Genomic DNA, 52,717 nt, shown 5'->3' on the forward strand with positions numbered 1-52,717 from the left:
ATGCTTGGGTCAATTGTATGCTTGGGTCAATTGTATGGTTGGAGCCGAAAGAGATTTGCTGAAGCGGTTCGTGGTTAAGGCTTAGCACCTTTCGCCAGTCATCAGCTAACTGGCTTTAAAGGAGGTTTTGAATATAAAAGTAGATTACTGAGCTTTCATTGAGCGCCAAAATAATTCAAAGCTTGCTTGGCGCTGGCTTGGGTCATTGCCCCATTGCGGGTTGTCAGTAAAATAGCGAATAGCGGCAAGGTATTGGCCGTGACAGTTTTCAAGCATTAGCGCAACTGGAAAATCAGCAATAATCTTTTGTTGCTGGCCTTTACTAATAAGCTGCACTACAAAATGCAAAATACCGTTCATGGCTTGACCGCGAATTGCCGCATCAATGTCGCTGGACATAGAAAATTGCAAAAAGAAGCGCTGCTTAATAGGGTGCTTTAAGGCCCAATCAATCGCTTGTTGCCAAAGGTATTCGGCATCGGTTTTTAAATCTTCGCCAGCATTGTCAAAGGTGGACAATGCTTGAGTAATGTCATCAGCAAATTCTTGTTTAATTGAAACAAATAAATGATTGAGTAAATCATCTTTACTGGGAAAGTGATGAAATAATGTCCCAGTGGCGACAGCGGCTTTTTTAGCGATGGATGCGGTGGATGTGCCATGAAACCCTTGCTCAACAAATAGCTGTAAAGCGCTATCGAGTATCGCTTGTTTCTTGTCTACTTTAGGTTTTTTGTTGGCTACAGTTTGGGTCATATGCTGTTCGTATTTTCAATGAGCTATTTATTAATGGGCTCTTTATTAAAGGAGTGTTGATGAATGAGCGATTTATTAATCGGGATTTTGAGCGTGCGAGTTTATCACCAAGGCGATAATCGCACACTCAATTATTGGCATTTATCTAGCGCATTAGCGTAAGAAAAACTTCATCAACAAGGCTTGGATTTTAGTGCCATAAGGCGGGTGCACCAGTAAACCTGAATTGAACTTGCCGCTTTTTAACACCGTTTTCGCATGGCTAAAAGTCAAAAAGCCTTCTTTACCGTGATAATGGCCCATACCTGATGGGCCAATGCCGCCAAACGGCGCGTCATCGGCTGCCACATGGAAGATAGTTTCGTTAATACATACGCCGCCAGAGTGAGTTTGTTGGATAATATTTTGCTGGGTTTGACTGTTAAAACTCATGATATAAAGCGCTAATGGGCGTTCATTGTTATTGATATATTCAATGGCTTCATCAAGGTCTTTATACCCGATTATCGGCAGTAATGGCCCGAAGATTTCTTGTTGCATAATGGCCATATCTGCACTGACATTGGTCACTAGCTGTGTTGGTGATTTACGTATTTCGCTATCAATGTTGAACTCAGTTGCGGGGTGAATGGTCGCGCCTTTTTGTTTGGCGTCATCAAGTACCGCGAGTAAGCGACTGTATTGGCGCTGGTTAATCACATTGCCATAGTCTTCATTACTGGAAAAATCTGGGTACATGTTATTAAAACGAGTTTTGTAGGCACTGATTAGCGCATCGATTTTGTCTTCTGGACATAAAATATAATCGGGTGCGACGCAGATTTGGCCTGCATTTAAACACTTACCGTAAATAAGGCGCTCAACAGCAGTATCGATATCAATATCAGGCGCTACAATGACTGGTGACTTACCGCCTAGCTCAAGAGTCACTGGGGTGAGGTTATCAGCAGCTGCGCGCATGACATGGCGACCCACTGTTGTAGAACCTGTAAATAATAGGTGGTCAAAGGGTAGGGCTGAGAATTGCGCGGCAACATCGGCTTCGCCTTCCACTACGACCACTTCATCTTGGCTAAATATCTCTGCTAATAAGCGAATCAATACTTGGTTGGTGGCTGGGGTAAATTCTGACATTTTAAGCATGGCGCGATTACCTGCCGCAATGGCGGTAATTAACGGGCCAACAGCCAGCATGACTGGGAAATTCCACGGCACGATTATGCCAACAACGCCAAGGGGTTGGTAATGCACTGTGACCGAAGAAGGGGACAGTAATAACCCTGCATGGCGTTTATTGGGTTTCATCCATGATTTTAGATGTTTCAGACTGTAGTTGATGTTATTCACACAAGGCATGATGTCTGAAATCATGGTGTCATTGGCTGAGCGATGGCCATAATCTGTGGCTAATGCACTAACAAATTGCTCACTATAACTGAGCAACCCGGCTTTGAGTTTATTGAGTTTATCAACTCTGGATTGGTAACTAGGCGCAGGCATTGACTGATAGGCTTGGCGTTGCTGCTGAAGTAATTGTTGTAATGGACTTTGCTGAACATTGTTAGCGGCCATATTCATAAAGCGCTCCTAGAGTGATATTGATACTGACATCATTTCAATAAATTAAAAAAACCGACTGATTAGTCGGTTTAGTATGTGCTGAGTTAGGTCTAATTGCAAGCCTTTGGATTCTTGAGCTGGGTCAAGGTGGTTTTTTACTATTTGCACTACACTTTAATTAGGAGGATATTTAAGTAGTTTGTATCTGAAACTATCATGTTAACGATGGTTATTTTTTATAACTATGGTCATGATTACAGTGATGATGCTTATGGAAAAGTGACTGAAATTGTTCATACTTTTAGTTTACTTTATACCGCTAGCTATATTTACTTAAATAAGTTGGATAAGTTAGTTTAATGCTCAAGCTTAGTTATTTTATCTACAGGAGGAACTCACATGCGTTCACGTTCAATATTATGGCCAACAGATTTTTCTGAAACGGCATCCCATGCGCTGCGATATGCCATTGAAATGGCCAATTTATATGAAGTGGGTATTCGTATTTTACATGTGGTTTCTCAGCCCCTTGGTGACGAGAACTACATGATTTTGGCTATTACTCCTGAGGAACTCGCTAAAAGCATGGAAGAGGCTGCAGCCACCAAAATGCAAAATTTACTTGCTGATTTAAATACTGACTTGAAGGTCGAAACCGTAATTAGGCGTGGTGATGCCATTGAAGAAATTGTCGATGAGGCCAACAAAGGCGACATTGGTATGGTGGTGATTGCCAGCCATGGACGCAGTGGTCTAGCGCATTTTCTGCACAGTAATGTTGCTGAAGAGGTGGCTAATCAGGCCAGTTGTCCTGTGCTAGTAGTTAAGTAGCGCTAGTTAACAAGTGCTAACTAGCGCTAACTCGCATTGGTTGATCATTTAGTGCCCGCTATTAGTTATTCTTCATTAGCCAATATGCCATTAAGATAAGCGTTTATATCCAATTACGGTAATCTTGCTTAATGGTTTGCATGGCTTTTTCGGCAATGAATAAGGCGTCTTTTTCAGCGATATAGGGCAGAGTTAAGCTGCCGCTAGCTAGGCCAATTTCGATATAGGCATGACCGCTGCGTTGTTGCCCTTTTGTTTGGGTGATAGATACGTGCTGTATTTTTTCATAAGGGATCCGTTTCCAATGATGGCCAAATAAGCCGCTATGTTGCCATAACACTTCATCTTCAATCACATAGCCCCACTGCTTGTACCGCAAAAATGTTAGTCCCATAACCGCAGTAGCAATCAATAAAGCCACTTCAGAGATCGGATTTAAGCCGGTAAAGATTAAAATTAATAGCGCTGGAATGTACATTAACAAGCCGCGTCTTAAAAACCATGCCAAAGCAATAGCTTGGTATCGCGCTGGGATATTAGTTGTCCCGCCTGCTAATTGCGGTATTTGCGCCAATATTGCAGCAATCTCTGCAGTTTTAACGCTGGGCAGTAACATATGCTCAGTAGTTTTTTGCTCAACCTCTTGGCCTTTAACCTGCTTAAAATACAGTGTCCATAAGCCTAATAATTTAGCTAAAAATGGCTGACTAAAGTGCACTAGCTGCACTCGGCGAATAGCTAATGCGTCTTGCTGGTGGGAGATCACCCCGCCGCTGCGCTGCAGGGTTTGTTGCTGTTTATCTAATGTATATGGATGATATTTAAGTACTGCCGCCACAATAGAAATTATCGAAAACAGGCAATACACCAACAACAATGTCAGCATAATGGCAATGGCTTGTAGAGCAATACTTGGGCCGCTATAGCTGACAACAGCGCTCCAAAATTGTTGAATAATAGGAAGCTCTACTATCTGCTCCCATTTAATTTGTCCCATTATGGGGCCTGCTATCACTGCAAACCAAATCAAATTATTCTGGTAAAAACCGAATTGGATCAGCTGCTTTAAATTACGCACTACAATCGTGTTGTGGGTTTTATCGCTAGGTGTGTTAACACTATTGGCAGTGTTTTTAGTGCTGATTTCATCGACAGTGTCATTAGTTGCAAGCTGCTGGGGAGCGAGTTGCAGTAATTGCTGTTTAAGCTTGCTGGCTTGGGCTGCATCTAGCGCCGATAAATGCGCTTCGTCATCTTTTGAGCCTGCAGTTTCAACGATTAAGGTGCCGAGCTTAAATGGCTTGAAATAAAATGGCTGGCTGTAACGAATATTTTGAATTTTGTTGAGTGGGATTTCATCTTTACGGGTAAAAAACAGCCCACGTTTAATATTGAGTTGTTGCCCTGAAAGCTTAAAGCGGTAGGTTCGCCATTGAATGAATGAGAATATAGTCAGTAAAAGTATTGCTACAACAAAGCCGAGTAGACCCATTTGTAAATCAAAACCACTCTGCCAACCGGCATACACCACAGGAATGATGGCGTAACCATTAGATAAAATGGCTTTTGCGCTGCCAAAAATAAAGCTTAGCATTGACCAAGGAGACAGCGATTGCCATTGGGTTAAGGCATTGACATTTTTGTCAGCTGTAGTGGATTTTGAGCTTGACGTTGAAGTCGCTTTTTTTGCTTGTGATGAAGGATTCTCAGAGGTTTGCAGTGAAGAATGCGCTACTGAAATCTTGTTATCTTTTTGAGGCTCATTTGGCTGGTTACTCATCAGCGGCCTCTTTTGTTAGCGGCTTTTCAGTGTTTATTGCAGGGCTTATATTTGAGCTTGTATCTGAACTTATGTCAGAGCCTATATTAGGGCTTATGTCGGAGCCTAAATTAGAGCTTATATTAGAGCTTGTATCTGAGCTTATGCCAGAGCCTATATTAGAGCTTATGTCAGAGCTTATATCTGAGGAGAGCGGTTGTTGATGATAAGAGGCTTTATTCAGTAAGTGCTGCCTTAACTTTTCTGCCAAGGTAAAGCTCAGTCCCGGGAGGAAAATCTCTGCCGCGCCACTGCCAGCACTGAAGCACTTTATGGTGGCTAAGTTGAAGCGCCTTTGCAATGGGTTTTGCGACAAACTCACATGCTGCAAGCGGCTATAAGGTAAAGCTGTGGTCTTTATCCACCATAAGCCTTGGCGTATTAATATTTCATGTTCAAGTACGCCGTAGCGCAACTTTTTAGCCGCCAAAAAGCGGATCAATGTCAGCACGACTCCGGCAATCAATACTCCACTAATGATGAGGTATTCATTACGCCCTAAGGCTTGGTTTAATGTCATGACGACAACTAACGCGGCTAATATTAACAGTAACAGCCCAATGCTTTGGCTGAATATTTGCTTCGGGTAGTTTTTATCTACCTTGGTTAATGTCACTTCTGTATAGCTCTGCCACTTTGCCTCAGCTATGAGCAGTTTTTCTGAGGTGCTAGCTACTGTCACATCTGATTCTGGTGTGGCCGACATATATAAATCCTTTTGCTAAGTTAGTCGCAACTGTTTGCTAAAAGCTTGTTTACTAAAAGCTTGATTGGTAGAGATTGATGAATAATAAGTGTCGATTAGTCTTTCTTAACCACTCATAATCCATTACTTTAAGCTTATATAGTATATGGGATTGAGTAATATGGAAAAAGTAACTGCTGCAGCGGCTAATAATGGATTTTTAGTGCGACCTGTCTCTAAAGCGCAAAAAGCGTTTTTACGTAAAATCTATCTGGCGGGACTCATTGAGCAGCAACAGCATAATTTGTTGTCATTACAAAAGCAGACCCAAATGCCAAGACGCACCTTGCAAGACAACATAGCAGCTTTCACTGACATAGGCATTGATGTGCAATTTGTACAGCAGGGGCAAAGACACAATGCGGGTTTTTATCAGCTGCTGGATTGGGGGCCGATTAATGGAGCTTGGGTAAACAGTCATTTTGATAAAATTACATTAGCACTTGAGCTATCTTTAACTGGCGACGCTATGGGTTAATGCCTGTTCACTATTACATATTCTGTTTCTGCCGGCTCGTTTAGCTTGATATAGGTGTTTATCGGCTTGTTCAATTAAGGCTGGTAATTGATAGATTTCAGCATTACTGGTCACTATGCCAATACTGGCTGTAACCTGCACTTTAACGTGTTGGTGCTGCAAATTGAGTTTGGCAATATTTTCACAAATCCGCATTGCTAAACTATCGGCCTCTTTTGCAGCCGTTTGCGGTAAAAAAACAATAAACTCTTCGCCACCCCAGCGCGCCACAATATCATTTTTTCGTAGGGTATCTCTAATGATAGATGCGACTTTAACCAAGACTAAATCACCAAAAATATGCCCATATTTATCATTAATATCTTTAAACTTATCGATATCAATCATTACGATAGAAGGGGTATTACTCGGCGATTCCATAGTGCCATTGGCTTGATTAAATTGCGGCTCCACTAATTGGTAAAAAGCGCGGCGATTATTAAGCAGGGTTAACGGATCCATTTGAGCCATCTTTTCTGCGATCAGTTTTTCATTTTCGATTCGTCTAAATCGCTCAGTTAATGCTAATGCCAGTAAAAGTACATCAATACCTACCCCTATTTCAGCAGCGCGATAAGTAAAGTCATTAAATGGAATATATGACCACACCGCAAGCGCGGTTATGGCAATACCTATCATTGATGATATTGAAGCCAGTAAAAATAACCGTGCGGAAATATTGCCGAAATTTAATGACAGCACCCCTAATACAATCATCAAGCCACTGAATAACAGCATCAAATCAAAAGCAAAAATCAACCCTAATACTCGGTCTTGCAGTATCACTGCCAACAGCATCAATATTGGAAAAAGTACGCATAAGCTTTTTAAGATCTTATGTAATAGCGGCAGTTGATATCGCAGACGTAAAAAGTGGCACGCGAATACAATGCCACTGGAGCAGAAGGTGACCATAAGGATTGGCACAGCCCATTGTTGCCAATAAGGCGAATTTGGCCAAAGCCATAACGAACCATGACCGCTATATGCCATATTTAATATTAGAAAGTTAAGCAGGTATAGGCAGTAGTAAAAGTAGCTTCTCAGACGTAAGCCTAAAAATAAAATAAAGTTATAAATCAGCAGCGCAATAATCGCGCCGTATAAAAAACCGTAACTATAGGAGTTAAATATACTGTTTTGAGCGCTTTGGCTTTCATCAAATAAATATACCGGAATGACCATGGCATCTAAGGTTTGAAGCCTAATTAATACCGTGGTTATACCTGGTGGATAGCTATATTGAAAATTATAGCTGGGTTGAAAAGTCGGTTGTTTATAAAATAGCGATAGATCACCTTGGTGCTCAAAATGAGCAATTCTATCTGAGCTTAGCCAATAAGCACTGACTTCATCGAGCCAGTAATTATCAAAGTGGATGATGCGGTTTATCTGAGTTTGAGTTGGATTATTAATGGATAGACTAATCCATACAGGGTTAGAGCCGATGCCGTAGTTGCTAATTTCCTCGCTGCCTGACTGGAAGTGGCCATTACGGAATAATTGATAAGCTTGCGATGCGTTAATACGATCTGTTTCGGTGTAATACCCTATAGATTGGCCTATTGGCGCGGTGTAAGTCTCAGTTAAGTTGAGCTTTTCAGCATGGGCATTGCTGATGTTGAACATGGCAATGCTTAAGCTGAACATAATGCTTAGATTGACAAGCAGATCCAATATCCATTTCATAAGTGCAATAAACTACCTTTATCTTTTATAGACTAACAGTGCTAAAACCGCCGATAAGATAGTGGCGGCGCTGCTGCAATGACGGTGTTGGGATAAACATTAAGGCGGTTCACCTAGCTTAATAAAACAGCTTACGTTGTAATTTTAGGCTCTCATAAAGTTTAGTGAGTTAATATTAAAAAAATGTAAAATAATTTATTGGTATACTAAAGGATTAGTCACAAAGTGTCGGTTGTCAACGTTAGCCTCTCTTTAAGAGGCAAAAGGAGGGCGGGGGTGAAACAAATCGAGTTTAAATTATCTGATCAGCACAGCAGTGACAATCAAAATAGCCCCAGCGCTAAATCCAAGAGCCATGGCGCGCCAATAACTGCGCCAATAACGTATATAAAGGGCTTTTTATCACGCGGGGAGCAGCAACAGTTGCTAGCCGATGCCGATAGCTACCCCTTTGAAAAACCGATAATTACGCTTTTTGGTAAACAGCATCCTATCCCTCGCGCTCAAGTATGGTTTGCTGATCCTGGTTGTGAATATCAATATTCTTCTTTATTAATTTCACCGCAGCCTTGGCCACACTTATTAGCAGATTTAAGGCAGCGGCTGCGGGATGAACTGCAGTTTAATTGCAACGGGGTATTGGTTAATCGTTATCAAAACGGTTTAGATTCTATGGGCTGGCATAGTGATGATGAGCCTGAAATAGTAGCCAATAGCGCAATTGTGTCAGTCAGTATTGGCGCCAGTCGAACTTTTGCCTTACGGCATAAAAGCCTCAATATAAAACAAAACGTTGAGCTTGAAAGCGGTGATTTACTCATTATGCATCAAGGGATGCAATCACAGTGGCAGCATGCAGTACCAAAGCGTTTAAAGGTTAAGAACTGTCGGTTAAATCTAACCTTTAGGCAGTTAATTGTCGGCTATCATCAATTGAAGGGATAATTCATCAGCGTAATCTTTAACTTACTAGGTTAGCTTGCATTGTTAACTAAAATTGCCACTTAAATCAGATTGCCGACTGGCTAGTTTGATTTATGGGGAGTTAAGCAGTAGTCTTCAAACTTTAAAATGTAGTTATAAAGAGTTTGTTATGTCAGTTGAACAAATCATTAGCGATAAACTGAACCAGTCTTTTAGTCCGATACATTTAGATGTGCTTAATGAAAGCAATCGCCACCATGTGCCGCCTAACTCAGAAACACACTTCAAAGTGGTGGTGGTGAGTGAGCAGTTTGAAGCGCAGCGATTAATTGCCCGCCACCGAGCAATAAATGCTGTGTTAGCCGATGAGTTAGCCAACGGCGTGCATGCACTTTCCATTAATGCATATACTCAGGCTGAGTGGCAAGCATTAGATGCAGTGCCTAAAACGCCAAATTGTAAAGGTTAATCCATAAGGCCATTTATGGTCATTGTAGATTAAGGCAAACTAGCCAAATTAGCTTAAAAATCAAAACCTCGTCTTTAGATGAGGTTTTTTGCTTTTTAGTCTTTAGTGTTTTAATAAAAGTAATAAGTATCGGTCATCAGTTTGTCACACAGACAGGTTATTACATGAAGATAACTCCGGTTTATCCCATGTTTACATAGCTGTCTGGTTTCAATTTTGATGCTATGATGCCAAACATCTTTTACTTAGCCTTAAGGAATGAGTCATGCCTTTACTTGATAGTTTCACTGTTGATCATACACGAATGGAAGCTCCTGCTGTGCGTGTCGCAAAGCATATGAGTACACCTAAAGGTGACACCATTACGGTATTTGACTTGCGTTTTTGTACGCCAAATAAAGATATTTTAAGTGAACGTGGTATTCATACCCTTGAGCACTTATTTGCCGGTTTTATGCGTGATCATTTGAATGGTGACTCGGTAGAAATTATTGATATATCGCCAATGGGTTGTCGCACCGGTTTTTACATGAGCTTAATTGGTCAGCCGACAGAGCGGGTTGTTGCCGATGCGTGGCTTGCAGCAATGGGTGATGTACTTAAAGTGGTTGAACAAAGTGAGATCCCTGAATTAAATGAGTATCAGTGTGGCACTTATGACATGCACTCACTTGATCAAGCCCAAGATATTGCTCGTGCAATCATTGCCGCTGGTGTAAGTGTCAATCGTAATGATGACCTTAAATTGAGTGACGACATTTTAGGTACGCTATAGGCTAGCTGTTAATCCTAGGTTTTAGTTTGACACCAAAGCGGCTTCGGCCGCTTTGTTTTTTTTGTGGTTAATTTTATTAAAATACTGTTTTTATTTGCATGAAAACGTTATTGTTAAAAGTTAGTAATAGGATGTTATTTATAATAATAAAGGCGTAGCGGATTGCGATGCCGATGATGTATTTTGGGAGTTAACCATGTCTAAAGGCCAATTCAGCTTGTCTGTAATTGCTTCTGCTGTGCTGTTTGTGTGTCATTCTTCAAGTTTTGCTGCGAGCTCTGTGACGGCATCCTTGGATGAATCAAATAATACTGTTGTACTCGACCAGCCTCAGACAGCTCCATTTCATTATCGCAGCAGTACAATACCCCTAGCATTGTCAGGAATGACAATCATGCCTGCTGCCATGGGGCAAACCACTGACATCAGTCATCGCGGCGCGGTCAATGGCATTGCGATTTCTCAAGATAGAGTATCCTTTTCACCGTCTCCTTATTCAGCGCCTCATTTAGTGTTACAACCGAATTTAGCCTTACAAACCCAAGTGACTACAGCCAGCATGACTGGAGTGACAAAAGGCGGTAAAGGGGCTTTTGGTAGTGTGGATTACACCACGGCGCAGATCAGCCCAACAAAATTAGATGCTCAGGCTAACATCGAAATTAATGATAATGGTGGTGGCCGCGTGGGCGCCATTGCCAGTGGCTTAAATAAAGAATACGGCATGCTGTTTGCGGTGGATTACCAAAATACCGCCGAAGAAACAGGTTTTGTAACCAACCTTGATAGCGACCACAGCCAAACCGATATCATGTTCAAAATTAATGCTGATAGTCTTGCTGGCGCTAGAAACCCACAAACGACAGAGTTTATGTACCAATACACTAACTCAGAAAATAATAATTCCAATATTGGCTTAACCAATCAAGATTGGCAGGCTAAACCGGGTAGGGCGTATTCGGCTACCGAAAAAGATAACCGTGAAGGCCAGCGCCATAAGTATCAAGTGAGCCATATTGTTAATCTTAGTGATGGCTCGGTGGTGATGTCCGATTTTTATTACCAATCCTATGATGAGCAAATCTCGCAATTAAACTCGTTATCTGGCGTGTTTATTGGTACAACAGAATTATCAGCGATTTCAGCTTTTGATAAAGCCCCGACTACAGGCGGTTTGGCTTTAGGCTCTATGCTTGAAGATAATCAATATTCGGGCTATGGCTTGCAAACGGAAGGTGTAAGTCAATATGGCGCTCATCAAGTGACCTATGGTGCGCTGTTTCATTCAGATAAAGCCAAAATGCGTTTTGGCCAGCAAGATTGGACCTGGAGCCAAGATAGAAGTCTTGCGAGCACCAATATTGATAATGCGCTGCTAGCTTATATCGACGATGTTAACGTACTCATTACCAGCGCTGACGCCAAACTCAACTATGGCGCTTTGTCGATAAACTTAGGCTTGAGCTTTGAAAGTGTCAGTACTACTCGCGAAATTGACGTTGAAGCCTATGGCATAGAGGCGGCTGATTTTTCTGATGATGGCTGGATCCCGGCAATCGAAATTGCCTATACCACAGGTGCTTGGAAAGCGGCTGTTTCAGCTAAGCAAGCTTGGACAGCTGCATCAGCGGGCAATGCATTGCAACAAGCGCAGGAGTCGCTGCAGTATCAATTAGCACTTGGCTATAGCAATGATGCACTAAATGTTGGTTTAAATGCTTACGTACAAGACTTTGATAATCAACATGTGACTTGTATGTGGAGTATGGCGTGTGATTATTCACAGCGTTATGTACAAGACAATTTTAACGATACGTCCGTTAACGGCATCGACTTGTCGGTCGATTACACTGTCGGCTTTGATAGCTTTTCAATCCCTCTTTCTGCTCAATACCAATACAGCCAAGCTGAGTTTGGAGACTCTGGTTTTAACGACTTAATCGGTCTTTATGTAAAAGGCGAACAACTTCCTTGGGTACCTGAGCAACAATTAGCTTTAAATGCGGGCTTAATAATGGGTCAATTTAGTGTCATCGCCCAAGCTTTATATCAATCAGAAATGGGTTATGCCACTGCCATTAATGGCGGTGAACAAATTGATACACAATGGAAGCTAGACTTAGCAGCTAACTATCATATTTCTAATGTGCACGAAGTTTATTTGCGTATAGAAAACTTACTTGACGAGGATTTAGTCAGTCAACAGTCTAATTTAGGCATTACTTCTCAAGGCGAGATGCTGAGTTACCTTGGATATCAGGCCAGATTTTAACTGTCTCACCTCTTCTTCCTCTTGTAGGTGCTTGTTTTAATTCTGCTTTAGTATGGGCTATTTTAGCTCGTACTAAAGCGAATTTTGTTAACAAATCCGTAAATCACTTCTTATATTATTTCTTTTAAAATTAATGTTATAGTGCCTGTGTTACTGAAATATTGCATTCAATGACGTTAAATCAGACTGTTCCACACCCTATTTGAGTGAATTGTTTAAAAATGAACAATCTAAAAATTCAATCACTGGTTTTTTTCGTGGCGATAGCGCACATTTTGGGGTAAAATGCGCGCGACCAGCGTGATTGCGATCGCATTTCCGTGATAAATCTGCGCTAGCTCAACACTGAAGTGTTTGTTAACACTTTGTTTTCTTTTGGGTAGGAACGCGGCGCATTGTCTTTCCTTCAAACGTAGTGCTTGTGGATATGATTACAATAAAGAAAGGATTGGAACTACCTCTAGCAGGTGGCCCTGAGCAAGTTATCCATAATGGCCCAGCCATTAAGAACGTAGCGACTTTGGGTGAAGAGTATATTGGCTTACGTCCAACGATGAAAATCAAGGTTGGCGAAAAAGTCTTGAAAGGTCAGGTGATTTTTGAAGATAAAAAGAACCTTGGCGTTAAATATACTGCTTTAGCTAGTGGTACTGTATTAGAAATTAACCGGGGTGCGAAACGTGTACTTCAGTCAGTGGTTATTGGCGTTGAAGGTGATGATAAAGTCAGCTTTACTCAATATAGTGCTGATGAACTTAACACGTTAGATGCTAACGTTGTCAGAGAAAACTTGATTGAATCAGGTCTTTGGACAGCTTTACGAACTCGCCCTTTCAGTAAAGTACCTGCTGTTGATTCAGTCGCTGCTGGTATTTTCGTCACCGCAATTGATACTCAACCACTTGCTGCAGATCCTGCTGTAGTGATTGCTGAGCATAAAGATGATTTTGCTAACGGCTTGACGCTACTAGCGAAATTAACAGAAGGCAAACTTTTCCTTGCTAAAGCGCCTGGTGCTGATATCCCTTCTGGCAATGCTCAAGTTGAAGAGTTTGCAGGTATACATCCTGCTGGCCTAGTGGGCACTCACATTCATCATCTTCTTCCTGCTTCTGCAACACGTACGGTTTGGCATATTGGCTACCAAGACGTGATTGCTGTTGGTCAATTATTCACTCAAGGTGAACTTAACACTCAACGTGTTATTGCGATTACTGGCCCTGAAGCTAAAAACCCACGTTTAGTTCGTACAGTATTAGGTGCTAGCACTGTTGAATTAACTGCTGGAGAAATTGAAACTGACAATGTTCGAGTTATCTCAGGTTCAGTATTAAGCGGGCGCCAAGCGGCGGGTCCTCATGGCTATTTAGGTCGCTATCATCAACAACTTAGCTTGTTGAAAGAAGGCAATGAAAAAGAATTATTTGGTTGGGCTATGCCTGGTGCTGATAAGTTCTCTATCACTCGCGCATTCTTAGGTCACTTAAACCGTACAGGTCTGTTCAATATGACCACAACTACGGGTGGTTCAGATCGTGCCATGGTGCCAATTGGTAACTATGAACGTGTTGTTCCATTAGATATCTTACCGACAATGTTACTTCGCGATCTTGTTTCTGGTGATTATGACGGTGCTGCTGCACTGGGCGCACTAGAGCTAGATGAAGAAGATTTGGCATTGTGTACCTTCGTATGTCCAGGCAAGTATGACTATGCATCATATCTGCGTGATTGTTTAGATACGATCGAGAGGGAAGGCTAATGAGCTTGAAAGATTTTATCGAGCGTATTGAACCGCAATTTGAAAAAGGCGGCAAGTACGAGAAGTGGTACGCCCTTTATGAAGCGGCTGCTACTGTGTTTTACACTCCAGGTAAAGTAAACAAAGGCACCACGCACGTGCGTGACAGCCTTGATCTAAAACGTATGATGATTACGGTTTGGGCCTGTACTTTCCCGGCAATGTTCTTTGGTATGTACAACGTTGGCTTGCAAGCTCAAGATGCCCTGATGGCTGGCTTTGCAACTCCTGATGTATGGCAAGTCAGCCTATTCAGCCTATTTGGTACTGAATTAACCGCAAGTTCAGGTGTGCCTGCACTGATGTGGTATGGCGCTTGTTGGTTCCTACCTATTTATGCGGTGACTTTTGCCGTTGGTGGTTTCTGGGAAGTCTTATTCGCGTCTGTACGTGGCCATGAAGTTAACGAAGGTTTCTTTGTAACTTCCATTCTATTTGCGCTGACCTTACCAGCAACTATTCCATTATGGATGGTTGCACTGGGTATTACCTTTGGTGTTGTGGTTGCAAAAGAAGTGTTTGGCGGCACAGGTCGTAACTTCTTAAACCCAGCGTTAGCGGGTCGTGCATTCTTATTCTTTGCGTATCCGTTAAGCATGTCAGGTGACACAACATGGGTTGTGGCTGACGGTTTCTCTGGTGCTACGGCATTGAGCCAAGCTGCACAGGGCACGTTTGAATATACTAGCGCTAACTGGTGGGATGCCTTCTTAGGTTTCATTCCAGGTTCCGTGGGTGAAGTCTCTACCTTTGCTATTTTGCTAGGTGGTGCAGTTATCGTTTATACCCGTATCGCCTCATGGCGTATTATTTCAGGTGTGATGTTGGGCATGATTGCAGTTTCTTACCTACTTAACTTTATCGGTAGCGACACTAATGCAATGTTTGCAACACCTTGGTATTGGCATCTTGTTTTAGGTGGATTTGCCTTCGGTATGATGTTTATGGCGACGGACCCAGTTTCTGCGTCTTTCACTAACAATGCTAAATGGGCTTACGGTATCTTAATTGGTGCAATGGCAGTGTTTATTCGCGTCATTAACCCAGCGTTCCCTGAAGGAATGATGTTAGCCATCCTGTTTGCTAACTTATTTGCACCGTTATTTGACCATTTCGTGGTTCAAGCAAATGTGAAGCGGAGGATTGCTCGTGGCCAGTAATAAAGAATCAATCGGCAAAACATTATTTGTTGTAATCGGCCTGTGTTTTATCTGCTCAATGTTGGTATCAACTGCAGCAGTATTACTTAAGCCAATTCAGCAAGAGAATAAATTGCTAGATAAGCAAAAGTACATTCTTGAAGCGGCAGGTTTAGTGGATACTAAAGCTGGCAAAGTTGAGAAAGACGTTATTATTGCAAAGTATGGTAAGTACGTTGAAGCTCGTCTTGTTGATTTAAAAACCGGTGAGTTTGTTGAAGGTGATGCTGATACTTTTGATGTTGAAAAAGCGGCACGTACGCCTGCAACGTCTTTTAAGCCTGAAAATGACATTGCCTCTGTTAAGCGCGTTGCAAATCAAGGTGTTGTTTATCTAGTTAAAGATGACAACAATGAACTACAAACCGTGATTATTCCTGTTAAAGGCTACGGTTTATGGTCAACCATGTTTGCATTCTTAGCGGTTGAAGCGGATATGAATACCATTCGCAGCTTAGTGTATTACGACTTCACTGGTTCTGGTGAAACACCGGGCCTAGGTGGTGAAGTTCAAAACCCTCAGTGGATTGCTAAGTGGGAAGGTAAAAAACTTTATGACGACAATGGCGACTTAGCTATTCAAGTCACTAAGATCCCGACAATTGCATCTTCAGTTCACGGTGTTGATGCCTTATCTGGTGCGACGTTGACCAGTAACGGTGTTCAGTACTCGCTAACGTTTTGGTTAGGTGAAGAAGGTTTTGCACGCTTTATCGAAAAGGCACGCAATGGAGGACTAGGCTAATGGCTGACGTTAAAGAACTTAAACAGGTTCTGACTGGACCTATCATTAATAACAACCCAATTGCTCTGCAAATTCTGGGTGTATGTAGTGCACTGGCTGTTACCGCTAAAATGGAAACCGCTATTGTAATGACATTAGCATTGACTGCGGTGACCGCGTGTTCGAACTTATTTATTTCGTTACTACGTAATCATATTCCAAGCAGCGTTCGTATTATTGTGCAAATGACAATTATTGCTTCATTAGTAATTGTTGTAGACCAAGTATTGCAAGCTTACGCCTATGACGTAGCGAAGCAATTATCAGTATTTGTTGGCTTGATTATCACCAACTGTATTGTAATGGGTCGCGCAGAAGCATACGCAATGAAAACGCCGCCTCTGATGAGCTTTATGGACGGTATTGGTAATGGCTTAGGCTATGGCGCCATCCTATTATCAGTTGGTTTCTTCCGTGAACTACTCGGTAATGGTTCATTGTTCGGCGTTGAAATCCTCAGCAAAATCTCTGACGGTGGTTGGTATCAGCCTAATGGCTTGTTACTTCTTCCTCCAAGTGCGTTCTTCTTGATCGGTATGCTGATCTGGATTATCCGTACTTATAAGCCAGAGCAAGTAGAAGCAAAAGGGTAGGCGCAATGGAACATTATATTAGTCTGTTAATTCGTTCGATTTTCATTGAGAACATGGCGTTAGCCTTCTTCCTCGGTATGTGTACTTTCTTGGCGGTATCAAAGAAAGTCACCACTGCTATGGGTCTAGGTGTTGCGGTAATTGTGGTACTGGCAATTTCAGTGCCTGTTAACCAAATCATCTATCAAGGTTTACTGGCTCCTGGCGCATTAGCTTGGGCCGGTGTACCTGATGCAGATTTGAGCTTCTTGAAGTTCATTACCTTTATTGGTGTTATTGCTGCATTAGTACAGATTCTGGAAATGGCATTAGATAAGTACTTTCCACCTTTGTACAACGCATTAGGTATTTTCTTACCATTGATCACGGTTAACTGTGCAATTTTTGGTGCGGTTTCATTCATGGTTGAGCGTGATTATAACCTTGGCGAGAGCTTGGTATTCGGTATCGGCTCAGGTGTTGGTTGGGCATTAGCAATTGTATTGCTTGCCGGTCTACGTGAGAAAATGAAGTATTCTGATGTGCCTAAAGGGCTACGTGGTTTAGGTATTACCTTCATCACTTCTGGCTTAATGGCGCTAGGTTTCATGTCGTTCTCAGGTGTGTCTCTTTAAGACACCCGTACGACGTATTAATTTGAACCTTAAAGGATAAGTTAATGGATATTCTTAAAGCTACTCCGATAGATGTTTATCTAGGTGTGAGTATGTTTACCGCGATTGTACTGGTTTTAGTATTAGTGATTTTATTTGCTAAATCTAAACTAGTAGCCAGTGGTGATATCACTATCTCAATTAATGATGATAGCGAAAAAGCAATTAAAACCGGTGCTGGTAGCAAGCTGCTCGGCGCACTAGCTAACAATGGTATTTTCGTTTCAAGTGCTTGTGGTGGCGGTGGCTCATGTGGTCAGTGTCGGGTAAACATTAAGTCTGGTGGTGGTGATATTCTGCCTACTGAACTTGATCACATAAGCAAAGGTGAAGCACGTCAAGGTTGTCGTTTAGCCTGTCAGGTTAACGTTAAAACTGACATGGAAATCGAACTTGATGAAGAGATTTTCGGCATCAAAAAATGGGAATGTGAAGTTATCTCTAACGATAACAAAGCGACGTTTATTAAAGAGCTTAAGCTGCAAATCCCTGATGGTGAGTCTGTGCCGTTCCGCGCGGGTGGCTATATTCAAATTGAAGCCCCAGCTCACCACGTTAAATATGCTGACTTTGATGTACCAGAGCAATACCGTGGCGACTGGGAACACTTTGGTTTCTTCAACTTAGAATCTAAGGTTGATGAAGAAACTATTCGTGCATACTCAATGGCTAACTACCCAGAAGAGTTTGGCATCATCATGTTGAACGTGCGTATCGCTACGCCGCCGCCAAGAAACTTAACTTTACCTTGCGGTAAGATGTCATCGTTTATTTGGAGCCTCAAAGAAGGTGACAAAGTAACGATTTCTGGTCCATTTGGTGAGTTCTTTGCTAAAGATACCGATGCTGAAATGGTGTTTGTCGGTGGTGGTGCAGGTATGGCGCCAATGCGTTCACATATCTTTGACCAACTTAAGCGTTTACAGTCTAAACGTAAGATGAGTTTTTGGTATGGTGCTCGTTCTAAGCGTGAAATGTTCTACGTAGAAGATTTCGATGGCTTAGCGGCTGAGAATGAAAACTTTAAGTGGCATGTTGCGTTATCTGATCCGCAAGCGGAAGATAACTGGGATGGCTACACAGGCTTTATTCATAACGTATTGTACGAAAACTACTTACGTGACCATGACGCACCAGAAGATTGTGAGTTCTACATGTGTGGACCTCCAATGATGAATGCTGCGGTAATTGGTATGCTTAAAGACTTAGGCGTTGAAGATGAAAACATCTTACTCGATGACTTTGGTGGTTAGTGACTAACTGCTAACCCTTTGCAAAAGACATTGAACGTCATAAATTGCAGCTAGCTGACACGGTGGTCACCATTGTTAAGCTAGCTGCAATTTTTATTTTAGGGACTTTGTAGTTTAGTCGTTGTTGCTTTAGCCACTGTTGCTTTAGCTAAGAATGATTTAAACATTAACCATATAAAAATTGAGAATTTGAACATTTACATGATAAAAATTTCGATGAAGACGCTGGCAGTATTTTTTGGTTTGTTGATTTTAGTCGGCTGTGGAACTGAAGATAAGATAGTGTCACTGTCAGGCAATACCATGGGGACCACTTATCATATAAAAGTGGTACGTAATGAGCGCCTGCCAACCACTCAACTACTACAAGCTGAAATTGATATCGCTCTTGAGTTAGTTAATGATCAAATGTCCACTTACAGACCGAAGTCAGAACTATCACGTTTTAACCAGCTAGGTGTTAATCAACGCCTGAAAGTTTCAGCGGATACAGCCAAGGTTTTAAATGAAGGCTTACGCCTTTACGACACGACTCAAGGCGCGCTGGATATTACCTTAGGGCCATTGGTTAACCTATGGGGCTTTGGTCCTGATAAGCGCCCAACAGCGATCCCAAGCGCTGAAACGATTGCCGAGATGAAAGCTAAATCGGATATTCATGGTTTTAGTGTCAAAGATTTAACTGTCACCAAGTTAAGCCCTGATCTCTACATTGATTTATCTTCCCTTGCTAAAGGCTATGGTGTCGATAAAATTGCTGCACTACTCAATAAATACCAAGTAGAGGGATACTTAGTGGAAATTGGTGGTGAGATTAGCGTTAAAGGTGTTAAAAATGACGGCAGCCCATGGCGTGTTGCAGTTGAGAAACCTTCGAGCCAAGGGGCGGCTATTCAACAGGTGATAGAGCCTGGTAATATGGCGCTAGCGACATCTGGCGATTACAGAATTTATTATGAAGAAAACGGCGAGCGTTTTTCGCATTTAATTGACCCTAGAAGCGGTTATCCAATAAAGCATAAGTTAGCGTCAGTAACCGTTTTGCACCCTAGTAGTATGACTGCAGACGCTTATGCAACTGCAATGATGGTATTAGGTACGGAAGAGTCTTTAGCGTTAGCTGAGCGTGAGAAACTGCCAGTTATGCTGATTGAAAAAGACGACGATAATTATGACGTATTTTATAGTGAGTCGTTTGCACCTTACATTCGTTAATGGCATTTAAAGATTTATTTGATGACCAATTTAGCTTGGAGAATATGATGAGTACTTTTATTGCAGCATTTGTGGTGTTGTTATTATTTTTTTTATTAATGTCCGTGGGCTATATCGTGAAGCGCAAGGCGGTTGAAGGCAGTTGTGGTGGTTTAGGTGTTTTGGGTATTGAGAAAGCTTGTGATTGTGATGACCCATGCGATAAACGCAAACGCCGCATGGCTGAAGCTGAAAGAGAAGCAAAACTGAATCAAAACCGGATTATCTAGTGCGCCAGCATTAACTTTAAGCCCACTTTCAAGTGGGCTTTTTTACGACTGTTACAAAATTTACAAAACTAATTACAGCTAACATTTACCCTTACTAGTGTGATTATTGTCACTATTAAAAACCAGCAGAATTAGCTAGAGATGTGATTCTATTAAGAAATATTCAAACGTGAAAATGCTGAAGCGAGATAAGAACCTAAGTTATAATGATAATAGTTATCAATGACTAAGTTTATGATAATAAAGGGGAATTGTTTTTTGAAGTCACATGTACTATGCTGGTCGAAATTGATCCAGATCAATCTAGCATTTAAGGACTAAATCATGAAAGGCCATCCAAAAGTAATTAGTCAGCTCAATCGTGTACTGACATGTGAGCTCACTGCCATTAATCAATATTTTCTTCACGCGCGTATGTTCAAGCATTGGGGACTCGAAAACCTCAATGAGAAAGAATATAAAAAATCTATTCAAGATATGAAACATGCAGACAAGTTAATTGAGCGGGTATTGTTTTTGGAAGGTTTACCTAACCTTCAACAATTAGACAAGTTACGCATTGGTGAGCATTGCGAAGAAATGTTTGATTGTGATCAGCAAGCGGTAGTCGAGCAGTTGGTCGTTTTACGAGAGGCGATTAAGCTTTGTGAAACAGAGCGCGATTACGTTACTCGTGATTTATTAGAAGATTTACTTGAAGATGAAGAAGAGCATCTAGACTGGATTGAAACCCAAAAAGAGCTGATTAACCAAACCGGTATTCAGAACTATCTTCAATCACAAATTAAAGATTAATAGGACATTATCATGAAAGGTAATCCAGAAGTTATTGCAGCTTTAAATGCATTATTAACCGGTGAGTTGTCAGCGATGGATCAATACTTTGTACATGCACACATGTACGAAGATTGGGGATTTGATGAGCTTTATACGCGCATCTTACATGAGTCAGATGACGAAAAAGCCCATGCTGCTAAGTTAGTTCAGCGCATTCTTTTCTTGGAAGGCACGCCAGATGTTGCAAGTCGTGAAGCATTAAACATCGGTAAAGACGTAGAAGAGATGCTTAAAAATGACTTGAGCTACGAATATCAAGTTGCTGATCATTTACGTGAAGTCATCGCTTTATGCGAAGTAAAAGGCGACTTCCAAACCCGTGAAATCTTAGAAGTACTACTTGATGATACTGAATCTGATCACATGTATTGGTTAGAAAAACAAATTCGATTAATTGATCGCGTTGGTTTACAAAATTATCTGCAAACCAAAATGTAATCATTGAGTTTGCTACAAAACAAAAGCCTAACTGAGTTAGGCTTTTTTTATGGGATTTTTAAGCGTTATAAATTGGTAACGCTATAGTTTGAACTGATTAATCATATTGGTTAGCTCCACATTGATTGTGGCAATATTATCCGTTTCATTTCGCTGCATAATGCCTTCATCATTTAAGGTTTCAACCATATCGTGAATTTGGTGCATGCTTCGATTAATTTCCTGAATAACAATATTTTGCTCATTTGCTGAAGTGGATATCTGGCTATTGAGGGCATTGATTTGAGCAACAATAGTACTCATGGTTTGTAAATTATCAGAAGTATTACTGACCTCAGTAACCGTGTCTGAGCAGGCTCGTTCAGTACTGCCAATGGCCGCCACCACCGCAGTGGCTTCAGCTTTTAATTTTGCCAGCGCGATTTCAATTTCACTGGTACTTGTTTGGGTGCGACTGGCAAGGGCGCGCACTTCATCTGCAACCACAGCAAAACCACGCCCTTGCTCTCCGGCCCTTGCAGCTTCAATCGAGGCATTAAGCGCTAACAGGTTGGTTTGCTCTGCAATACTCCCAATCACATCAACAATGCTTTGAATACTGCTGGTTTCATTATTCATGTGCTCGACATTACCAGCAGTTTGATGGATTTCAGCAGCTAAACCTTGGATACCCACTTGGGTTAAGTTAATGGTCTTCAGTGATTGCTCGCCAGTAATATTAGCCTCATTAGTATGCTTGGCTGCGGTTTCGGTATTCTCAACCACAGTGACAGCGGTATTTGATAGCTCTTCAATGGCGGTCACAATTTGGGTTGTTTCATTGGTATGGGCTGTCAAAATTTGTTCGCTGTTTTGGCTATAGTGCTGCAGCTTATCAATACCGGTAGATAATTTAATTGTCGATTTATTGATGGCTAACAACATCGTTTGTAGTTGTGAAATAAAGGCGTTAATTCCGAGGGAAATTTTTCCGATATCGTCATCATTTTTGACTTCCAAACGACGGGTTAAATCACCATTACCTTGAGATAAGCCAGTGACTAAGTCACGTAGTTCATTAATCGGTTGATAGAGCTTATTCAGTAGTATTAATAACGCCACAACAGATAAGCCAAGTACCAATAATATGATGCCGCTGAGTTTTAATGTGGCATTAACAAGCGGTGCGAAAGCTGTTGCTTCATCGAGGGTGACAATCACATACCATTGGTTGTTATCAATTAAAGGGATTTTTTGACTAGCAATAATCGTGCTAACGTCATTTATATCACTGAGCGCCCATGAGCTATCCTGACCGAGAATACTTTGATAGATCTCGCTTAGTTGGCTATTGCTGCTGATATTGTCTTTTTGATTAGTTAAGGCTGAATTAGAGGCTAACACTAAGCCATTTTTATCAATAATAAAGCCAGTGGCACCTTCAATATCTGCTAATGCTTGTAGTTGCAGTTGCAAGTAGTCAAAACGTAAATCCGCCATGATGATCCCGCCATCAATTGGGTGCATAACCCCGACCATAGGTATACCGTCTGTACGGGTAAAAAACACTTCGCTGAGGGACAAGGTATTTTTTTGTTTGCCGTTTTGGTACCAAGGACGAGTGCGGGGATCATATTTATCGACTACACCGACGCCGTCAGGAAAAGACTCTGAAGCAATAGAGGCAAAGGATTGGCCATCATCAAACCCCATAATGACTTTAGAGACGCCACCTAATTTCGCTGTGTATTGAGTCATGGCGACATGGCCGGCATCCACATTGTTATGACGGTATAGACTCGCGAGTTCAGTTACCGCGGAAGTGGTGCGATTAAATGAGTTTTCTATTTCACTGACTTTGGTTTTTATTTGGTGGTGGATGTCGGTTGTCAGCTTGTCTGTTATTTGTTGTTTTAATAATTGGTGAGTGACCAGCCCGCTAATGATCAAGGCGAAAGCTAATAGAATTGTTAACGCAAATAGTAAACTCGCTTTAAAGCCAAACTTGTTCATAACTCACCTAATTGTATTATTATTTTTGTTTGATTGTACCTGCTTATAAATCAAAATATACCCTAAGCTCATAAAAAAGTTAGTGATTTGTATCATGTAATGTTGATTTTGTTTTTGTGTCGTCTGATGTTTAGTGTTCTTACTGTTATTTATTTGTATTGCAAATTAGCGCTATTTTGTAATTTGAAGCTTTCAACGCGACTGGTGATAAAGGTTTAATTTGAACACTGTTTTTATATACAGTATCATAATGTCATTCAGTGACTTCTTTATGAAAACGCCATGCGTAAAATTATCCACATTGATATGGATTGCTATTATGCCGCAGTTGAAATGCGTGATTTTCCACAATTGCGTGGTAAACCTATTGCTGTAGGTGGGCGCAGCGATCGCCGTGGTGTTATCAGTACCTGTAGTTATGAGGCGCGTAAATATGGCGTTCGTTCTGCTATGTCGAGTTATCAGGCATTAAAACTCTGCCCAGATTTGATATTGGTGCCAGGCAGGATGGAGGTTTACAAAGCGGTTTCGCTGCAAATCCGTGAAATATTCCATCGTTATACAGAATTAGTTGAGCCGTTATCATTGGACGAGGCGTATCTTGATGTTACTGATTGTGATGCATGTAAAGGTAGCGCCACCTTAATTGCTGAGCAGATCAGAGCTGAAATCTTTACGGTAACCGGGCTTACTGCTTCCGCGGGAGTCGCACCGATTAAGTTTTTAGCTAAAATAGCTTCTGACTTAAATAAGCCTAATGGTCAATATGTGATCACGCCTGCTGAGATCCCTTCGTTTATAAAATCATTATCCTTAAGTAAAATCCCTGGGGTGGGAAAAGTAACCTCGGCTAAGCTTGCAGCGCTCGGGCTTGAAACCTGTGAAGACGTGCAGCGCTACCCGAGTGACAAGCTCATCAGCGGTTTTGGTAAATTTGGCCGCGTGTTAATTGAGCGCACTCAAGGTATCGATACACGTCAAATAAGCCCAAATCGTATCAGAAAGTCGGTTGGGGTTGAGACCACCTTAGCCCAAGATATTTTTACTATAGAGCAATGCAGCAATGTCATGCCGCAGTTAATCCAAGAGCTTATTAGCCGGGTGCATCGCAGTGCTAAAGACCGGCAAATTCATAAACAGGTAGTAAAACTTAAATTTAACGATTTCAAGCAAACTACCATTGAGCATCGCAGTGATGAAATGTCGCTTAACTTATTCCAGACATTGTTAACTCAAGCACTAGAGCGGGCCAATGGCCGAGGTATAAGATTAATCGGTGTCAGTGTTGGTTTAGCTGATAATAGCCAGCCAGAAGTGGTTACAGATGATAATAGCGAGCAATTAGATTTGCAGTTCTAGTGATTATCGCTAGAAACAAAAAGGCTGCCTTTTCTTATATCAAGAATAGAGCAGCCTTTTTATTAAGTGCGTAATTTAATAGAGAGTTAAAGCTCAGCCTTTTGCTGGAATACGCTCTAGTACCGCAAGCAGTAGTTCCCAATATTGGCCAACAGTGGTGATGTTCACCATTTCGTCAGGGCTATGTGGGAAACGAATGGTTGGGCCAATAGAGACCATATCCATGGTTGGGTATGGTTCTTTAAATAGTCCACATTCAAGACCGGCATGGATAACCATAATCGTCGGGTCTTTCTTATAAATATCATTATACGTTTCACGGACAATGGCCATCACTGGTGAGCTATTATCAGGCTTCCAACCAGGGTAAGCGCCTGATAGATCAATGCTAGCACCTGAAAGGTTTGCTAATGCCGTTAATTGCGTTTCAATTTGCACTCGGCCTGAGTCAATCAATGAGCGGATAAGACATAGCACTTCAACAGATTCGTTGTCAGTGTTAATCACTCCGACGTTAAGCGATGTTTCAGTCACACCTTCAACTTCATCGCTCATACGCATTACGCCGTTAGGGCAGGCGTGCAGTAAATCGATTAAGGTATTTTGCGCATCTTCACTCATGACTTTTGCTGGAGCGTCAATGGCTGCAAGTGTTAGCAACATGTCAGGGTCAGCAATTGCCAGCTCTTCACGAACAATCGCTTGATATTGAGCAATGGCTTGCTCAAGCTTGGCTTTATTTTCGCTTGGCAGCATAAAGTTGATGCTAGCTTCACGGGGGATAGCATTACGTAAAGAGCCGCCAGTGAAGTTAACTAATTCAATTTGTAAATCATCACCATAACTAAATAAGAAACGGGCTAATAATTTATTGGCATTGCCGCGACCTAAATGAATGTTGACGCCTGAATGGCCGCCCTTTAAACCTGAAAGGGTTAAGCTAAAGCTGGCATTGCTTTGCTCAGGTGCTTGCCATGACATAGGAACGCTTAGCTGTGCATCAACACCGCCAGCGCAACCCATGTAGATTTCGCCTTCTTGCTCTGAGTCAGTATTAATTAAAATATCAGCATCAAGGTAACCAGCTTCAAGGCCGAAAGCGCCAGTCATGCCCGCTTCTTCATCAATGGTAAGCAGCACTTCTAATGGACCATGTTTAATGTTGTCAGCGCCAAGAATTGCTAACGCTGAAGCCATACCAATACCGTTATCAGCACCTAAGGTGGTGCCCTTGGCTTTTAGCCATTCGCCATCTACATAGGCTTCAATAGGATCTTTTTCAAAATCATGCACTTTATCGGCATTTTTTTGTGGAACCATATCAATGTGGGCTTGTAATACCACAGTCTTGCGTTCTTCCATTCCAGCATACGCTGGCTTTTTAATGATCAAGTTACCGACTTTATCTTCGACGACAGGCAAACCTTTCGATTTAGCCCATTGCTGGATATGTTCACTAAGTGCTTGTTCAAACTTGGATGGATGCGGAATCGCACAAATTTGTTCAAACCATTGCCATAATGGCTGGGGATATAATTGATTAATGGCGGTCACGAAGACTCCCTAAATGCTATGAATGTGGGAATAGATGCGCTGAAGTTTACCATATTGTCGTTACTAAGTAGTGACCTAGAGCAAGTAGAGAGGCTGGATTAAATTAATTTTTGTAAATATATTTTAACTCTATCGTAAAGCTAAGCTTATATACTTTAACCACCATTGGTCGTTATGATTTGTGATTCAGCACCTGAAATTACTGATTAGCAAGCAATAATAACAATCTATTTAAAAAGGATGCCCCATGTTTCAAGTCAATATCGTTGATGTAGCAGATGATCAAGCCATTTTTGAAGGCCATGGCTGGGACGCCGTAGTGGTAATCGCCACCGATTTAGCCGCCATTGCCCAAGATGAAATAAAAATACTCGCCAAGCATGCGAAACAAATCGATCAGCGCATTGGTCAGTCGGCAACATTGTTACTGGCGCCCGGACTTGCGGGTGGCAGACTGATTGTCGCCCCAGTTGTTAATGCCACTAATGAATACAGTGATGTGAGTGTGTTTGCCAAAGCAGCTAGAGAAGGCATTGTTATTGCTAAGGCTGCGGGAGCAAAACAACCGCTGTTGGTGGTAGAAACCAGCCAAGATAAGCGCTATCAATTTGCTAAACAGGTTGCTGCACTTGCCTGTGGTCAGGAACTATGGCAATCACTGGAGCTGCGAGAAGCCACAGCAATTACCCCAGCATTTAGCGCCATTGGTTTGCTTGGCAGCGACAATTGCAGTGGCCTGCTCAATGCTGTCGAAGCCGGTAAGATTTTGGCAAGGGATCTATGCGGCACTGAGCCAGAAAGAATGGCGGCGCCAGCATTTGCTGATTATTGCGTTGAGGCGCTAAAAGACAGTGGTTTAGCAATCAGAGTCATTGAAGAACGTGAAGAGTTAGAGCGCGATTACCCGCTGCTTTGCGCAGTAGGGAGAGCCTCATTTAATGTGCCTCGGCATCAACCTCGCGTGGTTAAACTGGAATATGTGGCAGAGGGCGCCATTGATCGCACCTACTTGTTTGCTGGTAAAGGAGTTATTTACGATACTGGCGGCGCAGATGTTAAAGTCGCCGGTGGCATGGCGGGTATGAGCCGAGATAAAGGCGGCGCTGCAGCGGTGGCAGGCTTAATGAAAACCTTATCTATCTTAAAGCCCAAAGGCATTAGAGTGATAGCAGAGTTAGGTTTGGTGCGAAACAGTATTGGCAGCGATGCCTTTGTTCCTGATGAAATCATTACCAGCCATGGCGGTGTTAGAGTGCGTATTGGTAATACTGATGCCGAAGGGCGCTTAGTGCTGGCAGACTTATTATCTCACTTAAGACTTCAGGCAATGACAGCAATTAAGCCGCAAGTATTTTCTGTGGCAACCTTAACCGGCCATGTGGTGCGCTGTTATGGCGGCTATACCGCACTAGTCGAGAACAAAGTGGCACAACAAGCTGGTATGGGTCACACCCTAGCTGGCATTGCTGAGCAATGGGGCGAACCATTTGAGTTATCTAGCTTGCGTCATGATGATTTTGCCAAGGTACATAATATCTCTGGCCAAGGGGAGTTATTGTCATCTAATAACGGCCCTTCTGCCATTACTGCCAGAGGCCATCAATATCCCGCAGCATTTTTAATTAATGCTTCAGGCTTGGGCCAACATGGCACAGGCTCTGCCATGCCATTGCCTTTTGCGCATCTTGATATTGCCGGTAGTGCCACAGAAGGCCATAGTTTGTATGGGAAACCCACAGCCTCGCCTTTGGTAACTTTATTACAAAGCATTTTGGGCGGCAATGTGTAGTTTGTTTTTTGCTCAACCACTATATATTGTGCTATTTAGTGGTTGATTGTTTGCCAATGAGAACTCTAAATTCTTAATTTGTCATACAAGTGTGCTTTTATTTCATTTTTTGATTGAAATATAAAATAATTAAATAAATACTTGTAATAAAATTACACTTTGGTATTATTCCTCTCGTTGGACTGCGACGGTGCTTTCCAATTCTAGTTAATCCAGGATGGATATAGTCTCCAAGGAATCGAGTGATGAGTTGTCTCAATGGATTGAGAAAAGTTTGTTCCAAGGAACCGAGCCAAGCAAGACTAGGTTTTCGCAACTTTATTTGGAGTATGATTATGTCTTCTACAGACAGCTATACTATTTATGGACAAGGCACTTGGTTAAATCCAGCTGTTCTGTCTTTTGGCATTTATGCCATGACGTTTAAGGGCTAACCCTCCTTATTCATTGATTTACCGTATCAACCCTTTTTTCTGTCGCCTTTGGGCGGTTTTAGACAACAAGTAAATTGGTTCTCTATTGCCAATTTACTTTTTAAGTTTTATCACTTAATTGTGATGCAGTTTTCCTCTCCCCATACGGAAAACTTTTAACTTGTCTGCCTACTCTTTTGAGTAGGCATTTTTTTTGCCTGAAATTTATCAACCACTGGCTTTTCATTGAGTTAAATTGTCTTTCATACGAATATAAGTGTTTAGTTATCTAACATGGCTATAAACCTTATAAGTACCTATAATCCGAACGAATTAATTCACCTCTGATTTTGACTGTAATTAGCCAGTAGCGGCTATAGCAGCCAATTACACCCCCTTTTCAAGGAACAAGGCTTCATGTTAGAGAAACTGTTTAAACTCAAAGATAATCAAACGAATTTAAAACAAGAAGTTGTCGCGGGTCTCACTACCTTTCTCACCATGGCTTACATTATTTTTGTTAACCCTATGATGTTAGCTGATGCCGGCATGGATCATGGTGCAGTGTTTGTGGCCACTTGTTTAGCCGCGGCAGTGGGCTGTTTAGTGATGGGCTTAGTGGCCAATTACCCCATCGCATTAGCGCCGGGTATGGGGCTTAATGCTTTCTTCACTTATACCGTTGTCGGCGAAATGGGCTATAGCTGGGAAACTGCACTTGGCGCAGTATTTATGTCTGGTATTTGTTTCTTAATTTTATCTTTGGTGAAAATTAGAGAATGGATAGTTAACAGTATTCCAATGAGTCTGCGATTAGGTATTGCCGCGGGTATCGGTTTGTTCTTGGCCTTTATTGGCCTTAAAAGCGCCGGTATTGTGGTGGCAAGTCCGGCAACATTAGTCACTATGGGGGATATCACTTCATTCTCAGCTGTGATGGCTGCGGTGGGGTTTTTCTTGATCATTGCTATGGTACAGCGTGGCTACAAAGCGGCGGTGATATTAAGTATTTTCATTGTCACAGCCATTGCATTGTTAGCTGGTGAAGTGAGTTATAACGGCGTTATGTCGATGCCACCATCGATAGCACCGACATTCATGAAAATGGATTTATCCGCAGTGCTTGAAATCAGTATGATTTCAGTGATATTTGCCTTCTTGTTTGTGGATTTATTTGATACCTCAGGCACCTTGGTTGCAGTCGCGCAGCGTGGCGGATTTTTAGATGAACAAGGGCGTTTACCAAGAGTGAAACGCGCCTTAAGTGCAGACAGCTTAGCCACCATCGCAGGGGCGACGTTAGGAACATCAACGACCACTAGTTATATTGAAAGCACGGCAGGCGTTAGCGCCGGTGGCCGTACTGGCTTAACCGCTGTTGTCGTCGGTTTGTTGTTTATTGCTGCATTATTTTTTGCCCCACTTGCCGGCATGGTACCCGCTTATGCTACCAGTGGCGCCTTGTTTTATGTGGCGATTTTGATGATGTCTGGCTTAGTCAATGTTGAGTGGGAAGACTTAACAGAAGCGGCGCCTGTGGTCATTGTGTGTTTATTGATGCCATTAACCTTTTCAATTGCTAATGCCATAGGGTTTGGTTTTATCTCTTATGCGGTGATTAAACTACTTACTGGCCGTTTTAAAGAGTTAAATCTTGGTATCTTGTTTATTGCGGCACTATTTTTAGCTAAGTTTATTTGGGGTTAACCTTGGCTTTGCTCGCCATAACACCTGCTGAGTAAGCTCATGTGTGGGTTATCAAGCTGTAATTAAGCAGCAATGATAAATTAGTGATTTTTGTTAAGGGTTATGCAATGCATAGCCCTTTTTTATGCTGTATAACAAATAAATATAGTATTTGTTTACTCAATTATGGGCTTTACTATGAATTATTCGCTGAATTAGGTATAAAAATATTTCAGTCAATATTTTTGAGTTTGAAAAGGCAGTCATGACTTACAAGCGGGTCGTCGTAAAATTAGGTACCAGTGTCTTAACTTCGGGCAGTAACAAGCTCGATAAAGCACATATGGTGGAACTGGCCAGACAAATGTCTGTGCTTGTGCGTTCAGGTATTGAAGTTGTATTGTGCACATCTGGCGCAATAGCGGCTGGTCGCGAACATCTGCAATACCCCGTATTGCCCGATACTATGCCCAATAAACAATTATTAGCCGCCGTGGGTCAAAGTCAGCTTATTTTAGCTTGGTCAGAACTGTTCAGTATTTATGGTTTGCACGTGGGACAGTTATTGTTAACCCGCGCCGACTTACATGATCGTGAACGCTATCTAAATGCTCGAGATACACTCAATGCATTGTTAGATAATAATATTATTCCGATTATTAATGAAAATGATGCCGTTGCCACCAATGAAATTAAAGTGGGCGACAATGACAATTTATCAGCTAGGGCCGCATTATTATGTGATGCTGACTTATTAGTGTTATTGACTGATCAAATCGGCTTATTTGATGCCGATCCACGCAATAACCCCGATGCCAAGTTAATTACTTCAGTGGTCAATATTGATGATAACTTACGCTTGTTAGCGGGTGGCGCAGTTTCAGGTTTAGGCACTGGCGGCATGGCGACTAAGTTAGAAGCGGCCGATGTGGCTAGGCGAGCAGGTGTTGAAGTGGTCATTGCTTCAGGTCATTTGCCTAATGTGATTTCACAAGTAGTCAGTAAAGAATCGGTCGGCACTCATTTTAGTGTCACTAAAAATCCCCTTGAAAGCCGAAAACAATGGATTTTAGCTGGCCCTGCAACAGAAGGGCGGCTGATATTAGATGATGGCGCCTGTAAAGCGGTCGTTGAAAATGGTCGCAGCTTATTGCCTAAAGGGATTGTCAGCGTAGAAGGGCAATTTGAACGTGGCGCAACTGTGTTGATTGCCGATAAATCAGGTCACGTGCTTGCTAAAGGCATGAGCCGTTATTGTGCTAAAGCATTAACGATAATTGCAGGAAAGCACTCCAACGAGATTGAAACATTACTTGGCTATGATTACGGCGTAGCAGCAATACATCGTAATGACATGGTGGTACTAGATAGTGAATAAATTAAAGGACGAAAACATGTCACAGCAGCAATATTTAACCACGCTAGGTAAGCAAGCAAAAGCAGCAAGCTTTGCCCTTGCTAATTTATCGAGCCAAAACAAAAACGCTTTGCTTCGTTGTATTAGCGAGCAACTAACGCTAAATACCGAAGCGATTTTAGCGGCGAACGACCAAGACGTGCAGGCAGCAAGAGCCAATGGTTTAACCGATGCGATGATCGATAGATTATTGCTAGATAGCGAGCGATTAGCTGGCATTATTGCTGATATTGAAAATGTGATTAATCTTGCCGATCCTGTGGGCAGTGAATCAGCTAGCCAGTTATTAGATAACGGTTTACGTTTAACTCAACGCAAAGTGCCACTGGGAGTTGTTGGGGTGATTTACGAAGCACGCCCTAACGTCACTGTTGATATTGCCGTACTAGCACTAAAAACCGGTAATGCAGTGATCCTTCGTGGCGGTAAAGAAACCTTAACCTCAAATAAAGTTTTAAGTGAGGTGATCCGCACAGCGCTGACATTACAAGGTTTACCTGAAGATGCTGTGCAGCTGATTAACTCTACCGATCGCGACTTAGTGACTGGCTTACTGCGCCTTGACCAATATGTGGATATGATTATTCCTCGCGGCGGCCAAACCTTACAACGCCTTTGCGCTGAAAAAGCCAGTATTCCGGTGATTTTAGGCGGCATTGGTATTTGTCATTTATACCTTGATAAATCAGCGGATTTATCTCGCAGTGCTGAGGTGATCATTAATGCAAAAGTGCAGCGTCCAACAGTGTGTAATGCCTTAGATACCTTACTGGTTCACGAAGCTGTTGCGGCTGAGTTTTTAGCAGATTTGTTTACGCAGATGTCGGCATTAGGCGTGAGTTTTTATACTTGTGAAAAAACGCAGCAGTTATTTGCAGCAAGTCAGTTTGATATTCATCCTGCAACGGATGAAACCTTCAGTACTGAGTGGTTGTCATTAACACTTGGGGTTAAGATTGTGACTGATATTGACCAAGCAATTACCCATATTCGTCAACACTCTAGCGGTCACTCTGAAGCGATTTTATCTGACGATATTAATGCGACCTGCCACTTTATGAATCAAGTAGACTCAGCAGCGGTATATGTCAATGCCAGCACCCGTTTTACGGATGGCTCGCAATTTGGTTTAGGGGCTGAAGTGGCGGTCAGTACCCAAAAGCTACATGCTCGCGGACCAATGGCTCTTGATGCACTAACGACTTATAAGTGGTTGGCAACTGGTGATTATACTTCTCGCAGCTAAAATAAACTAACCCAAGCCAGATTTGAAGCTGACGATGCTGTGAGTGACAAACTGACTTGATTTGCGCTTAAAACTTAAAAAGCACCTCGGTGCTTTTTTTGTTTTTTTGAGCACTGAAATAGCAGCAGCTTTGAAATGTGCCGCTAGAGGTTATTGTCGCCAGAGGTTATTGCCGTTATAGGATTATTGCAGGTATAGCCCATGGCTGGAAATCGCAGGAGTAGATAAACGTATATAAGTGGTGTAACACCAAATTAAAAAGCTGCTCAGCGTCATAAATATGCTTACAAGCCTAGCTGCTTGAACATACTCCATGATAAGCGGGAAGTACTTTTCTTGTATGCTATTAGTGAAGTAGACCGCAGGAAAAACAAAAATACATATATACATGGCGGGGTATTGGGTTGAGATATCACCGTTGAGATATTCATAAAGCATAATAGCCGCGGTAAGCATTAAGCTATAGCTGCGAATTTTATTTTCAGTGGTGTCACTTAAATTCCATCTCGGCATTCCCATTGCCAATCTCCTCCTTGAAGCATCCTTTGTATCTTGTACACCGTATTAACTGCACACCTTATTAATAGCAACTAACTGCCATGTTGACAATAAAGTTTAAATTTTAATCGTTTAAATATCGTAAAATGCTTTAACCACTGCTACTTATTATGCTTATGGCTGATCTTTAAACTGGATTTTCTCAACAGCTGTGGGATTACCTTTTGCAATATTAACCCCGTTAAAATAAAGCATAGACCAATATAGGTACTGCTGGCGATTTGCTCTTTTAAGATTAGCGCGATAAACCCAACAGACAGCACAGGGGTTAAAAATACAAGCGTGGTGATGTTAGAGGTTTTCTCGGTGCTTTTAAGTGCCATAAGCCATAAAACAAAGGTGATACCCATTTCAAATAGCCCCACATACACTCCAGCAGTTAGCGCTTGCCAACTAAAGTCGCTTATGGGTTGATGGATTAGCATGGCAATAGTCACTAAAGGTAAACCAATTAAAAAGCTAAGTAATAAGCTTACAGTGGCATCGCCGTCATCCTTGGTATTGGTTACCCAATATAAGCACCAAATCACCGTACTGCTTAATACAAAAGCAATCCCTTTAGGGCTATCAAAGTTAAATGCGGTGATATTGCCGCCGGTTGCGATAATGTAAACGCCGCTATAGGCAATCAGCGCGGCAATGACATCAACCTTTGTGAGCTTATGACCCAGCAAAGGGACAGCTAAAATGGGCAATAAAATCGCCCAAGTGTAATTAAGGGATAAGGCTTGTTGAGCTGGAAGCAAATCGTAAGCTTCAAACAGCACAAAGTAATAAAGAAACGGATTCAGAATACCGCTAAGCAAATAAAATCCTGGGCGACGTTTCAATTGTCGCAGCATTAATGTGTGCTTTCTTTGCCATAGGATAATCACACTCAATGCAATAATAGAGGTGAGCACTGCAACAAATACCAATTGTAAGGGTGTATAAAAACTTAGCGCGACTTTAAATGCAGTCGCGACTGTCGACCAAAGTAAAACGGCAACTAAACCATAGGCATAGGCAAGAGAAGTGTTTGACAAAATCATTCCTAATAATAGTTATTATGCATAATATCCAAGGGGTGGATTAGCAAAGCAAGCAAGTATGGACAGATTGTATGCAATATACAAAATGAGGTCACGGCATATTTACTTAAGATATTTTTAATAATTTTTTTGATCAGCCCTTGTATTTTAGTTAGCTGTCCCAATATATGCAGTAAGGCTGATATGAGAGGCAAAAATTAGGACTTGAAAAATCAATTCCTGACCCCATATCAACAAACATAATCAAATTAGTTACATTAAAATTTTATATTTCGGAGATCCTCATGGGCAAAATTATTGGTATTGACTTAGGCACAACTAACTCTTGTGTGGCTGTCCTTGATGGCGGTACTGCTCGCGTAATCGAGAATGCTGAAGGCGAACGTACAACAGCATCTATCATCGCATATACCGATGACGAAACATTAGTAGGCTCACCTGCTAAGCGTCAAGCAGTTACAAACCCAACAAATACTTTTTTCGCGATTAAGCGTTTAATCGGTCGTCGTTTTAAAGATGACGAAGTTCAACGTGATGTTGACATCATGCCTTTCAAAATCATTGGTACTGACAATGGTGACGCATGGGTTGAAGCTCACGGCAAGAAAATGGCACCACCACAAGTATCTGCTGAAATCTTGAAAAAGATGAAGAAAACAGCTGAAGATTTCTTGGGTGAAGAAGTAACAGAAGCGGTTATTACTGTTCCTGCATACTTTAATGATTCACAACGTCAAGCAACTAAAGATGCTGGTCGTATTGCTGGTCTTGATGTTAAACGTATCATCAACGAGCCAACTGCTGCTGCACTAGCTTACGGTATCGACAAAAAACAAGGCGACAACGTTGTTGCAGTATACGATTTAGGTGGTGGTACTTTTGATATCTCTATCATTGAAATTGATAGCAACGATGGTGACCAAACTTTCGAAGTACTTGCTACTAACGGTGATACTCATTTAGGTGGTGAAGATTTCGATAACCGCCTAATTAACTACTTAGCTGATGAGTTCAAAAAAGAGCAAGGTCTAGACTTACGTAACGACCCGCTAGCAATGCAACGTGTTAAAGAAGCTGCAGAAAAAGCGAAAATTGAACTTTCAAGCACAACACAAACTGAAGTTAACCTGCCTTACATCACTGCTGATGCAACAGGTCCTAAGCATTTAGTGGTTAAAATCACTCGTGCTAAGTTAGAGTCTTTAGTTGACGACTTAATCCAACGTTCTTTAGAGCCATTAAAAGTTGCGCTAGCTGATGCAGACTTATCTGTTTCAGACATCAACGAAGTGATTTTAGTTGGTGGTCAAACTCGTATGCCTAAAGTACAGGCTGCAGTAACTGACTTCTTCGGTAAAGAGCCACGTAAAGACGTTAACCCAGATGAAGCCGTAGCCGTAGGCGCAGCAATTCAAGCTGGTGTACTTTCTGGCGACGTGAAAGACGTATTGCTACTTGACGTTACACCACTATCATTTGGTATCGAAACCATGGGTAGCGTAATGACTAAGCTTATCGAGAAGAACACCACTATCCCGACTAAAGCGAGTCAAACGTTCTCAACTGCTGAAGATAACCAAAGTGCAGTAACAATTCACGTACTTCAAGGTGAGCGTAAGCAAGCTAGCTACAACAAATCTCTAGGTCAATTCAACCTAGAAGGTATTGAACCAGCGCCACGTGGCATGCCACAAGTTGAAGTATCTTTCGACATCGATGCTGATGGTATCTTAAACGTATCAGCAACTGATAAGAAAACCGGTAAAGCGCAAAACATCACTATTAAAGCTAACTCAGGTCTAAGTGACGAAGAAGTAGAGCAAATGGTTCGTGATGCAGAAGCTCACGCTGATGAAGATGCTAAATTCGAAGAGCTAGTGACTGCACGTAACCAAGCTGATGGCATGGTTCACGCAACTAAGAAGCAAATCGAAGAAGCGGGTGAAGCATTACCAGCTGAAGAAAAAGAGAAAATTGAAGCAGCAATGGCTGACGTTGATACCGCAACTAAAGGTAACGACAAAGAAGCAATTGATAAAGCGACTCAAGCATTAATGGAAGCGTCTGCTAAGTTAATGGAAATCGCTCAAGCGAAAGCACAAGCGCAACAAGGTGAAGCTCCAGCACAAGATGCGCAAGAAGCTAAGCCTGAAGATGACGTTGTTGATGCTGAGTTTGAAGAAGTAAAAGACGACAAAAAGTAAGCTAAATTAGTTAGTTAACTTTCAGGCGGGCGTTGGGAGAAATCTCTAACGCCCGTTCGTACAATACCTGCTTGAGAAAACTGAGATTATGTCAAAGCGAGATTATTACGAAGTTCTAAGTGTCGGTCGCGATGCCAGTGAACGAGAAATCAAAAAAGCCTATAAGCGTCTAGCGATGAAATATCATCCTGACCGTAACCCAGGCGACAAAGAAGCTGAAGTTAACTTTAAAGAAGCTAAAGAAGCTTATGAAATTTTAACTGACGCGAATAAGAAAGCGGCTTATGACCAATTTGGTCATGCAGGCGTTGATCCTAATCGTGGCGGCGGTCAAGGTGGCGGCGGTGATTTCGGTGATATCTTTGGTGACGTGTTTGGCGATATCTTTGGCGGCGGTCGTCGTGGCGGTGGACAACGTCAAGCGGCTCGCGGTAGTGACTTACGTTACAACTTAGACTTATCACTTGAAGAAGCGGTTCGTGGCCTTACTAAAGAGTTACGTATTCCTACCTTAGCATCGTGTGATAGCTGTGATGGCAGCGGCGCTAAGAAAGGCTCGTCAGCAACCACTTGTGGTACCTGTCATGGTCAAGGCCAAGTACAAATGCGTCAAGGCTTCTTTGCTGTTCAGCAGGCGTGTCCGACTTGTCATGGCCGCGGCAAGATCATTAAAGATCCTTGTAAGAAGTGTCATGGCGAAGGCCGTGTTGAAAAGAGCAAAACCTTATCAGTTAAAATACCAGCTGGTGTTGATACTGGCGATCGTGTTCGCTTAACCGGTGAAGGTGAAGCGGGTGAGTTTGGCGCGCCTCCGGGTGACTTATATGTACAGGTGAGCGTTCGTGAACATAATATTTTTGTTCGTGATGGTAATAACCTCTACTGCGAAGTGCCAATTTCATTCAGCAAAGCTGCATTAGGTGGCGAGATTGAAGTGCCAACACTTGATGGTAAAGTGAATTTGAAAATACCTGCAGAAAGCCAAACTGGCCGTATGTTCCGCTTGCGCGGTAAAGGTGTTAAATCGGTTCGCAGCCACGCCGTTGGTGACTTACTTTGTAAAGTCGTCATGGAAACACCAGTTAAACTTAACGAAAAGCAAAAAGAGCTACTTCGTGAGTTTGAAGCGACCTTAACCGGTGAGTCAAAGAAGCACAGCCCTAAAGCTGAAGGGTTCTTTGATGGCGTAAAAAAGTTTTTTCACGATTTAAATAGCTAAATTTATTTATTAAATTTAGCTATTAGCGAGTCGATTAAAAGGTTAATTACTGCAAAGTAATTAGCCTTTTTTATTGGCAAGTTTTTAAAGCACTTTGCAGGCTTTTAAACAAACACAGCTTAAGACAATGACGTCAGTGTGCGGTAGACTGCATCTCATTGCTTCTTTGGATCACTATTTCGATGTCTTTTTTACAGTTAAACCTCAATCCAAGCCTTATCTCAGCTTTACCTAAGCAATTAACAGCGGCCACTAAAATTCAAGCGCTGGCCATTCCTGCTGTGTTATCAGGTAAAGATGTATTGGCTTTAGCACAAACAGGGAGCGGTAAAACTTACGCCTTTGGTTTGCCTATGCTGCAAGCTATTGATCTAGATAAAGCTGACCCTGTTCAAGCGCTAGTAATTGCGCCGACTCGTGAGCTGGCTAATCAGGTTTATCAAACGCTTAATCAGGTTGCGAAGCCTTTAGGCATAAAGGTGCAGCTTTTATGTGGCGGCATTGATGTTGAAGCCCAAGTCGCTGATTTGAAGAGACCGCCGCAGATTATCATCGCCACCCCATCAAGGTTAGTGCAGTTTATAAAGCTGGAACATGTGTCTTTATCAGCGCTGAAGTTGTTAGTACTTGATGAAGCAGACCGGTTACTAGATATGGGCTTTTGGGCAGACATTAAAACCATAGTGCAGCAAACGCCGGTAAATAAGCAGACACTATTATTTTCAGCCACCATAGATGACACAGTAGCTAAACAAGTTAGTGTGATTTTGAAACATGATCTGATCCGTATTGAAGCTGATAAAGCCAATTCAGTGGTAGATCACATTGAAGAGCAGCTTTATTTGGTCAATAAAGGCAGTAAAGCACAAGCACTGATTGCGCTAATAAAGCAGCATCAATGGCAGCAAGTGTTGGTGTTTAGCAATACTAAAGATAGCGCAGATGCACTAACCAAAAAGCTGGTAAAAGCTGGAGTTAATGCGGCAGCATTGCATGGCGATAAAGAGCAAGCGATACGCACTAAAACCTTAAAGGACTTCAAATCAAAGGCGTTAACCGTATTAGTGGCAACTGACGTATTAGCCCGTGGCATAGACATTGATGCATTACCTGTGATTATTAATGTGGATTTACCCGCAAGCGCAGCAGTGTATGTGCACCGCATTGGCCGCACAGCAAGGGCGGGTGCTAATGGTTTGGCGCTATCGTTAGTGTGTCATGGTGAATCTGATGAGCTACAAGCTATCAGAACCTTAACTGAGCGAGCGCTGCCGACACTGTCGTTAGCAGACTTTCCTGTGACGGATAAACCGAGTTCAGGTAACAGTCAACGGCCTAAAAAAGATAAGCAAGCTAATCGCCGCAGCCAGAAAAAACGCAGCATTAAGGACTTTCAAGGCAAAAAAACATCAAGGTGAGATGCAGTTTATAGTGATTGATTAGCACAAGATGACTTACAATAGCGCTAGATAGATTCATTTGTAATCAATTAGTTGAGTGTTAAATAGCGAGAACTCACAAAATAATAAAAGGATAATTATTATGAAAGCCGTTTTAGTGGGGCTATTCGCCACCATGGTTATGTCTGGTTGCGCCATCCATAAATCCCCAACGGGTCGCAGCCAAATGCTGTTATTTGATGAGTCTCAAATGTCGCAAATGGGGGCGCAATCATTCGATGCGATGAAAAAAACGGAAAAAATCAGTACCGATAAACAGCAAACGGCTTATGTTAACTGCGTTGCCAATCGCATCACTGCGGTATTACCCGATCAAAGCTTAAACTGGGAAGTGGTGTTATTTGACTCAGATCAGATCAATGCTTTTGCCCTGCCGGGTGGTCATATTGGGGTGTACACAGGATTACTTAAGGTGGCGAGCGATCAAGACCAGTTAGCGACAGTAATAGGTCATGAAGTAGCCCATGTGCTAGCAAGGCATGGTAATGAGCAAGTTTCGCGTTCACAAATGACCAATGCAGGTATGCAAATGGCTGATATAGCCCTAGGTGCTGGCGGCGTGGCCAATAAAGATCTTTATATGGCGGGCTTAGGCTTAGGTGCGCAAGTCGGTATTTTATTACCCTTTGGCCGCGATCAAGAAAGTGAATCCGATGAGCTTGGTTTAGAGTTAATGGCTAAAGCGGGTTTTAATCCTGCTAAAAGCGTTACGCTTTGGCAAAATATGGCCAAAGCCGGTGGTGAACAAGGCCCTGAGCTATTTTCAACCCATCCATCTCATTCGACACGTATTGCCGATTTAAAAGCCCTTCAAGCTAAAGTGACACCAGTGTATCAAGCAGCTCTAAAGAAGACGCTTGCCAAGTGTCATTAAGGCTACTGAAAAATAGTCATAATCGAGGTAGATTAGCACCCATCAGCAACGAAAGTGTGGTAAACTGCCCCGCAAATTTTAACCGATGAATTAAGAGTAAATACGATATGTCAGAGTTCAACACAATGGAACAGCAAGCAAGTTACGGTGTAGGTCGTCAAATGGGTGAGCAATTAGCAGCTAACCCTTTCGAAGGCATCGATATCCCTGCTGTACAAGCTGGTCTAGCTGATGCATTCGCTGGTAAAGAAAGTGCTGTAGCTATGGAAGACTTACAAGTTGCTTTCACTGAAATCAGCCGTCGTTTACAAGCTGTTCAAGAAGAAGCTGCTGCTGCAGCATCTGCTGAAGGTGAAACATTCCTAGCTGAAAATGCTAAGCGTGAAGACATTATTGTTACTGAGTCAGGACTTCAATACGAAGTTATCACTCAAGGTGAAGGCGAAAAGCCAACGCTTGAATCAACTATTCGTGCACATTACCACGGTACTTTCATCAACGGTGAAGTATTCGATAGCTCTGTAGCTCGTGGCGAGCCTGCTGAATTCCCAGTTTCTGGTGTTATCGCTGGTTGGACTGAAGCATTACAACTAATGCCTGTTGGCACTAAGCTTAAACTATTCGTTCCACAACACTTAGCTTATGGCGAACGTGGTGCTGGCGCTTCTATCCCGCCATTCTCGGCGTTGGTATTTGAAGTCGAATTGTTAGAAATCGTTTAATGAAAAACGCCTAAGTTAACTTAGGCGTTTTTGTATCACTGGGAGAAAGTAGATGACTGCAAAAGTAAGAGTCGCCGTTGTTGGTGCCAGTGGCCGTATGGGTCGCACACTGATTGAAGCTGCAAAGCAACATGAGGTGATATATTTGGGTGCTGCTATTGAGCGAACTGGTTCTACACTAATAGGTGTTGATGCTGGTGAACTTGCTGGTGTTGGTACTATGGATGTCGCGATTACAGATTCATTAGATATAGCATCAGAACATTTTGATGTATTAATTGATTTTACCTCTCCAGAGTCGTCGCTAGTTCACCTTGATTGGTGCGCTAAAAACCATAAGGCGATTGTGATTGGTACTACTGGGTTCAATCATGCTCAAAAAGAGTTGATTGGTGCTTATGCTGAGCAAACACCGGTTGTGTTTGCACCGAATATGTCAGTAGGCGTTAACTTAACGCTGAAACTATTAGAGTTAACGGCAAAAGTAATGGGTGATTACACCGATATCGAAATCACCGAAGGCCATCATCGCTTTAAGAAAGACGCCCCTTCAGGGACGGCATTAAAGATGGGCGAAGTTATCGCTGAAACTTTAGGTCGTGATCTTGAAGAGTGCGCTGTATATGGTCGTGAAGGTATGACAGGCGAACGTGATAGAAATACCATTGGTTTTTCTACTATTCGTGCCGGTGATATTGTTGGCGACCATACGGTGATGTTTGCCGATATTGGTGAGCGAGTTGAAATAACGCATAAAGCCACCAGTCGCATGACCTTTGCAAATGGCGCAATGCGCGCCGCCTATTGGCTGTCCGATCAAGATGCTGGTCTTTATGACATGCAGCAAGTATTGGGACTCAATTAATATTTAAAGAAAACCACCGTTGGTGGTTTTTTTTTGGGAAAATATTGTTCCCAAAAAAACATAAATCAAGCATAGACGCTTATACATAATTCATATAGAATCGCCGGAATTTGCCAAATTTTCGTAATTTTGTAAATCTGTAGAAATTAAAAATAAATAATTTCAGTGGTTTGACTCTTATTTTTGGAGGTCACGTTGACACAGTCTGCCTTACTTGTACTCGAAGATGGAACCGTATTCTCTGGCACAGCAATTGGTGCCGATGGACTAACTGTTGGTGAAGTTGTATTTAATACTTCAATGACAGGTTATCAAGAGATTTTAACGGATCCGTCATATTCTCGCCAGATTGTCACTTTGACTTACCCGCACATTGGTAACACCGGAACAAACGATGAAGATACCGAATCTGATTCAGTTCATGCCTGTGGTCTAATCATCCGAGATCTCCCTCTATTAGCTAGCAACTTCCGTAATCAACAATCCTTAAGCGATTATTTAAAAGCGAATAATGTTGTTGGTATCGCTGATATCGATACCCGTAAATTAACTCGTATTTTACGTGAAAAGGGTGCCCAAGCCGGTTGTATTATGGTCGGCGATATCGATGAAGCTAAAGCATTAGCAGCAGCCAAAGCATTCCCTGGTTTGAAAGGCATGGATTTGGCTAAAGAAGTGACCACAGAGTCGACCTACCAATGGCGCAAAGGCACTTGGCGCTTAGTGGGTGGTTTACCGGACGAAACTCCAGCGTCAGAGCTTAAGTTTAAAATTGTTGCTTTTGATTATGGTATCAAGCGCAATATTTTACGCATGCTAGTTGACCGCGGTTGTGATGTTACTGTTGTCCCTGCACAAACACCGGCAGCTGAAGTATTAGCAATGAATCCTGATGGGATTTTCCTATCAAATGGCCCTGGCGACCCAGAGCCATGTGATTATGCGATTACGGCTATCCAAGAAATTTTAAAAACTGAAATCCCAGTATTTGGTATTTGTCTTGGTCACCAATTACTTGCATTAGCATCTGGGGCAAAAACTTTGAAAATGAAGTTTGGTCATCATGGCGCTAACCACCCGGTAAGTAATATTGAAAAAGGTAATGTGATGATCACCAGTCAAAACCACGGTTTTGCTGCTGATGAAGCGACGTTGCCTGCGAACATCAAAGTGACTCACAAATCGTTATTTGATGGGTCTTTGCAAGGTATTCACCTTACTGATAAACCAGCGTTTAGTTTCCAAGGTCACCCAGAAGCAAGCCCTGGACCGACCGATGCGTCACCACTGTTTGATCACTTTATTGAGTTGATTGAACAATATCGTCAAAACGCTAAATAGTTAGGTCATTCGGAGAATAGATAAGCAATGCCAAAACGTACTGATATTAAAAGTATTCTGATCCTAGGCGCTGGCCCAATTGTGATTGGTCAAGCCTGTGAATTTGACTATTCTGGCGCACAAGCGTGTAAAGCGCTGCGTGAAGAAGGTTATCGAGTTATCTTAGTTAACTCTAACCCTGCAACCATTATGACTGATCCAGAAATGGCTGATGCGACATACATCGAGCCAATTCACTGGGAAGTTGTGCGTAACATTATCGCTAAAGAAAAACCTGATGCGATTTTGCCAACTATGGGTGGCCAAACCGCACTTAACTGTGCACTGCAGCTAGAAGCTGAAGGTGTACTAGAAGAGTTTAACGTTGAAATGATTGGCGCGACAGCTGACGCAATTGATAAAGCTGAAGACCGTAGTCGTTTTGATACAGCAATGAAGTCAATTGGACTTGACTGTCCTCGTGCTGGTATTGCCCATACAATGGAAGAAGCTTACGGTGTTTTAGACCAAGTTGGCTTTCCGTGTATTATTCGTCCATCTTTCACCATGGGTGGCAGTGGCGGTGGTATTGCGTATAACAAAGAAGAGTTTGAAGACATTTGTTCTCAAGGCCTTGAGTTATCGCCAACTAGCGAGCTGCTAATCGATGAGTCACTAATCGGTTGGAAAGAGTACGAAATGGAAGTGGTTCGTGACCGAAATGATAACTGCATCATTGTGTGTGCCATTGAAAACTTCGATGCCATGGGCGTGCATACCGGTGATTCAATCACTGTTGCACCAGCGCAAACACTGACCGATAAAGAATACCAATTAATGCGTAACGCTTCTTTAGCGGTACTGCGTGAAATTGGTGTTGAAACCGGTGGTTCAAACGTTCAGTTTGGTATTTGTCCAAACACTGGCCGTATGGTCATTATTGAAATGAACCCGCGTGTTTCTCGCTCTTCTGCGTTAGCTTCTAAAGCAACCGGTTTCCCGATTGCTAAAATCGCCGCGAAATTAGCGGTAGGTTTCACCTTAGATGAGCTAATGAATGATATTACTGGTGGTCGCACCCCAGCATCATTCGAGCCTGCAATTGATTACGTTGTGACTAAAGTGCCGCGCTTTAACTTTGAAAAATTTGCTGGCGCTAATGACCGTTTGACGACGCAAATGAAGTCAGTGGGTGAAGTCATGGCCATTGGCCGTACTTTCCAAGAGTCATTACAAAAAGCATTACGTGGACTTGAAGTTAACCGTAACGGTTTTGACCCGATTGTTGACCTTGCATCGCCTGAAGCAATGCAAACAATTCGTCATGAGTTAAAAGAGCCTGGTTGTGACCGTATTTGGTACATTGCTGATGCCTTCCGCGCTGGTCTAAGTCGTGATGATATCTTCAAGCTAACTAATGTTGATCATTGGTTCTTAGTCCAAATTGAAGATCTTATCGCCCAAGAAGCTAAAGTGGCTGAAGTGGGGATGTCAGGTCTTAACGAAGCCTTCTTACTGCAACTTAAGCGTAAAGGTTTCTCTGATGCACGTTTAGCACACATCTTAGGTGTCAGTGATAGCGAAGTGCGTAAAATTCGTGACCGCTTTGATATGCACCCAGTGTATAAGCGTGTCGATACCTGTGCGGCAGAATTTGCCACAGACACTGCTTACATGTACTCAACTTACGAAGAAGAATGTGAAGCCGCGCCATCAACCCGTGAAAAAATCATGATTCTTGGTGGCGGCCCTAACCGTATTGGTCAAGGTATTGAGTTTGATTACTGTTGTGTTCATGCGGCATTAGCATTGCGTGAAGACGGTTACGAGACCATTATGGTTAACTGTAACCCTGAGACTGTTTCGACCGATTATGACACCTCAGATCGCTTGTACTTTGAGCCAGTGACCTTTGAAGATGTGCTTGAAATCGTTCGTATTGAGAAGCCAAAAGGCGTTATCGTACAGTACGGTGGTCAAACACCGCTAAAACTGGCACGTGAACTAGAAGCGGCAGGTGTACCGATTATTGGTACAAGCCCCGATGCCATTGACCGCGCTGAAGACCGTGAGCGTTTCCAGCAAGCGATTCAACGTCTTGAAATGAAGCAACCTGAAAACGATACCGTAACAACGGTTGAAGGTGCGGTACTTTCTGCTGCCCGTATCGGTTACCCGTTAGTGGTTCGTCCATCTTATGTATTAGGTGGACGCGCAATGGAAATCGTTTATGACGAGCAAGACTTACGTCGCTACTTCAATGAAGCAGTAAGCGTATCTAACTCATCACCAGTATTGCTTGACCGTTTCCTCGATAATGCCATTGAAATCGATATCGATGCAGTTTGTGACGGCGAAATCGTGGTTGTGGGTTCTATCATGGAGCACATTGAACAAGCGGGGGTTCACTCAGGTGACTCAGGTTGTTCGTTGCCGCCATACAGCTTAAGCGAAGATGTTCAAAACCGTATGCGTGAGCAAGTGGCTAAATTAGCCATGGAGCTGGGCGTAATTGGTTTGATGAACGTTCAGTTTGCGGTTAAAGATGACGAAATCTACATGATTGAAGTCAATCCACGTGCTGCGCGTACAGTGCCATTTGTCTCTAAAGCAACCGGTATCCCGCTAGCGAAGATTGCTGCACGTGTAATGGCTGGTCAAAGCTTAGCATCGCAGAACTTCACTAAAGAAGTGATCCCACCATACTTCTCAGTAAAAGAAGTGGTATTGCCGTTTAACAAGTTCCCAGGTGTTGACCCAATGCTTGGCCCTGAAATGCGCTCTACAGGTGAAGTAATGGGTGTGGGTGAAACCTTTGCTGAAGCTTATGCTAAAGCCCAGCTTGGTGCCACAGCTGAAGTACCTAAGTCTGGCCGTGCATTAATTTCTGTGCGTAACAGTGATAAAGCGCGTGTGGCTGAACTTGCAGCTGAACTGATTGAGCTAGGTTATCAAATTGATGCAACTCATGGCACTGCAGTTATTCTAGGTGAAGCAGGTATTAATCCGCGTCTAGTTAACAAGGTACATGAAGGCCGTCCACATATTCTCGACCGTATTAAAAATGGTGAATACACTTACATCATTAATACCACTGAGGGGCGTCAAGCGATTGAAGATTCTCGTCAAATTCGTCGTGGTGCACTGCGTTATAAAGTGAACTACACCACAACATTGAATGCTGCATTTGCTACCTGTATGGCCCATTCAGCAGATGACCGTAATAACGTCAATTCAGTACAAGAATTGCATGAACGAATCGCTAAAAGTTAATAATATTTAATTTAACGTCGATTCGGTTAAAAAGGCTGCAGTCATGCAGCCTTTTTTATTACTATTTTTTGACACTCACTAGTAACTACTCGCAAGCTTATGTAAGCTTAGCTATCATCATTTGCTAGCCCTTCAGCGCGCGAGACTGTTTTGTTGCCACATGTCGCTATAAGTGAATGTGAGCATGACGACTCGACGTTTAATAATATAGATTTTACTGTGTTGATATGCGTGTCGACACGGGGTGCTTTTGTTTTTAAAGGAGACATAAGACATTATGAATACCGTCCCTATGACGATCATCGGAGCTGAACAGCTGCGTAAAGAATTAGATGAATTAAAATTTGTGCGTCGTCCAAGCATTACTGAAGCTATTGCTTCTGCACGTGAATTAGGCGACTTGAAAGAAAATGCTGAATATCATGCAGCCCGTGAAGAACAAGGTATTTGTGAAGCACGTATTCGTGATATTGAAGGCAAGTTATCAAATGCACAAATCATTGATGTGACATCAATGCCAAACAATGGCCGAGTGATTTTTGGCACAACAGTGACCATTGTCAATGTTGATACCGATGCAGAGTCAACTTACCGTATCGTCGGTGATGATGAAGCAAACATTAAAGAAAATCTTATTTCAGTGAATTCACCGATAGCGCGGGGATTAATTGGTAAGAACCTTGATGATGAAGTTGCCATTACCACACCTGGTGGCACCGCAGAATATGAAATTATCGCTGTAGAATACGTTTAATAAGTTACGACTTAAGACTGGTTTGCTATAGCGATAAAAAAACCACTGCATGGCAGTGGTTTTTTTAGGTCATATTCAATATCAGTTAATCAACAATCGACTAATATTAAGTAACCAGATGTTTGACGAAATTATTTTGCTTTTGGAACGGCAATTTTCATTTCAGCAGACTGACGGAAAATAACTAAGGTGTGACCGATAAGCTGTACTTTGGTAGATTGAGTTTCGCGAATAATCGCGTCAACTACAGCATTTTTAAGCTCTCTATCAGAAGAGCCTACTTTCACTTTAATTAGTTCATGATGAGTGAGTGCACTATCAATTTCAGCCAGTACACCTTCGGTCAAACCATTAGCACCAAGCAGCACTACAGGCTTTAAATTATGCGCCAGGCCTTTTAAATGCTGTTTTTGTTTGGTTGTTAAGTTCATTTGTACCAACTTTTTAAATGTTACTGTTGAAAAACGGCTATTCTACCCTTATATAAGCATGATGTAACTCCAAATCGTTACGGAATTTAAATGGCAACGAAGAAACGCTCGGCAAGTTCAAGCCGATGGATGCAAGAACATTTTGATGATCACTATGTAAAACTGTCTCAAAAGCGAGGTTTACGCTCTCGAGCTGCATTCAAGTTGGAAGAAATCCAACAAAAAGACAAATTAATTAAACCTGGTATGACAGTAGTAGACTTAGGCGCAGCGCCTGGCGGTTGGTCTCAAATTGCAGTTAAACTAGTGGGAGAAAAAGGTAAATTAGTCGCATGTGATATTTTACCTATGGACCCCATCGTGGGCGTCGACTTTTTACAGGGCGATTTCCGTGAAGAAAAAGTACTTGATGCTTTACTTGACCGCGTTGGTGAAGATAAAGTTGATGTAGTACTATCAGATATGGCGCCTAATATGAGTGGTTCAGATGGTGTGGATCAACCAAGGGCAATGTATTTAGTAGAATTAGCATTAGATATGTGCCATCAAGTTTTGGCATCTAATGGTAGTTTTGCAGTCAAAGTTTTTCAGGGGGAAGGCTTTGATGAATATATGAAAGCAGTGCGACAAGCTTTTACAACAGTGAAAACACGCAAACCAGATTCATCACGACCACGTTCACGTGAAGTTTATATAGTGGCGACTGGTTACAAGTTATAGTAGTCTAACGATTAATTATCGTGGGTCTTCAAGAGGTCTAACAATTTGAGTGACATGGCAAAAAATTTAATTCTCTGGGTTGTCATCGCCGTCGTGTTGATGTCAGTGTTTCAGGGCTATTCCCCCTCTTCTTCGTCAACGCAGAAGATGGATTATTCCGTATTCTTAGATAGTGTCCGAAACGGCAATATCAATTCGGTAGAAATTAAAAGTGATCAACGTACCATTGAAGGAGTAAGACGCTCTGGAGAGAAGTTCACTACAATCATGCCAATGTATGACCAAGATTTAATCAATGATCTTGATCGTAAAGGGATTTCAATGAAGGGCCAAGAAGCTGAAGAGTCAGGCTTCCTAACCCAAATCTTTATCTCTTGGTTCCCGATGCTGTTATTAATTGGTGTGTGGATATTCTTCATGCGCCAAATGCAAGGCGGTGGCGGTAAAGGCGCGATGTCATTTGGTAAGAGTAAAGCCAAATTGATGAGCGAAGACCAAATTAAAACCACTTTTGGTGATGTTGCAGGTTGTGACGAAGCAAAAGAAGACGTAAAAGAATTGGTTGATTACCTAAAAGAGCCAACCCGTTTCCAAAAGCTTGGTGGCCGCATTCCTACCGGTGTTCTTTTAGTTGGCCCACCGGGTACGGGTAAAACCTTACTTGCAAAAGCCATTGCTGGTGAAGCTAAAGTTCCGTTTTTCACTATTTCTGGTTCTGACTTTGTTGAAATGTTTGTCGGTGTCGGTGCATCACGTGTACGTGACATGTTTGAGCAAGCTAAAAAGTCTGCACCATGTATCATCTTTATCGATGAAATTGATGCTGTAGGTCGCCAACGTGGCGCTGGTGTTGGTGGCGGTCACGATGAGCGTGAGCAAACCTTGAACCAAATGCTGGTTGAAATGGATGGTTTTGAAGGTAACGAAGGTATTATTGTTATTGCTGCGACCAACAGACCAGATGTGTTGGATGCTGCATTGCTACGTCCAGGTCGTTTTGACCGTCAAGTGGTTGTTGGCTTACCGGATGTTCGTGGTCGTGAACAAATTTTAAAAGTTCATATGCGTAAAGTACCGTTAGCAGATGGTGTCAAAGCCAGCGTTATTGCTCGTGGTACCCCAGGGTTCTCAGGTGCTGATTTAGCAAACTTGGTGAATGAAGCTGCGCTATTTGCTGCTCGGGGTAATCGCCGCGTAGTGAGCATGGAAGAGTTTGAAAGTGCTAAAGACAAAATCATGATGGGTGCTGAGCGCCGCACTATGGTGATGTCTGAAGATGAAAAAGAAATGACCGCATACCATGAAGCAGGTCATGCGATTGTTGGTTGTTTAGTGCCTGAGCATGATCCTGTGCATAAGGTTACTATTATTCCACGCGGCCGTGCATTAGGTGTGACTTTCTTCTTACCTGAAGCTGATGCAATTAGTCAAAGTCGCCGTAAACTTGAAAGCCAAATTTCAGTTGCCTACGGCGGACGTTTAGCGGAAGAGATGATCTACGGTACAGAGCGCGTATCGACAGGTGCTTCACAAGACATTAAATATGCAACGTCAATTGCACGCAACATGGTGACCCAGTGGGGCTTCTCTGAAAAATTAGGCCCGGTACTTTATGCTGAAGATGAAAACGAAGTATTCCTAGGACGCAGTATGGGTAAAACCCAACATATGTCCGACGATACCGCCCGTATCATCGATGCCGAAGTAAAACACTTAATTGATTCAAATTACGATCGTGCGCATACTTACTTAAATGACAACATGGATATCCTCCATGCCATGAAAGATGCGTTAATGAAATTTGAAACCATCGATGCCGATCAAATTGATGATTTAATGAATCGTCGCGAAGTTCGTCAGCCAGCCGATTGGGATGCTGATGACTCAATTGATGATAAAGATAAAGGCACGCCTGCAAACGCGACAGAGACTAAAGCTGACTCTGAAGCTGCAGACGCAGATAAAGCAGACGATAAATCAGAATCGACACCAGATACTGATGCGCCTGCTAAATAACGCTGAGTTAAATTAACGTAAAAAACCCCGAAAGGGGTTTTTTTATATTTATTGCTTTGTGAACAAAAGTATTTTAATTCAGCTAATAGAGTTAAATATTATCTAACTCATTAAATTGAGTATAAGTGAGGTTGTGTGTTTGAACTTAAATCGGGAGATAAAACCCTCTCGCTAGCCAGTCCGATTGTTATGGCTATCATTAACGTTACTCCCGATTCATTTTCTGATGGCGGTCAACATGCCACGTTTGAAAGTGCTTGTCGGCAAGTTGATAAAGTCATCAGTCAAGGGGCTAAAATAGTTGATATTGGCGGCGAGTCAACCAGACCAGGTGCTATAGCAGTTACTTTAGAAGAAGAGCTCGCTAGAGTTATTCCTGTCATCGAATATACTGCCCAAAACCATGATGTGTGGATTTCAATCGATACCAGTAAGCCGCAAGTCATGGAAAAAGCAGTTGCTGCAGGCGCCCATATTATTAATGATGTTCGTGCGCTACAAGAGCCCGGCGCGCTGGCAATGGCAACTATGCTCGATGTGCCCGTATGTTTAATGCATATGCAAGGGCAACCAAAAGATATGCAAGACTCACCAGAATACGACGATGTTATCCAACAAGTTAATGACTTTTTGTCGCTAAGGGTAGATTATTGTTTAGCAGCAGGTATGTCTCGAGAAAATATCATTTTAGATCCAGGCTTTGGCTTTGGTAAAACTCTTGAGCATAATTATCAGCTGTTAGCCAAGTTACCGGAACTACATAGTTTGCATTTTCCCGTGCTGGTAGGTTTATCAAGAAAAAGCATGATCGGGGATTTATTACAGCGTGATATTAATAATCGCTTAGCGGGTAGTCTTGCTGGGGCGATGATTGCGGCGCAGCAAGGGGCGCAAATTATACGGGTACATGATGTTGAAGAAACCGTGGATGCACTCACTGTGATGTCAGCGACAATGGCAAGTTTACATAACTAACCTTTTCAGTCATTTTAAACATGCATTTTTTGCCTAGGTTACGTTATCAAGTGGTATGAATTCACTTTGAGAGGTACACATGCAGCAAAGACAATTTTTTGGAACTGATGGTATTAGGGGCAAGGTCGGCGCGGGTAAAATGACCCCCGAGCTTGCTCTTAAGCTTGGCTGGGCAGCGGGAAGGGTGCTTTCACGCAGTGGCACCAAGAAAGTGATTATCGGTAAAGACACACGGATTTCGGGTTACCTGTTTGAATCCGTACTGGAAGCCGGCTTATCTGCCGCTGGCTTAAATGTATTATTGGTTGGGCCTATGCCGACGCCAGCTATTGCTTATTTACCCCGAACTTTTAGGGCCGAAGCTGGCATTGTTATTAGTGCCTCCCATAATCCCTATTACGATAATGGTATTAAGTTTTTTTCAGCTGACGGCAGTAAGTTAGATGATGCGCTTGAATTAGAAATAGAGCATGAACTTACCAAAGACTTAGTTTGTGTTGAGTCTCATTTATTGGGCAAAGCGGCAAGAATTGATGATGCAGCAGGGCGCTACATTGAATATTGTAAAGGTCATTTCCCTGCTGAGCTGACTTTAGCTGGGCTTAAAATTGTGGTTGATTGCGCTCACGGCGCAACATATCACATTGCTCCTAGTGTTTTTAAAGAGCTTGGCGCAGAAGTGATCACCATTGGTGATAAACCTAATGGATTAAATATTAATGACAATGTTGGCGCGACATCCATGGCGTCAATATGCGAGCAAGTGCTGCTAGAACAGGCTGATGTCGGCATTGCCTTAGATGGCGATGGTGATAGGATCATGATGGTGGATCACCAAGGTAATGTGATTGATGGCGATCAAATTCTTTATGTGCTTGCCGCTAATGCACTTAATAATGGCACTTTGAAGGGCGGGGTTGTTGGCACCTTGATGTCAAATTTAGGCTTGGAGTTGGCATTTAAGAGATTGAATATCCCCTTTATGCGCTCAAAAGTAGGTGACCGTTATGTCATGGCGTTGATGCGTCAACACCACTGGCGTATTGGCGGCGAAAGCTCTGGACATATACTCGATTTAGATCACGGCACGACAGGGGACGGTATCGTGGCGGGAATTTTAGTGTTAGCGGCAATGCAGCAGCAACAATTATCGTTAGCACAGTTGGTTAAACCGCTAAAAATGTTGCCTCAAGTATTAATTAATGTCACTTTTAATAGTGAGACTGATCCATTATCAGCGTCAGCGGTCATCACTACCCTGCAGCATGTAGAGCAGCTATTAGGTAAAACCGGTCGAGTTTTACTTAGAAAATCCGGCACTGAGCCCTTAATAAGGGTGATGGTTGAAGGTGAAGATGTGGCATTGGTCACATCTTTTGCACAACAGATTGCTGATGCAGTGCAACGCGTTAGTAAATCCTAAATGTTATATATTAATTG

The 52,717-nt window shown here is 42.3% G+C and carries 44 protein-coding genes; 34 read left to right on the top strand and 10 right to left on the bottom strand.

What is annotated here, in order from left to right; translation table 11 throughout:
- Window positions 1–144: 144 nt before the first annotated feature.
- Entirely contained in the window at window positions 145–756 is a 612-nt protein-coding gene (locus tag BCU91_RS02975; protein ID WP_102477138.1) for a TetR/AcrR family transcriptional regulator, read from the bottom strand.
- A gap of 153 nt (window positions 757–909) precedes the next feature.
- The gene (locus BCU91_RS02980) at window positions 910–2,334 is read right to left on the bottom strand and encodes a coniferyl aldehyde dehydrogenase (RefSeq protein WP_102530876.1); all 1,425 of its coding nucleotides are present in this window, start codon (window positions 2,332–2,334) and stop codon (window positions 910–912) included.
- Window positions 2,335–2,715: 381 nt separating this feature from the next.
- Between BCU91_RS02980 and BCU91_RS02985 the strand changes: the two genes are divergently transcribed.
- Window positions 2,716–3,147, top strand: coding sequence for a universal stress protein (locus BCU91_RS02985; protein ID WP_102437970.1), 432 nt, complete (start codon window positions 2,716–2,718; stop codon window positions 3,145–3,147).
- 103 nt (window positions 3,148–3,250) lie between these two features.
- On the opposite strand, the gene BCU91_RS02990 is transcribed toward BCU91_RS02985, so the two are convergent.
- Both BCU91_RS02990 and BCU91_RS02995 read right to left on the bottom strand, forming a co-directional pair.
- Window positions 3,251–4,927 (bottom strand): PH domain-containing protein, encoded by a 1,677-nt coding sequence (locus tag BCU91_RS02990; protein ID WP_102530877.1) that lies wholly within the window; start codon window positions 4,925–4,927, stop codon window positions 3,251–3,253.
- Window positions 4,920–5,672, bottom strand: coding sequence for a PH domain-containing protein (locus tag BCU91_RS02995; RefSeq protein WP_102530878.1), 753 nt, complete (start codon window positions 5,670–5,672; stop codon window positions 4,920–4,922). The genes BCU91_RS02990 and BCU91_RS02995 overlap by 8 nt, the downstream gene beginning before the upstream one ends.
- 160 nt (window positions 5,673–5,832) lie before the next feature.
- Between BCU91_RS02995 and BCU91_RS03000 the strand changes: the two genes are divergently transcribed.
- The gene (locus BCU91_RS03000) at window positions 5,833–6,189 is read left to right on the top strand and encodes a winged helix-turn-helix domain-containing protein (protein WP_102437967.1); all 357 of its coding nucleotides are present in this window, start codon (window positions 5,833–5,835) and stop codon (window positions 6,187–6,189) included.
- Here BCU91_RS03000 and BCU91_RS03005 read toward each other — a convergent pair.
- Window positions 6,166–7,917, bottom strand: coding sequence for a diguanylate cyclase (locus BCU91_RS03005; protein ID WP_102530879.1), 1,752 nt, complete (start codon window positions 7,915–7,917; stop codon window positions 6,166–6,168). The two genes, BCU91_RS03000 and BCU91_RS03005, sit on opposite strands and share 24 nt — an antisense overlap.
- Window positions 7,918–8,193: 276 nt before the next feature.
- Here BCU91_RS03005 and BCU91_RS03010 point away from each other — a divergent pair, with 276 nt between their 5' ends.
- The 14 genes from BCU91_RS03010 (at window position 8,194) to bfr (BCU91_RS03075) (ending at window position 21,399) form a co-directional block, all read left to right on the top strand.
- Window positions 8,194–8,862 (top strand): alpha-ketoglutarate-dependent dioxygenase AlkB, encoded by a 669-nt coding sequence (locus tag BCU91_RS03010; RefSeq protein ID WP_241903504.1) that lies wholly within the window; start codon window positions 8,194–8,196, stop codon window positions 8,860–8,862.
- Between the two features lie 148 nt (window positions 8,863–9,010).
- Window positions 9,011–9,310 carry a BolA/IbaG family iron-sulfur metabolism protein gene (locus tag BCU91_RS03015; RefSeq protein ID WP_102437964.1) on the top strand — a complete coding sequence of 100 codons (300 nt, stop codon included), beginning with the start codon at window positions 9,011–9,013 and terminating at the stop codon, window positions 9,308–9,310.
- Between the two features lie 265 nt (window positions 9,311–9,575).
- Window positions 9,576–10,085 (top strand): S-ribosylhomocysteine lyase, encoded by a 510-nt coding sequence (gene luxS, locus BCU91_RS03020; RefSeq protein ID WP_102437963.1) that lies wholly within the window; start codon window positions 9,576–9,578, stop codon window positions 10,083–10,085.
- A 196-nt stretch (window positions 10,086–10,281) separates the two neighbouring features.
- Window positions 10,282–12,357, top strand: a complete 2,076-nt coding sequence (locus BCU91_RS03025) for a TonB-dependent receptor (protein ID WP_102520118.1) — start codon at window positions 10,282–10,284, stop codon at window positions 12,355–12,357.
- Between the two features lie 427 nt (window positions 12,358–12,784).
- Window positions 12,785–14,119 carry a Na(+)-translocating NADH-quinone reductase subunit A gene (locus tag BCU91_RS03030; RefSeq protein ID WP_102437983.1) on the top strand — a complete coding sequence of 445 codons (1,335 nt, stop codon included), beginning with the start codon at window positions 12,785–12,787 and terminating at the stop codon, window positions 14,117–14,119.
- Window positions 14,119–15,318, top strand: a complete 1,200-nt coding sequence (locus tag BCU91_RS03035; RefSeq protein WP_102437961.1) for an NADH:ubiquinone reductase (Na(+)-transporting) subunit B — start codon at window positions 14,119–14,121, stop codon at window positions 15,316–15,318. Before BCU91_RS03030 ends, BCU91_RS03035 begins: the two co-directional genes overlap by 1 nt.
- The gene (locus tag BCU91_RS03040) at window positions 15,308–16,102 is read left to right on the top strand and encodes a Na(+)-translocating NADH-quinone reductase subunit C (RefSeq protein ID WP_102437960.1); all 795 of its coding nucleotides are present in this window, start codon (window positions 15,308–15,310) and stop codon (window positions 16,100–16,102) included. Before BCU91_RS03035 ends, BCU91_RS03040 begins: the two co-directional genes overlap by 11 nt.
- Window positions 16,102–16,734, top strand: a complete 633-nt coding sequence (locus BCU91_RS03045) for an NADH:ubiquinone reductase (Na(+)-transporting) subunit D (RefSeq protein ID WP_076542777.1) — start codon at window positions 16,102–16,104, stop codon at window positions 16,732–16,734. The genes BCU91_RS03040 and BCU91_RS03045 overlap by 1 nt, the downstream gene beginning before the upstream one ends.
- A gap of 5 nt (window positions 16,735–16,739) precedes the next feature.
- A complete protein-coding gene (gene nqrE, locus BCU91_RS03050) occupies window positions 16,740–17,348 on the top strand; it encodes an NADH:ubiquinone reductase (Na(+)-transporting) subunit E (RefSeq protein ID WP_076542779.1) in 609 nt (202 codons plus the stop codon).
- Window positions 17,349–17,392: 44 nt separating this feature from the next.
- Window positions 17,393–18,640 carry an NADH:ubiquinone reductase (Na(+)-transporting) subunit F gene (nqrF, locus tag BCU91_RS03055; protein ID WP_076542782.1) on the top strand — a complete coding sequence of 416 codons (1,248 nt, stop codon included), beginning with the start codon at window positions 17,393–17,395 and terminating at the stop codon, window positions 18,638–18,640.
- A gap of 216 nt (window positions 18,641–18,856) precedes the next feature.
- A complete protein-coding gene (locus BCU91_RS03060) occupies window positions 18,857–19,855 on the top strand; it encodes an FAD:protein FMN transferase (RefSeq protein WP_241903506.1) in 999 nt (332 codons plus the stop codon).
- A gap of 47 nt (window positions 19,856–19,902) precedes the next feature.
- Window positions 19,903–20,124, top strand: coding sequence for a (Na+)-NQR maturation NqrM (nqrM, locus tag BCU91_RS03065; protein ID WP_076542875.1), 222 nt, complete (start codon window positions 19,903–19,905; stop codon window positions 20,122–20,124).
- Between the two features lie 324 nt (window positions 20,125–20,448).
- Window positions 20,449–20,919: a bacterioferritin gene (gene bfr / locus BCU91_RS03070; RefSeq protein ID WP_102520116.1), complete on the top strand. Its 471-nt coding sequence runs from the start codon at window positions 20,449–20,451 to the stop codon at window positions 20,917–20,919.
- Window positions 20,920–20,931: 12 nt separating this feature from the next.
- A complete protein-coding gene (gene bfr / locus BCU91_RS03075; RefSeq protein WP_102437953.1) occupies window positions 20,932–21,399 on the top strand; it encodes a bacterioferritin in 468 nt (155 codons plus the stop codon).
- Between the two features lie 81 nt (window positions 21,400–21,480).
- On the opposite strand, the gene BCU91_RS03080 is transcribed toward bfr (BCU91_RS03075), so the two are convergent.
- On the bottom strand, window positions 21,481–23,391 hold the full coding sequence (locus BCU91_RS03080) for a methyl-accepting chemotaxis protein (protein WP_102530880.1): 1,911 nt from the start codon (window positions 23,389–23,391) through the stop codon (window positions 21,481–21,483).
- A gap of 282 nt (window positions 23,392–23,673) precedes the next feature.
- On the opposite strand from BCU91_RS03080, the gene dinB reads away from it, so the two are divergent.
- Window positions 23,674–24,750: a DNA polymerase IV gene (dinB, locus tag BCU91_RS03085; protein WP_102437949.1), complete on the top strand. Its 1,077-nt coding sequence runs from the start codon at window positions 23,674–23,676 to the stop codon at window positions 24,748–24,750.
- A gap of 93 nt (window positions 24,751–24,843) precedes the next feature.
- On the opposite strand, the gene BCU91_RS03090 is transcribed toward dinB, so the two are convergent.
- Window positions 24,844–26,304, bottom strand: coding sequence for an aminoacyl-histidine dipeptidase (locus BCU91_RS03090; RefSeq protein ID WP_102530881.1), 1,461 nt, complete (start codon window positions 26,302–26,304; stop codon window positions 24,844–24,846).
- A 247-nt stretch (window positions 26,305–26,551) separates the two neighbouring features.
- Between BCU91_RS03090 and BCU91_RS03095 the strand changes: the two genes are divergently transcribed.
- The 4 genes from BCU91_RS03095 to BCU91_RS03115 all read left to right on the top strand — a co-directional run bounded on the left by BCU91_RS03095 (window position 26,552) and on the right by BCU91_RS03115 (window position 32,855).
- Window positions 26,552–28,093, top strand: coding sequence for a peptidase M17 (locus BCU91_RS03095; protein WP_102530882.1), 1,542 nt, complete (start codon window positions 26,552–26,554; stop codon window positions 28,091–28,093).
- A gap of 830 nt (window positions 28,094–28,923) precedes the next feature.
- Window positions 28,924–30,213: an NCS2 family permease gene (locus tag BCU91_RS03105; protein ID WP_076542805.1), complete on the top strand. Its 1,290-nt coding sequence runs from the start codon at window positions 28,924–28,926 to the stop codon at window positions 30,211–30,213.
- Between the two features lie 244 nt (window positions 30,214–30,457).
- A complete protein-coding gene (proB, locus tag BCU91_RS03110) occupies window positions 30,458–31,570 on the top strand; it encodes a glutamate 5-kinase (protein ID WP_102477151.1) in 1,113 nt (370 codons plus the stop codon).
- 16 nt (window positions 31,571–31,586) lie between these two features.
- Entirely contained in the window at window positions 31,587–32,855 is a 1,269-nt protein-coding gene (locus tag BCU91_RS03115; protein WP_102530883.1) for a glutamate-5-semialdehyde dehydrogenase, read from the top strand.
- A 183-nt stretch (window positions 32,856–33,038) separates the two neighbouring features.
- Here BCU91_RS03115 and BCU91_RS03120 read toward each other — a convergent pair whose 3' ends face one another.
- Entirely contained in the window at window positions 33,039–33,368 is a 330-nt protein-coding gene (locus BCU91_RS03120; protein WP_241904024.1) for a hypothetical protein, read from the bottom strand.
- A 146-nt stretch (window positions 33,369–33,514) separates the two neighbouring features.
- Entirely contained in the window at window positions 33,515–34,438 is a 924-nt protein-coding gene (locus BCU91_RS03125; RefSeq protein ID WP_102530889.1) for a DMT family transporter, read from the bottom strand.
- 290 nt (window positions 34,439–34,728) lie between these two features.
- Here BCU91_RS03125 and dnaK point away from each other — a divergent pair, with 290 nt between their 5' ends.
- The 9 genes from dnaK to greA all read left to right on the top strand — a co-directional run bounded on the left by dnaK (window position 34,729) and on the right by greA (window position 47,135).
- The gene (dnaK, locus tag BCU91_RS03130) at window positions 34,729–36,648 is read left to right on the top strand and encodes a molecular chaperone DnaK (RefSeq protein ID WP_102437933.1); all 1,920 of its coding nucleotides are present in this window, start codon (window positions 34,729–34,731) and stop codon (window positions 36,646–36,648) included.
- Between the two features lie 88 nt (window positions 36,649–36,736).
- Window positions 36,737–37,867 (top strand): molecular chaperone DnaJ, encoded by a 1,131-nt coding sequence (gene dnaJ, locus BCU91_RS03135; RefSeq protein ID WP_102437931.1) that lies wholly within the window; start codon window positions 36,737–36,739, stop codon window positions 37,865–37,867.
- A 182-nt stretch (window positions 37,868–38,049) separates the two neighbouring features.
- On the top strand, window positions 38,050–39,285 hold the full coding sequence (locus BCU91_RS03140) for a DEAD/DEAH box helicase (protein ID WP_102530884.1): 1,236 nt from the start codon (window positions 38,050–38,052) through the stop codon (window positions 39,283–39,285).
- 124 nt (window positions 39,286–39,409) lie between these two features.
- Complete coding sequence (locus BCU91_RS03145) at window positions 39,410–40,201, top strand: M48 family metallopeptidase (protein WP_102530885.1); 792 nt, start codon at window positions 39,410–39,412, stop codon at window positions 40,199–40,201.
- A gap of 107 nt (window positions 40,202–40,308) precedes the next feature.
- Complete coding sequence (locus tag BCU91_RS03150; RefSeq protein WP_102520108.1) at window positions 40,309–40,923, top strand: FKBP-type peptidyl-prolyl cis-trans isomerase; 615 nt, start codon at window positions 40,309–40,311, stop codon at window positions 40,921–40,923.
- Between the two features lie 52 nt (window positions 40,924–40,975).
- The gene (gene dapB / locus BCU91_RS03155) at window positions 40,976–41,788 is read left to right on the top strand and encodes a 4-hydroxy-tetrahydrodipicolinate reductase (protein WP_102437923.1); all 813 of its coding nucleotides are present in this window, start codon (window positions 40,976–40,978) and stop codon (window positions 41,786–41,788) included.
- A gap of 183 nt (window positions 41,789–41,971) precedes the next feature.
- Window positions 41,972–43,129 carry a glutamine-hydrolyzing carbamoyl-phosphate synthase small subunit gene (carA, locus tag BCU91_RS03160; RefSeq protein WP_102437921.1) on the top strand — a complete coding sequence of 386 codons (1,158 nt, stop codon included), beginning with the start codon at window positions 41,972–41,974 and terminating at the stop codon, window positions 43,127–43,129.
- Window positions 43,130–43,156: 27 nt separating this feature from the next.
- Entirely contained in the window at window positions 43,157–46,381 is a 3,225-nt protein-coding gene (carB, locus tag BCU91_RS03165) for a carbamoyl-phosphate synthase large subunit (RefSeq protein ID WP_102477158.1), read from the top strand.
- Window positions 46,382–46,658: 277 nt separating this feature from the next.
- The gene (greA, locus tag BCU91_RS03170; RefSeq protein WP_076542843.1) at window positions 46,659–47,135 is read left to right on the top strand and encodes a transcription elongation factor GreA; all 477 of its coding nucleotides are present in this window, start codon (window positions 46,659–46,661) and stop codon (window positions 47,133–47,135) included.
- Window positions 47,136–47,266: 131 nt separating this feature from the next.
- On the opposite strand, the gene yhbY is transcribed toward greA, so the two are convergent.
- On the bottom strand, window positions 47,267–47,566 hold the full coding sequence (gene yhbY, locus BCU91_RS03175; RefSeq protein WP_076542846.1) for a ribosome assembly RNA-binding protein YhbY: 300 nt from the start codon (window positions 47,564–47,566) through the stop codon (window positions 47,267–47,269).
- 90 nt (window positions 47,567–47,656) lie between these two features.
- Here yhbY and rlmE point away from each other — a divergent pair, with 90 nt between their 5' ends.
- The 4 genes from rlmE to glmM all read left to right on the top strand — a co-directional run bounded on the left by rlmE (window position 47,657) and on the right by glmM (window position 52,700).
- Entirely contained in the window at window positions 47,657–48,286 is a 630-nt protein-coding gene (gene rlmE / locus BCU91_RS03180; protein ID WP_055023704.1) for a 23S rRNA (uridine(2552)-2'-O)-methyltransferase RlmE, read from the top strand.
- Between the two features lie 54 nt (window positions 48,287–48,340).
- On the top strand, window positions 48,341–50,302 hold the full coding sequence (ftsH, locus tag BCU91_RS03185) for an ATP-dependent zinc metalloprotease FtsH (protein ID WP_241904025.1): 1,962 nt from the start codon (window positions 48,341–48,343) through the stop codon (window positions 50,300–50,302).
- Window positions 50,303–50,437: 135 nt separating this feature from the next.
- Window positions 50,438–51,277, top strand: coding sequence for a dihydropteroate synthase (gene folP / locus BCU91_RS03190; RefSeq protein ID WP_102530887.1), 840 nt, complete (start codon window positions 50,438–50,440; stop codon window positions 51,275–51,277).
- A 79-nt stretch (window positions 51,278–51,356) separates the two neighbouring features.
- Entirely contained in the window at window positions 51,357–52,700 is a 1,344-nt protein-coding gene (gene glmM, locus BCU91_RS03195) for a phosphoglucosamine mutase (protein WP_102530888.1), read from the top strand.
- Window positions 52,701–52,717 lie beyond the last annotated feature (17 nt).

It is taken from the genome of Shewanella sp. 10N.286.52.B9 (assembly GCF_002873635.1).
GTDB lineage: Bacteria > Pseudomonadota > Gammaproteobacteria > Enterobacterales > Shewanellaceae > Shewanella.

Excerpts from the sequence above, each read along its gene's own strand:
- BCU91_RS03120 (WP_241904024.1), bottom strand. The coding sequence starts at position 33,368 with ATGCCGAGATGGAATTTAAGTGACACCACTGAAAATAAAATTCGCAGC.
- dinB (WP_102437949.1), top strand. The coding sequence starts at position 23,674 with ATGCGTAAAATTATCCACATTGATATGGATTGCTATTATGCCGCAGTT.
- luxS (WP_102437963.1), top strand. The coding sequence starts at position 9,576 with ATGCCTTTACTTGATAGTTTCACTGTTGATCATACACGAATGGAAGCT.
- BCU91_RS02990 (WP_102530877.1), bottom strand. The coding sequence starts at position 4,927 with ATGAGTAACCAGCCAAATGAGCCTCAAAAAGATAACAAGATTTCAGTA.
- glmM (WP_102530888.1), top strand. The coding sequence starts at position 51,357 with ATGCAGCAAAGACAATTTTTTGGAACTGATGGTATTAGGGGCAAGGTC.
- dapB (WP_102437923.1), top strand. The coding sequence starts at position 40,976 with ATGACTGCAAAAGTAAGAGTCGCCGTTGTTGGTGCCAGTGGCCGTATG.
- BCU91_RS02975 (WP_102477138.1), bottom strand. The coding sequence starts at position 756 with ATGACCCAAACTGTAGCCAACAAAAAACCTAAAGTAGACAAGAAACAA.
- BCU91_RS03045 (WP_076542777.1), top strand. The coding sequence starts at position 16,102 with ATGGCTGACGTTAAAGAACTTAAACAGGTTCTGACTGGACCTATCATT.
- nqrF (WP_076542782.1), top strand. The coding sequence starts at position 17,393 with ATGGATATTCTTAAAGCTACTCCGATAGATGTTTATCTAGGTGTGAGT.
- greA (WP_076542843.1), top strand. The coding sequence starts at position 46,659 with ATGAATACCGTCCCTATGACGATCATCGGAGCTGAACAGCTGCGTAAA.
- bfr (WP_102520116.1), top strand. The coding sequence starts at position 20,449 with ATGAAAGGCCATCCAAAAGTAATTAGTCAGCTCAATCGTGTACTGACA.
- BCU91_RS03145 (WP_102530885.1), top strand. The coding sequence starts at position 39,410 with ATGAAAGCCGTTTTAGTGGGGCTATTCGCCACCATGGTTATGTCTGGT.
- BCU91_RS03000 (WP_102437967.1), top strand. The coding sequence starts at position 5,833 with ATGGAAAAAGTAACTGCTGCAGCGGCTAATAATGGATTTTTAGTGCGA.
- BCU91_RS03035 (WP_102437961.1), top strand. The coding sequence starts at position 14,119 with ATGAGCTTGAAAGATTTTATCGAGCGTATTGAACCGCAATTTGAAAAA.
- BCU91_RS02985 (WP_102437970.1), top strand. The coding sequence starts at position 2,716 with ATGCGTTCACGTTCAATATTATGGCCAACAGATTTTTCTGAAACGGCA.
- BCU91_RS03005 (WP_102530879.1), bottom strand. The coding sequence starts at position 7,917 with ATGAAATGGATATTGGATCTGCTTGTCAATCTAAGCATTATGTTCAGC.
- nqrM (WP_076542875.1), top strand. The coding sequence starts at position 19,903 with ATGAGTACTTTTATTGCAGCATTTGTGGTGTTGTTATTATTTTTTTTA.
- BCU91_RS02980 (WP_102530876.1), bottom strand. The coding sequence starts at position 2,334 with ATGAATATGGCCGCTAACAATGTTCAGCAAAGTCCATTACAACAATTA.
- BCU91_RS02995 (WP_102530878.1), bottom strand. The coding sequence starts at position 5,672 with ATGTCGGCCACACCAGAATCAGATGTGACAGTAGCTAGCACCTCAGAA.
- nqrE (WP_076542779.1), top strand. The coding sequence starts at position 16,740 with ATGGAACATTATATTAGTCTGTTAATTCGTTCGATTTTCATTGAGAAC.
- bfr (WP_102437953.1), top strand. The coding sequence starts at position 20,932 with ATGAAAGGTAATCCAGAAGTTATTGCAGCTTTAAATGCATTATTAACC.
- carB (WP_102477158.1), top strand. The coding sequence starts at position 43,157 with ATGCCAAAACGTACTGATATTAAAAGTATTCTGATCCTAGGCGCTGGC.
- proB (WP_102477151.1), top strand. The coding sequence starts at position 30,458 with ATGACTTACAAGCGGGTCGTCGTAAAATTAGGTACCAGTGTCTTAACT.
- BCU91_RS03105 (WP_076542805.1), top strand. The coding sequence starts at position 28,924 with ATGTTAGAGAAACTGTTTAAACTCAAAGATAATCAAACGAATTTAAAA.
- dnaJ (WP_102437931.1), top strand. The coding sequence starts at position 36,737 with ATGTCAAAGCGAGATTATTACGAAGTTCTAAGTGTCGGTCGCGATGCC.
- BCU91_RS03080 (WP_102530880.1), bottom strand. The coding sequence starts at position 23,391 with ATGAACAAGTTTGGCTTTAAAGCGAGTTTACTATTTGCGTTAACAATT.
- BCU91_RS03095 (WP_102530882.1), top strand. The coding sequence starts at position 26,552 with ATGTTTCAAGTCAATATCGTTGATGTAGCAGATGATCAAGCCATTTTT.
- dnaK (WP_102437933.1), top strand. The coding sequence starts at position 34,729 with ATGGGCAAAATTATTGGTATTGACTTAGGCACAACTAACTCTTGTGTG.
- BCU91_RS03015 (WP_102437964.1), top strand. The coding sequence starts at position 9,011 with ATGTCAGTTGAACAAATCATTAGCGATAAACTGAACCAGTCTTTTAGT.
- rlmE (WP_055023704.1), top strand. The coding sequence starts at position 47,657 with ATGGCAACGAAGAAACGCTCGGCAAGTTCAAGCCGATGGATGCAAGAA.
- BCU91_RS03150 (WP_102520108.1), top strand. The coding sequence starts at position 40,309 with ATGTCAGAGTTCAACACAATGGAACAGCAAGCAAGTTACGGTGTAGGT.
- BCU91_RS03140 (WP_102530884.1), top strand. The coding sequence starts at position 38,050 with ATGTCTTTTTTACAGTTAAACCTCAATCCAAGCCTTATCTCAGCTTTA.
- ftsH (WP_241904025.1), top strand. The coding sequence starts at position 48,341 with ATGGCAAAAAATTTAATTCTCTGGGTTGTCATCGCCGTCGTGTTGATG.
- BCU91_RS03115 (WP_102530883.1), top strand. The coding sequence starts at position 31,587 with ATGTCACAGCAGCAATATTTAACCACGCTAGGTAAGCAAGCAAAAGCA.
- BCU91_RS03060 (WP_241903506.1), top strand. The coding sequence starts at position 18,857 with ATGAAGACGCTGGCAGTATTTTTTGGTTTGTTGATTTTAGTCGGCTGT.
- BCU91_RS03030 (WP_102437983.1), top strand. The coding sequence starts at position 12,785 with ATGATTACAATAAAGAAAGGATTGGAACTACCTCTAGCAGGTGGCCCT.
- yhbY (WP_076542846.1), bottom strand. The coding sequence starts at position 47,566 with ATGAACTTAACAACCAAACAAAAACAGCATTTAAAAGGCCTGGCGCAT.
- BCU91_RS03025 (WP_102520118.1), top strand. The coding sequence starts at position 10,282 with ATGTCTAAAGGCCAATTCAGCTTGTCTGTAATTGCTTCTGCTGTGCTG.